The organism is Flagellimonas spongiicola (genome assembly GCF_023502425.1).
GTDB lineage: Bacteria > Bacteroidota > Bacteroidia > Flavobacteriales > Flavobacteriaceae > Flagellimonas > Flagellimonas spongiicola.
This window is the reverse complement of the sequence record NZ_JAMFMA010000002.1, coordinates 1,095,760-1,153,430: the sequence shown is the minus strand read 5'-3', so window position 1 is coordinate 1,153,430 and position 57,671 is coordinate 1,095,760. Positions and strand designations below refer to the sequence as shown.

The 57,671-nt window shown below is 40.0% G+C and carries 53 protein-coding genes and 1 tRNA gene (2 of these 54 only partly in view); 31 read left to right on the top strand and 23 right to left on the bottom strand.

What is annotated here, in order from left to right; all coding sequences use genetic code 11:
• The 9 genes from M3P19_RS11465 to M3P19_RS11425 all read right to left on the bottom strand — a co-directional run.
• Positions 1–8,359 carry the 5' portion of a PKD domain-containing protein gene (locus M3P19_RS11465; RefSeq protein ID WP_249657806.1) on the bottom strand. The gene continues 1,763 nt to the left of window position 1, outside the view, so 8,359 of the gene's 10,122 nt are visible here — the first part of the coding sequence; it begins with the start codon at positions 8,357–8,359; its stop codon lies beyond the left edge, outside the window.
• Between the two features lie 371 nt (positions 8,360–8,730).
• Complete coding sequence (locus tag M3P19_RS11460) at positions 8,731–10,095, bottom strand: aldehyde dehydrogenase (protein ID WP_249657805.1); 1,365 nt, start codon at positions 10,093–10,095, stop codon at positions 8,731–8,733.
• A gap of 105 nt (positions 10,096–10,200) precedes the next feature.
• Entirely contained in the window at positions 10,201–10,821 is a 621-nt protein-coding gene (locus tag M3P19_RS11455) for a pyridoxamine 5'-phosphate oxidase family protein (protein ID WP_249657804.1), read from the bottom strand.
• A 1-nt stretch (position 10,822) separates the two neighbouring features.
• Positions 10,823–11,239, bottom strand: coding sequence for a nucleoside deaminase (locus M3P19_RS11450; protein ID WP_249657803.1), 417 nt, complete (start codon positions 11,237–11,239; stop codon positions 10,823–10,825).
• 75 nt (positions 11,240–11,314) lie between these two features.
• Positions 11,315–11,755 carry a Fur family transcriptional regulator gene (locus M3P19_RS11445; RefSeq protein WP_249657802.1) on the bottom strand — a complete coding sequence of 147 codons (441 nt, stop codon included), beginning with the start codon at positions 11,753–11,755 and terminating at the stop codon, positions 11,315–11,317.
• 3 nt (positions 11,756–11,758) lie between these two features.
• Entirely contained in the window at positions 11,759–12,193 is a 435-nt protein-coding gene (locus M3P19_RS11440; protein ID WP_249657801.1) for a hypothetical protein, read from the bottom strand.
• A complete protein-coding gene (locus tag M3P19_RS11435; RefSeq protein ID WP_249657800.1) occupies positions 12,190–12,630 on the bottom strand; it encodes a hypothetical protein in 441 nt (146 codons plus the stop codon). The genes M3P19_RS11440 and M3P19_RS11435 overlap by 4 nt, the downstream gene beginning before the upstream one ends.
• Entirely contained in the window at positions 12,623–13,915 is a 1,293-nt protein-coding gene (locus M3P19_RS11430) for an ABC transporter permease (RefSeq protein ID WP_249657799.1), read from the bottom strand. The genes M3P19_RS11435 and M3P19_RS11430 overlap by 8 nt, the downstream gene beginning before the upstream one ends.
• Entirely contained in the window at positions 13,912–14,538 is a 627-nt protein-coding gene (locus M3P19_RS11425; protein ID WP_249657798.1) for an ABC transporter ATP-binding protein, read from the bottom strand. The genes M3P19_RS11430 and M3P19_RS11425 overlap by 4 nt, the downstream gene beginning before the upstream one ends.
• Before the next feature lie 114 nt (positions 14,539–14,652).
• On the opposite strand from M3P19_RS11425, the gene M3P19_RS11420 reads away from it, so the two are divergent.
• A complete protein-coding gene (locus M3P19_RS11420) occupies positions 14,653–15,057 on the top strand; it encodes a MerC domain-containing protein (protein ID WP_249657797.1) in 405 nt (134 codons plus the stop codon).
• A gap of 29 nt (positions 15,058–15,086) precedes the next feature.
• Here M3P19_RS11420 and M3P19_RS11415 read toward each other — a convergent pair.
• Positions 15,087–15,168, bottom strand: a tRNA-Leu gene (locus M3P19_RS11415).
• 164 nt (positions 15,169–15,332) lie between these two features.
• Between M3P19_RS11415 and M3P19_RS11410 the strand changes: the two genes are divergently transcribed.
• The 3 genes from M3P19_RS11410 to pth all read left to right on the top strand — a co-directional run bounded on the left by M3P19_RS11410 (position 15,333) and on the right by pth (position 17,708).
• On the top strand, positions 15,333–16,274 hold the full coding sequence (locus tag M3P19_RS11410) for a ribose-phosphate pyrophosphokinase (RefSeq protein WP_249657796.1): 942 nt from the start codon (positions 15,333–15,335) through the stop codon (positions 16,272–16,274).
• Positions 16,275–16,352: 78 nt separating this feature from the next.
• Positions 16,353–16,994 (top strand): 50S ribosomal protein L25/general stress protein Ctc, encoded by a 642-nt coding sequence (locus M3P19_RS11405; RefSeq protein ID WP_249657795.1) that lies wholly within the window; start codon positions 16,353–16,355, stop codon positions 16,992–16,994.
• An 81-nt stretch (positions 16,995–17,075) separates the two neighbouring features.
• The gene (gene pth / locus M3P19_RS11400) at positions 17,076–17,708 is read left to right on the top strand and encodes an aminoacyl-tRNA hydrolase (protein ID WP_249657794.1); all 633 of its coding nucleotides are present in this window, start codon (positions 17,076–17,078) and stop codon (positions 17,706–17,708) included.
• Here the strand turns inward: pth and M3P19_RS11395 are convergent, their stop codons facing one another.
• Both M3P19_RS11395 and M3P19_RS11390 read right to left on the bottom strand, forming a co-directional pair.
• Entirely contained in the window at positions 17,709–18,392 is a 684-nt protein-coding gene (locus tag M3P19_RS11395) for a hypothetical protein (RefSeq protein ID WP_249657793.1), read from the bottom strand.
• Positions 18,389–22,150, bottom strand: a complete 3,762-nt coding sequence (locus M3P19_RS11390) for a reprolysin-like metallopeptidase (RefSeq protein ID WP_249657792.1) — start codon at positions 22,148–22,150, stop codon at positions 18,389–18,391. Before M3P19_RS11390 ends, M3P19_RS11395 begins: the two co-directional genes overlap by 4 nt.
• A 56-nt stretch (positions 22,151–22,206) precedes the next feature.
• On the opposite strand from M3P19_RS11390, the gene M3P19_RS11385 reads away from it, so the two are divergent.
• From M3P19_RS11385 to M3P19_RS11295, 19 genes are all read left to right on the top strand, one after another.
• On the top strand, positions 22,207–23,136 hold the full coding sequence (locus M3P19_RS11385) for a bifunctional riboflavin kinase/FAD synthetase (RefSeq protein ID WP_249657791.1): 930 nt from the start codon (positions 22,207–22,209) through the stop codon (positions 23,134–23,136).
• A gap of 1 nt (position 23,137) precedes the next feature.
• Entirely contained in the window at positions 23,138–24,454 is a 1,317-nt protein-coding gene (locus tag M3P19_RS11380) for an HTTM domain-containing protein (RefSeq protein ID WP_249657790.1), read from the top strand.
• 49 nt (positions 24,455–24,503) lie between these two features.
• Positions 24,504–25,775 (top strand): serine--tRNA ligase, encoded by a 1,272-nt coding sequence (serS, locus tag M3P19_RS11375; RefSeq protein WP_249657789.1) that lies wholly within the window; start codon positions 24,504–24,506, stop codon positions 25,773–25,775.
• 77 nt (positions 25,776–25,852) lie between these two features.
• Positions 25,853–27,640, top strand: coding sequence for a tetratricopeptide repeat protein (locus M3P19_RS11370; protein WP_249657788.1), 1,788 nt, complete (start codon positions 25,853–25,855; stop codon positions 27,638–27,640).
• Between the two features lie 35 nt (positions 27,641–27,675).
• The gene (locus M3P19_RS11365) at positions 27,676–27,993 is read left to right on the top strand and encodes a DUF4286 family protein (RefSeq protein ID WP_249657787.1); all 318 of its coding nucleotides are present in this window, start codon (positions 27,676–27,678) and stop codon (positions 27,991–27,993) included.
• Positions 27,994–27,996: 3 nt separating this feature from the next.
• The gene (locus M3P19_RS11360) at positions 27,997–28,305 is read left to right on the top strand and encodes a gamma-glutamylcyclotransferase family protein (RefSeq protein ID WP_249657786.1); all 309 of its coding nucleotides are present in this window, start codon (positions 27,997–27,999) and stop codon (positions 28,303–28,305) included.
• A 19-nt stretch (positions 28,306–28,324) separates the two neighbouring features.
• Positions 28,325–29,197 (top strand): 16S rRNA (adenine(1518)-N(6)/adenine(1519)-N(6))-dimethyltransferase RsmA, encoded by an 873-nt coding sequence (gene rsmA, locus M3P19_RS11355; RefSeq protein ID WP_249657785.1) that lies wholly within the window; start codon positions 28,325–28,327, stop codon positions 29,195–29,197.
• On the top strand, positions 29,184–30,536 hold the full coding sequence (gene mgtE / locus M3P19_RS11350; RefSeq protein WP_249657784.1) for a magnesium transporter: 1,353 nt from the start codon (positions 29,184–29,186) through the stop codon (positions 30,534–30,536). Before rsmA ends, mgtE begins: the two co-directional genes overlap by 14 nt.
• 10 nt (positions 30,537–30,546) lie before the next feature.
• Complete coding sequence (locus M3P19_RS11345; protein ID WP_249657783.1) at positions 30,547–30,912, top strand: cupin domain-containing protein; 366 nt, start codon at positions 30,547–30,549, stop codon at positions 30,910–30,912.
• 19 nt (positions 30,913–30,931) lie between these two features.
• Positions 30,932–31,864, top strand: coding sequence for a 2-hydroxyacid dehydrogenase (locus tag M3P19_RS11340; RefSeq protein WP_249657782.1), 933 nt, complete (start codon positions 30,932–30,934; stop codon positions 31,862–31,864).
• A 9-nt stretch (positions 31,865–31,873) separates the two neighbouring features.
• Positions 31,874–32,284, top strand: coding sequence for a response regulator transcription factor (locus M3P19_RS16920; RefSeq protein WP_313791624.1), 411 nt, complete (start codon positions 31,874–31,876; stop codon positions 32,282–32,284).
• Between the two features lie 105 nt (positions 32,285–32,389).
• The gene (locus M3P19_RS11330; RefSeq protein WP_249657781.1) at positions 32,390–32,896 is read left to right on the top strand and encodes a DUF4199 domain-containing protein; all 507 of its coding nucleotides are present in this window, start codon (positions 32,390–32,392) and stop codon (positions 32,894–32,896) included.
• A gap of 9 nt (positions 32,897–32,905) precedes the next feature.
• The gene (locus M3P19_RS11325; protein ID WP_249657780.1) at positions 32,906–33,361 is read left to right on the top strand and encodes a DUF1801 domain-containing protein; all 456 of its coding nucleotides are present in this window, start codon (positions 32,906–32,908) and stop codon (positions 33,359–33,361) included.
• Position 33,362: 1 nt separating this feature from the next.
• A complete protein-coding gene (locus M3P19_RS11320) occupies positions 33,363–33,749 on the top strand; it encodes a VOC family protein (protein ID WP_249657779.1) in 387 nt (128 codons plus the stop codon).
• A gap of 53 nt (positions 33,750–33,802) precedes the next feature.
• Positions 33,803–34,210 (top strand): YtxH domain-containing protein, encoded by a 408-nt coding sequence (locus tag M3P19_RS11315; protein ID WP_249657778.1) that lies wholly within the window; start codon positions 33,803–33,805, stop codon positions 34,208–34,210.
• Between the two features lie 103 nt (positions 34,211–34,313).
• On the top strand, positions 34,314–34,643 hold the full coding sequence (locus M3P19_RS11310; RefSeq protein ID WP_249657777.1) for an ArsR/SmtB family transcription factor: 330 nt from the start codon (positions 34,314–34,316) through the stop codon (positions 34,641–34,643).
• The gene (locus M3P19_RS11305) at positions 34,640–35,137 is read left to right on the top strand and encodes a DUF6428 family protein (RefSeq protein WP_249657776.1); all 498 of its coding nucleotides are present in this window, start codon (positions 34,640–34,642) and stop codon (positions 35,135–35,137) included. The genes M3P19_RS11310 and M3P19_RS11305 overlap by 4 nt, the downstream gene beginning before the upstream one ends.
• An 11-nt stretch (positions 35,138–35,148) precedes the next feature.
• Positions 35,149–35,640 (top strand): GNAT family N-acetyltransferase, encoded by a 492-nt coding sequence (locus tag M3P19_RS11300; protein ID WP_417953871.1) that lies wholly within the window; start codon positions 35,149–35,151, stop codon positions 35,638–35,640.
• A gap of 15 nt (positions 35,641–35,655) precedes the next feature.
• Positions 35,656–36,078 carry an arsenate reductase ArsC gene (locus tag M3P19_RS11295; RefSeq protein ID WP_249657774.1) on the top strand — a complete coding sequence of 141 codons (423 nt, stop codon included), beginning with the start codon at positions 35,656–35,658 and terminating at the stop codon, positions 36,076–36,078.
• 20 nt (positions 36,079–36,098) lie between these two features.
• Here the strand turns inward: M3P19_RS11295 and M3P19_RS11290 are convergent, their stop codons facing one another.
• The 3 genes from M3P19_RS11290 to M3P19_RS11280 all read right to left on the bottom strand — a co-directional run bounded on the left by M3P19_RS11290 (position 36,099) and on the right by M3P19_RS11280 (position 39,754).
• A complete protein-coding gene (locus M3P19_RS11290; RefSeq protein WP_249657773.1) occupies positions 36,099–37,916 on the bottom strand; it encodes a GNAT family N-acyltransferase in 1,818 nt (605 codons plus the stop codon).
• Positions 37,917–37,993: 77 nt separating this feature from the next.
• On the bottom strand, positions 37,994–39,241 hold the full coding sequence (locus tag M3P19_RS11285; protein ID WP_249657772.1) for an aspartate kinase: 1,248 nt from the start codon (positions 39,239–39,241) through the stop codon (positions 37,994–37,996).
• An 18-nt stretch (positions 39,242–39,259) separates the two neighbouring features.
• A complete protein-coding gene (locus M3P19_RS11280; protein WP_249657771.1) occupies positions 39,260–39,754 on the bottom strand; it encodes a GNAT family N-acetyltransferase in 495 nt (164 codons plus the stop codon).
• Positions 39,755–39,868: 114 nt separating this feature from the next.
• On the opposite strand from M3P19_RS11280, the gene fbp reads away from it, so the two are divergent.
• Positions 39,869–40,873, top strand: coding sequence for a class 1 fructose-bisphosphatase (gene fbp, locus M3P19_RS11275; RefSeq protein WP_249657770.1), 1,005 nt, complete (start codon positions 39,869–39,871; stop codon positions 40,871–40,873).
• On the opposite strand, the gene M3P19_RS11270 is transcribed toward fbp, so the two are convergent.
• Complete coding sequence (locus M3P19_RS11270) at positions 40,874–41,296, bottom strand: TerB family tellurite resistance protein (RefSeq protein ID WP_249657769.1); 423 nt, start codon at positions 41,294–41,296, stop codon at positions 40,874–40,876.
• Between the two features lie 108 nt (positions 41,297–41,404).
• On the opposite strand from M3P19_RS11270, the gene M3P19_RS11265 reads away from it, so the two are divergent.
• From M3P19_RS11265 to mfd, 3 genes are all read left to right on the top strand, one after another.
• A complete protein-coding gene (locus M3P19_RS11265; protein WP_249657839.1) occupies positions 41,405–43,867 on the top strand; it encodes a ligase-associated DNA damage response DEXH box helicase in 2,463 nt (820 codons plus the stop codon).
• Complete coding sequence (pdeM, locus tag M3P19_RS11260) at positions 43,864–44,496, top strand: ligase-associated DNA damage response endonuclease PdeM (RefSeq protein WP_249657768.1); 633 nt, start codon at positions 43,864–43,866, stop codon at positions 44,494–44,496. Before M3P19_RS11265 ends, pdeM begins: the two co-directional genes overlap by 4 nt.
• Before the next feature lie 94 nt (positions 44,497–44,590).
• The gene (mfd, locus tag M3P19_RS11255) at positions 44,591–47,977 is read left to right on the top strand and encodes a transcription-repair coupling factor (protein ID WP_249657767.1); all 3,387 of its coding nucleotides are present in this window, start codon (positions 44,591–44,593) and stop codon (positions 47,975–47,977) included.
• Here the strand turns inward: mfd and M3P19_RS11250 are convergent, their stop codons facing one another.
• Entirely contained in the window at positions 47,978–48,676 is a 699-nt protein-coding gene (locus M3P19_RS11250; protein WP_249657766.1) for a hypothetical protein, read from the bottom strand.
• A gap of 47 nt (positions 48,677–48,723) precedes the next feature.
• Complete coding sequence (locus tag M3P19_RS11245; RefSeq protein WP_249657765.1) at positions 48,724–49,536, bottom strand: helix-turn-helix domain-containing protein; 813 nt, start codon at positions 49,534–49,536, stop codon at positions 48,724–48,726.
• A 159-nt stretch (positions 49,537–49,695) separates the two neighbouring features.
• Here M3P19_RS11245 and M3P19_RS11240 point away from each other — a divergent pair, with 159 nt between their 5' ends.
• Entirely contained in the window at positions 49,696–50,394 is a 699-nt protein-coding gene (locus tag M3P19_RS11240; RefSeq protein ID WP_249657764.1) for an adenine nucleotide alpha hydrolase, read from the top strand.
• Here the strand turns inward: M3P19_RS11240 and M3P19_RS11235 are convergent.
• Positions 50,386–51,540, bottom strand: coding sequence for a serine hydrolase domain-containing protein (locus tag M3P19_RS11235; RefSeq protein WP_249657763.1), 1,155 nt, complete (start codon positions 51,538–51,540; stop codon positions 50,386–50,388). The genes M3P19_RS11240 and M3P19_RS11235 overlap by 9 nt on opposite strands.
• Positions 51,541–51,672: 132 nt before the next feature.
• Positions 51,673–52,404 carry a DUF1330 domain-containing protein gene (locus tag M3P19_RS11230; RefSeq protein ID WP_249657762.1) on the bottom strand — a complete coding sequence of 244 codons (732 nt, stop codon included), beginning with the start codon at positions 52,402–52,404 and terminating at the stop codon, positions 51,673–51,675.
• A gap of 92 nt (positions 52,405–52,496) precedes the next feature.
• On the opposite strand from M3P19_RS11230, the gene M3P19_RS11225 reads away from it, so the two are divergent.
• Positions 52,497–52,868 carry a winged helix-turn-helix transcriptional regulator gene (locus M3P19_RS11225; RefSeq protein ID WP_249657761.1) on the top strand — a complete coding sequence of 124 codons (372 nt, stop codon included), beginning with the start codon at positions 52,497–52,499 and terminating at the stop codon, positions 52,866–52,868.
• Between the two features lie 8 nt (positions 52,869–52,876).
• On the opposite strand, the gene M3P19_RS11220 is transcribed toward M3P19_RS11225, so the two are convergent.
• The 3 genes from M3P19_RS11220 to M3P19_RS11210 are packed head-to-tail and all read right to left on the bottom strand — an operon-like array spanning position 52,877 to position 55,973.
• Entirely contained in the window at positions 52,877–54,841 is a 1,965-nt protein-coding gene (locus M3P19_RS11220) for a DUF3352 domain-containing protein (protein WP_249657760.1), read from the bottom strand.
• 60 nt (positions 54,842–54,901) lie between these two features.
• On the bottom strand, positions 54,902–55,561 hold the full coding sequence (locus tag M3P19_RS11215; protein ID WP_249657759.1) for an aspartate kinase: 660 nt from the start codon (positions 55,559–55,561) through the stop codon (positions 54,902–54,904).
• Positions 55,562–55,613: 52 nt separating this feature from the next.
• A complete protein-coding gene (locus M3P19_RS11210; RefSeq protein WP_249657758.1) occupies positions 55,614–55,973 on the bottom strand; it encodes a YraN family protein in 360 nt (119 codons plus the stop codon).
• A gap of 171 nt (positions 55,974–56,144) precedes the next feature.
• Here M3P19_RS11210 and M3P19_RS11205 point away from each other — a divergent pair, with 171 nt between their 5' ends.
• Together M3P19_RS11205 and M3P19_RS11200 are read left to right on the top strand one after the other, a co-directional pair.
• A complete protein-coding gene (locus M3P19_RS11205) occupies positions 56,145–57,653 on the top strand; it encodes a DUF1800 domain-containing protein (protein ID WP_249657757.1) in 1,509 nt (502 codons plus the stop codon).
• Between the two features lie 9 nt (positions 57,654–57,662).
• Positions 57,663–57,671, top strand: the 5' end (the start) of a protein-coding gene (locus tag M3P19_RS11200; RefSeq protein ID WP_249657756.1) for a DUF1501 domain-containing protein. The gene runs 1,704 nt beyond the window's last position; only the first 9 of its 1,713 coding nucleotides appear in the window; the start codon lies at positions 57,663–57,665; its stop codon lies off the right edge, out of view.

The window sequence follows — 57,671 nt, the reverse complement described above, 5'->3', positions numbered from 1 at the left end:
TAACGGTAAAGGTGACATTTGATCCAACATCCGGATTTGGATTGTCAACTGTTTTGGTCAAGCTCAAATCTGAACTTGGTATTGGCGTTGTACCGGCGCTGTCCTGATCATTTTCGAAAATATTGTTGTTGTTCGGTGTGGAATTCGGGTCAAAATTATTGGATGAGAAGACCTCAGTAACATTAAAGTAGTCTCCAGTACCATTTACCGTAGCAACGATATTCAACGTTTCCGTTGTTCCATTTGGAATTACACCATTCAATTCCCAAATTCCAGTACCTGGAGTATAAACCCCTGCCGTTCTGCTATTAGAGACATAGGTGTAACCTGTTGGCAATAAATCCAGCACCTCCACCCCGGTGACATCACTCGGACCGTTATTTGTTATACTTATATTGAAAACCACATCTTCTCCAACCAAGGGACTTAGGATGTCAACCGATTTACGAAGCACAAGGTCCGACACCAATACTGGGACTGGTTCTACGGTTTCTTGGTCGTCTTCTGTGTCATCATTGTTTGCAGGTACGGAATCCACATCGGTTTCTGCGAGATCCGTTAACTCCGCTATATTGGTATAATCTCCATTAGCCAAAACATCTGCGGTTATCACAATTGTTTCTGAAGCTCCATTGGCTAGATTACCTATTGTCCATGAGCCATTTAAGGGTTCATAAACACCGGTTGAAGGAACCGCAGTTACAAAAGAGTATCCTGAAGCCAAGAAATCTGTTACCACAACATTGGTGGCATCATTTGGACCATCATTCTGTACCGTTACCGTGAACACAATTTGATCTCCTACATTAGGCGTCAAGTCATCTGCCGTTTTTGTGACTGAAATATCTACCAAAGGATTTGGACTAATGCCCGCATCATCTTGATCATCCTCAACGGCCACACCATTATTTGGCGTGGAATCAATATCTGGTTGATCTACCGCGGTAATTTCCGCTATGTTCGTGTAATTCCCTGTTGGGTTTACCGTGGCCGTAATATTTAATGTTGAAGTCGCCCCATTTAACAGCCCGCCTATTGTCCATACGCCAGTACCGTTCACATAGGCTCCTGCACCATCATCGGAAACATAAGTATAGCCATTAGGTAATAGATCTGTTACTGCTACATTGGTAGCATCACTAGGTCCAGCATTGGATACAGATAGCGTGAAGACCACATTGGTATTTACATCAGGATTGGTATTGTCTACACTTTTTGTCAAGGACAGGTCTGCAACTGAGACCGGATTTACAACTACTTCGTCTTGATCGTCTTCTGCACCTACTCCATTGCTTGGGGTTGAATCAATATCAAAACCATCAGAAGCAGTTATTTGCGCCACATTGGTATAGTTCCCGGTATTATTTACTATAACATCAATTATCAATGTTTCATTGGAACCATTGGTAATTGTACCCACTTGCCATAAACCGGTTGCATCATCATACGTTCCAGCAGTGGCACTATAGAGAACATAATTGAATCCTGTTGGGATTAAATCTTGTACCACAACGTTGGTCGCATCGTTGGGACCACTATTCGTCACTGTGATCTCAAAACTGATTTCTTCCCCAACATTTGGTGTAATATCATTGTCAACAACAATCTTGGTCAGCGACAAATCGGATTGTAAAGGCGCTGTTGTAATTGAAGTTTCATCATCTTCACTTTGGTCTCCATCATCATTGTTTGGTGTACTATCACTATCAAATTGGTTTGCGAAGGTGACTTGTGCGATATTCGTGAATTCCCCCAAAACGCCAGTAGGATTCTGAACGGTAGCATTGAACGTAAGTGACAAAGTATTTGTACCAACTGGGATGCTCAAGCCTGTCCAGGTTACCTCATCAGTCACAAAACTGAATGTCCCTCCATTACTGATAGCACTAATTGAAGCAAATCCTGCAGGAACAATATTCTCTATGGAAACACCTGTTGCGGTGCTAGGTCCATTATTGCTCACATTGATTGTGAAGGTAACCACATCACCAACGTCTGGTGTTAGATTACTTGATTGTAATTCCAATTCCAAATCGATGGATTGGGGTACGGTAATGAAAAAGTCTTCATCATCTTCGTCCTGATCGCCATCGTCATTTCCTGGTTCACTATCAGGATCAAATTGATCTACTGCAGCTATCTCAGCTACATTCAAATATTCATCAGTTGCACCTGTAGGCGCATTAACGGTCACTTCGTAAGTCACTGTAGTCGTTCCCACTGGGATGCTGGCAATGTTCCAACTAAGGAATGTACCTGCAATATCAGTACCGCCATCATTAACAGCTTGCAGGGTATAACCTGCAGGCACAACATCTTCCAATACCACATTGGTAGCAGTACTTGGGCCTGCATTTGTTATGGTTAATTCAAAAATTACCGTGTCTCCTGAATTTGGTGTGGGACTTGAAGCTGCGCTAATATCCTTTACCAAACTCAAATCAGCAGCTTCTGGAACAACGGTTGCATTATCCTCATCATCTTCACTTTGATCACCATCGTCATTGTTCGGTACACTATTGGGATCATATTGTTCCGATGCTGTAATTTCTACTGTATTTTGATATTCTCCAGGTGCTCCGGTTGGTGCATTCACAGAAGCTTCATAGGTTAATGTTAACCCTGCCAACGGTATGTTGGCCAAATTCCAAATTACTTGTGAACCTCCCAGATTGAATATTCCACCGTTGGACACACTGCCACCTACAATGGTATATCCATCAGGAACCTCATCAACTACGGAAACATTGGTAGCAGCATCGGGTCCAGCATTATTAACTTGTACTGTAAAAGTGATGGTATCACCAACGTTTGGTGTACCGTCACTCACCGATTTGTTCACGGATAAGTTGGCCTCTTGAGGCGTTAAGGTTAAACTTGTTTCATCATCATCTGCAATGGTGTCTCCTAAATCATCTGAACCAAACCCAGAGGTTGGATCACTATCTAAATCCACTTGATCACTTGACGTAATCTGAGCGGCATTTGTATATTCTCCTAGCGCTCCGGTTGGTGCGTTTACCGAAGCCTGATAAGTAAGTGCAATATTGCCTCCATTGGGCACAAATAATCCTGACCATCTTGCCGTATTGCCAACCAAAGAACCTCCACCGTTTACCGCAGTAAGATTAAATCCAGCTGGGAGCACATCTTCCACACCCACACCTGAAGCATCGTTTGGTCCATCATTGGCTATGATAAGTTCAAAAGTGATAGTTTCATCAACATTAGGGGTAGTAGATCCTACAATAACACTTTTGGAAATGCTTAAATCTGCTTGTTCCGAAACTGAAAGCGTAAAATTATCTTCATCATCTTCACTTTGGTCTCCATCGTCATTTCCTACATCGCTATCAGGATCCCATTGATCGGAAGCTGTAATTTGGGCTATATTTTCAAATTCACCTGGTATTCCTGTTGGTGTATTAACAGTAGTTTCATAACTCAAAGTGGTAGATCCAACGGGTAGTGCTGCAATTGTCCAGTTAATGGTGCCAGATGAATTTACGCCTCCATTGTTAATCGTACCAACGGACAATCCGGATGGAATTACATCCGCTACAGAGACATTTGTAGCAGCATCTGGACCTGCGTTGGTAATTGTGATTTCATAAACTACGGTATCACCTACATTTGGTGTAGCGCTTGAAGCTGCACTAATATCTTTATCCAGACTTAGATCAGCTGTGACAATAGTAACTTGAGCTGTATCTTGATCATCTTCACCAGGAATTCCATTACCTACGGTAGAATCCAAGTCGAATATTCCGTTTGCTGTAATTTCCGCAGAATTCACATAGTCTCCAGAAACATTCACAGTGGCGTCAAAAGAAAGGCTTACAGTAGCACCATTGCTTATGGATAAATTAGACCAAGTAATGGACAAATCACCAGCGTTGTACACGCCACCGTTACTCACAGTTCCAGGAACCAATGTGTAACCTGATGGTAGCACATCCCTGACCGTTACTCCTGATGCATCAGTTGCACTTGAAGCATCGTTGTTAAATACGTCCAAGGTAAAAGTTACCGTATCTCCAGGGTTTGCTGTGATTGGCGAAACTCCTTTCGATAATTCCAAATCTATTCCAAGTAACGATACTTCCACAGTATCAGAAACTGGTGGACAAATCCCATTTGTTACCGTCCATTCAAACACATAAGTACCTGAACTTGCACCAAAGACCTCTGTGTTTGGGTCATTTTCATTTACAAAGCCAACAGTGGTAGGTCCTGAAATCTGTGTCCATGTTCCAGTTCCCGCAATGGGTGCGTCTGCAGCCATAAGTACCGCAGCAAACTGATCTAAATTCTGATCTGGTCCTGCGTTGGTAGCTATTGGGTCAGCATAAATCACTACTTCTACAGTATCTGTGAATGTACATCCGCCGTTTACAACGGTCCAGGTAAATTCATACGTACCAGCTTCCAAAGTATCTATCAACGTGGTTTCGCTGTTTGGACTTACAATATTTGCTAGAGTTCCTGGCGCACTGCCAAAACCTGGGCCAGCTGTCTGTGTCCATGTACCTGTTCCAATAACCAAGGCCGTAGCTGCCATATTGGTCTGTGTTGCCGCACACAACTCTTGATCAGGACCAGCATCTGCCGTTGAAGGGGCATCATCTGGAAATGTTATGCTCACAGTGTCCGTTGTTGGATCACAGGCCGAAGGACTATCTACAAAACTGACTCCATTATGTGCAACGGTCCACGTTAAAACATAAACCCCAGTTGTTGTTACATTGGATAAGGTGGAAGTCGGTGAGTTAGGATTATCAATCACAGCTGCACCGCCAGAAGGGTCAGTGGTTAGAGTCCATGTTCCAGTACCAACTGTTGGTGGAACTGCATTTAATTGGGCATCCAACTGACATGCGTTTAATTGATCGGGGCCTGCGTCAGCTGCAGATGGTGCTTCGTATACTTCTATTCGAACCACATCAGATGTTGTAAAACAAAATCCTGATTCAAAATTCCATTCCAAAATATAAGTCCCTGGTACAGTCAATCCAGTAATTGTGGATGTTGGGTCAAATATATTGGTGATTACTGCTGCACTACCAGCTGGTTGTTCTGTAAAACTCCATGTTGCCTCATCAACATCATCAGGAGGCATATTACCAGCCAATGTAGTCTGATTTGGAACTACCAAATCCCCAATACAAAGTAACTGATCGGGTCCTGCATCGGGTAAAACGGATGGTAAACCACTAGATTCAACGCGTACTTGATCGGATGTGTTCCCACAACCGGTCGCGCCGGGATAATTCGTTGTAAACTCAAAAATATAAAGGGCGCCAAAAATGATATCACTCACTTCTGCCACATTGCTATCTGCTGGATTTTGGGATATGGTTGCTGGTGTACCAGGTGCTCCTGCTACGCCAGGCCCAAAAATCTGCGTCCAAGTACCTGTTGATCCAAACGTTGCTTCTAACAGAAAGTTCTGAACGTTGCATAACTCCATGTCGGGTCCTGCATTTGCAGGTACGTAAACATCAACCGTTTTATCGGCAAAACTAGATGGACAATTGCTATCTCCAGCTATGGTCCATCTAAAGGTGTATGTACCTGAAACCATTCCACTTACTGTAGCATTAGGATCGTTGATATCCGAAAATGCAGGTGTATTTGGGGCACCAGAAAGCAATGTCCAATACCCATTTTCTATATCGCTATTGAAGGGGTTTCCATCAAGAATGATAGATGTTGAGGAACAAATAGTTTCCGTAGGATTGGTAACCACTGCGGTAGTTGGTGGAATACCAACATTAAGGGTAACTTGATCAGTATCTGAGGAGCAACTTCCATTGTTTGCCGTCCATTCAAATACATATTGACCTGAAAACGTAAATGTTATTTGTGCTGTTGGGCTGGTAGCATCATCTATTGCATACCCACCAGGCCCTGAAATTTGAGTCCAAAACCCACCACTACCTACAGATCCAGAGGCATCCATGTTGAAAACAGCTTGACATTCTGTTTGATCGGGTCCTGCATTTGCAATTGCGTCTGGTCCAATGGTAATTTCCACTTCATCCGTGGTATCTTGACAACCTGGGGCAATTTTAGAAATTGTCCAAGTCAACACATAGCTTTGCTCTACACTAATTGTAGCATCGGTATCGAATTGATTCGGATCATCGAATGCAATACCTATTGCGGGAATCGAAGTCCAAGTCCCGATTTCGTCTCCAGCTGGTTGATTTCCGGCCAAGGTCACCGTGGTAATTCCCGTTCCAATACATTGATCCGCACCTGCATCTGCAAGCGTAGGACCTTGAGTTGAATTCGTTGTAATTGTTACGGTATCCGTACCTGGATTCGGACAAGTTGGATCGTTCGGGTTGGAAATGGTCCATCTAAAAACATAGGTTTCGTTCGGATCATCCAATCCAGAAACCAATGTGTTGGGATCATTGATGTCTTCAAATACAATAGAAGCCCCCGCTGGAGCCGTATCGACAGTCCATTCTCCTTCCAAATTAGAAGTAGGGACCGCATTGGCACTCAATGCTATAGGAGCACCGTAGCAAATGGTTTGATCTAATCCAGCGTCTGTTGCAACTGGGGTATCTGATGAAACCACAATTTCAACAGTATCTTCTTGGGAAGGCGCACATGCATTCCCTCCAGAAATTGCATATTGAAACACATAGGTTCCCGGAATCAACCCAGAGACATTTGTCGTTCTGGCATATGGGGTGGCTATTGTTGCTGAGTTGGGACCGCTTATCTGCGACCAGAGTGAATTCCCAACCGAAACAACATTTCCAGTAATGTCCGTTGCCACTACATTACAAGCAAGAGTCTGATCAGTTCCAGCATTTGCAGCCGTAGGGTTTAATGCTACAGTGACATTTATGGCGTCCGTTGCAACATCGCAGCCCGTTTGGATAGATCCATCCAACGACCTTCTTAATAATACGGTATAGGTGCCTTCTACATCAAAATTGATGTTTAATGGTGTCCCGCCGGTGTTCGCAAATGCACCTGGGTTTATCAAAGTAGACCCACTTGGCCCACTTATAATACTATAGGTATTTGTTCCATTTCCTGTAGTGGTAAACGGGATGTCCACACTGGTCACACCGCAAGTGGCCACAATATCATTTCCTCCATTGGCTGTAATTGAAACTGGAGCAGTAGAATATTGTACCGTAGCCGTGGCGCTATCAGTACATAATGTAGTACCATTTTCAATGGTGTAGGTAAATCCATACGTACTGGAACCATCCAATCCAGTGATTTGTGTAGTACTGGAATTAGGGTTTAGGATGTTCACTCCAGCAACAGGACCAGAAGTCTGCGTCCATGTCACTGTTTCATCTGTAAACAAGGGTACAGAACCTATTAAAGTAACCGTTGTGATTCCTGCATCACAAAACCTGATATTGCTATCTTGGATTGTAGCATTGGTTATATCTTGTGTTGCTTCTGCAACTGTTATAGTCATCGTGTCATTTCCGCTGGCACAGGTTCCATCAACGGTCCACCTGAAGGTATAAACCCCTTCAATAAGGTTTGAAACATTGGAATTGTTATTGTTTGCGTTTGCAATTACTGGGGTATTGGGTCCGCTCACAAAGGACCAGGTTCCAACTTGACCGTTGATATTGCTCCCGCCAAAACTACCGTTCAAATTAGTAGTTTGTGTCAATGTATAACAGTTGTCCAAATTTTGATCAGGTCCTGCATTCACCACACTTACACCTCCATAGTTTGTAACGGTAATGGTAGAACTTGATTCGCACGATTGTCCCGGAGCATATTCTGGCCCAGTTATCGTCCATTGTAATGTTGTGGTACCAGCGCTTGTTTCGGCCAAAGTCAAGGATGAATTCGGTGAAGCTGGTGAATTAATTGTAACGCCTGCATTATTTGACCCCACTATACTCCATTGACCGGTTTCACCACCATTTAACGGTGTATTGGCATTGGTAACTATGGTACCGGAATTATCCGGACAAGAAGCAATATCGGTCCCTGCATTAGCAGCTGTAATTGGCTGTACAGTGATGTCCACATCTTGAAACTGTGGTGTTCCATCTGTACAAATAGCACTTAAACGAAAAGTATAAGTATTCCCGCCAACAAGACCATTGACTTGGGTATTCAAGTTAGATGGATCAACAATAATTACAGAAGGGCCACCAACCTGTGACCAAGTGGGACCACTTTGAACCAATCCTGATGAAGAACCAGATAGGGTATAGCTAACAATATTTTCGCAGATGGTTTCAGGAATCCCTGCATTTACGGAACAATTTTGCGCGCTACTCCACTGAAAAGAAACAAACAACAAAAAGAAAAAGAAAATTGTTCCTTTTTTTAGGGGGGTTGGAGGTCTGTACATAGTCAAAATAATGAGGTTGTTCTTACCTGTAAGAATATTCAAACATATCTACTAGCATCGGTTAAAAGGAATATATGTTGTATTTCATCGATCATTTGTTGTGAAACATCGGATAATCGATGGGTGTTTTGTGAGAATTTGTGGGATTTTTCAAAGAAGGCTACTATTCTCATCCTAAACAGGAGGATAGAATCTTCTGATTGACAGTATATTAAAGGGCTTGTCGATGAAATGCAAAATCAAGGAAGTAGGTTAAATCCTATTTAAGAATTAAATACGTATTATTCTTATTTAATATGTAAGTGGAAATTGTGAATTGTAGGACAAGAATACTTGTGTACTATCCTATAATCCTCAGGTCTAGAATGACATCAAAAAAGATGTTTAAACCGTTTTAGTATAAAATCAGGTACTTTATAAGGAGGATAGCGCAATGGAACATCTAACCAGTTCGCCTTTTTAATAATTCCTTTTTTATTGGAAAAGGTGTCAAAAGATGATTTCCCATGATAGCCACCTACCCCACTGGCACCAACACCTCCAAAAGGTAGTTTTTTATTGGTAATTTGAATTACTGTATCATTAATGGCTCCTCCCCCAAAGCTGTATTTAGTTAAAATCTTCTTTTGAAACGATTTTTTTCTCGAAAAAACATATGTCGCCAAAGGTTTTTCATAATGCGAAACATACCTTTCGATTTCTTCTTCAGTTTCATAGCCTATGATGGGTAAAATGGGCCCAAATATTTCATCTTGCATCAATGGACTTTCCAAAGTGGGTTCATCGATTATAGTAGGCGAAATATAGTTTTCCTGATCAATGGTGATTCCACCATAAATCACATTTTGGTCTTCTAAAAGTGATTTTAATCGTTGGTAATTTTTTTGGTTGATTATACGAGCCAAATGTTCTGAAGGTACGGCAACATCACCAAAACTTGCTTCGATGTGCTTTTTCAATGCTTCGATAAATCGACTCTTAACCTTATGATGCACAAGGATATAATCAGAAGCTATACAGGTTTGTCCTGCATTTAAAAACTTACCCCATGCAATTCGTTTGGCGCTTAAACCAATATTGGCAGTAGCATCAACTATACATGGGTTTTTACCTCCCAATTCCAGGGTTACCGGAGTCAGGTTCTTAGCGGCATGTTCATAAACTATTTTACCGACTTTGGTGCTTCCGGTAAAGAATATATAATCCCATTTTTGGTTCAACAACTGTTGAGAAACCTCAAGGCCCCCTTCAACAATCGACACATGTCCTTCTTCGAAAACCTTATTGATTATCTCTGAAGAAATTTTGGATGTGTTGGGTGTTAACTCCGATGGTTTTACCACCACAGTATTGCCTGCCGCAACAGCACCAGCCAAAGGGGCAAATACCAATTGAAATGGATAATTCCAAGGAGCAATAAGCAAGACATTGCCATAGGGTTCAGGGAACAAGAAATCCGCAGTAGGCCAATTGGCCAGAATTGAAGAAACTCTTTCCGGTCTTGACCAATATCCAATATTTTTCAATTGGGTCTTAATTTCGGCTAAAACAAACTGGGTCTCAGCAGCTAAAGTTTCAAATCTAGGTTTTTTGAAATCGGCATATAACGCATCACAAATTTCATCTTCCCGCGCCACAATTTCCTTTTGAAGACGCCGTAGGGCAGCCTTTCTAAAGGCGATATCCTTGGTTTTTTGAGTTGCGAAAAAATTGTGATGAACATTCAAAACATCCATGAAATACGATTTAGGAATCCAGATTTGATATCGGAATCATTGCATCGAACTTTAAGCCTATCAATCAATCCCGCGGAATAAATATAGGACAATCCAAATGAATCCCTAACTCGTTTCGGATTCCTTAAGTTTTTGTTTTAGTTCGATAATTTCTTTTTCCATCGCTTTAATTTGTAACTCCCTATTGCCATTCATTTTCTCAATATCGGCAGCAGTATATCTTGGAGTGATATGTTGGGGGCAATTCCAATCAAATGCCTTTATATGAAAGCGAATGATTCGTTCTGCCTTATAATCGTACTCAAGTTTCAATTGTTCCGCTAAATCCGCGCTATCTTCCAAGCTGACAATTTCTGCCTCTGCATAGATTTTCAATCGTGCTCGATTCACATAATCCATAAGGATCAAGGAAACCTTTTTATGTGTTTTTATATTTCCCGTGCTTATGTACTGCTTGTTTCCGGTAAAATCCAAAAAGGCCAAGGTTTTTACATCTATCATTTTTAAAAATCCCTTTGGTCCGCCCCGATGCTGTATATACGGGAACCCATTCTCACCAAAGGAAGCCATATAAAAACTGTCCCGATCTTGGATAAAGCTCATTTCCCTGTACGACAATCCATCAGGTAATTCCATGCGCTCCATGCGCTCGTAACCTCTTCTGCTCCCTTGCTCCTTTTGCAATTCCTTGATAGTGTCCGTAAATGCCAATCTTGAATAATTCATATTATTTCCCTTTCATTTGAATACATTGTACTGGTAGACCCCAATCTTCAGGCACATTTTTGGTGAGCAGAACATCATAATTGCCATGTGCGCCACCAAATTGACCTGAAACCTCTTTATAAACGACCTTTTCTATTTTATGGTAGCGAATGGCGTAGCTGCACATGATGCAAGGCTCTTTTGTGGAATAAAGTATTGCCCCAGACATATCTTTTCCTATCACCTTTCGTGCTTTTTTCAATACCTCCATTTCGGCATGGGCCGTGATGTCCTTTTTGGTAGCTACGGCCTCCTCGGCTTCTGCTACAATTTGGTTGTTAAAGACAAGCAGGCTACCTACGGCACTATTCCCATTTTCCTTTGCCGTTGATGCCAACTCCTCACAACGAAGCAGGTATTGTTCGTGGTCTTTTTCCATAGCCTATTAGCCTAAAAAATACCAAGAACCTTACAACTAGATGCTGTTGGTATATCTAAAATGAATATAGCCTATTTATCTGGAGCTTTCGCAGTGTGCGCAGTTCCCTCGAATAATGGTTTGCACATTTCTGGGCGTAAATCCTTGTGGCACTTCGTACTTCAGTTCGGATTTTCCTTTCATGCAGTAGACAGTTTCGCATGAATCACATACGAAATGGGCATGGCTCTGTCCTGAGTTGGGTGATGCGCCTTTTGCGTATTTTGTAACACCGGAATGATCATTAATACTGTGAATCAACCCAACCTCTTCAAAGGTGGCCAGATTTCGGTAAAGGGTAGATTTATCTACGTCTTTAACCATTGCTTGCTTTAAATCAGTATAGGACTGTGCATGCATAGCACTATTAAAGTGCTTGATGAGCTCAATACGCAATTGGGTCTGTTTCAGTCCTTTCTCCTTTAAAAGAACCTTTCCTAATGCTTCTGTATTTTTTCCTTGATTTTGTACCAACATAACTCAAAGGCTCAAAGCTTCGGCTTTTTCGATTAAATAATAACAATGATTGGGGTTATCCCTGTTTAAACGGAGTACCCCAACAACAGAAATGAGATCGTCCATGCGATACGTTGGTTTTTTACCAAATTGCAACTCGACTATAGTTTCAGGACCACCATTCCCACAAAAAAAACAGGAAGCCATGGGGTTCTTGGAGAGCATATATACAGATTGCGTTCCTTCCAAAACCAAAAAATACCCTATCATGGATACTTGTTTACCTTCCAAATCTTCCAATTCCTTGGTAAACACTGCTTCCTTGAATAAGGAAATTCCGTTTTTTGCTTCCCACGAAATTCCATTTTGTAGTGCTAACCAATCCAAGTCAACTTGAGCAAAACTCTGAAAGATGGAAAAGTAAGCAACCAATAAAACTGGTATTACCTTCTTGTTCAATTTATCAACTGGCCAGACGCCTCTTTTAAAATATAATTACATCGATCCACATTATCCGGATTTAGTTCCAAAACACCAGTGGCCATAATTACTTGATCGGTTCTAAATGGAGGTTTGTCCTTAAAATCCACCTCGATGATAGTTTCAGGTCCTGCAGCACCGCAAAAAAAACATGAGGCCATAGGTTTGGCAGAGACCAAATAGATTTCTCCATTCCCGGATATATCAAGGAAAAAGCCCTTGATCTGAACCTCCTTCCCTTCAAAGGAACTGATCCAAGATCCAAATGTAGGCATCAAAAAATTTACATCGTAAGTCGGATTATAAACCGGTTCGAACTTTACATCGGCAAAATCCTTCCATTTCAATTCTACTTGAGCGGACACAGCATGTCCAATCAAAAACAAAAGAATTATGGAAAATTTAAAACTACGCATTAGAAAGGGTTTTGGAAATATTCAACTTAAAAATTGAAGTAGATGCCAACAACGTGGCTAATATTGTTATCAAAATTGTAAGGGCAAACAAAATCATTTCATTAGTATCAGGGCCATTCATCTCCAAACCGTATCCGTAGTTGGTCTGTGTGATGAATGAAGCCGCCCAAATGCCTGCCCGACCTAATATCCAGCCAAGTAGAAATCCAAGTAACGTCAAAAACAGTCCTTCCAAAAACACCAATCCCAGCAATTGAAAAGTACTTAGACCATAAGTACGCAACAACGCCAATTCCTGTCTTCGTTCCCTGATGGTTTTCAACAAACTAATAAATATACTCAAGCCAGATACCAGTAATATAGCCAATGCAATACCATTAATGGTTTTAACGCCTGATCCTAAAAGGTTCATTAATCTTTGAATTTCGAAACCTGGTAATGCTGCTTGCATACTGGTGTTTTCATTGATAAATCTTGGAAGTTGCACCATAGCCAATGGATTTCTGAAAGTGACCAACATCGCGGTAATTTCCCGATCTTCATGATCTTCCTCTTCATGATGGTGAGCTTCATTCACATGCTCATGATCATGGTCGTGTTCACCTTTATGATCATGTACGTCTTTTGAATGATGCTCCTCGTCCACGCCAACCTGTTCTTCGTGATCATGGTCATGGGACTCCCAAACGCTTTCCAAGTTAGTGATAATTAATCCGTCAATCACTGAACCATTTGATTTTAAGATACCTGTAACAGTATAGGGATGATCCTCGTGTGTTTCTATACTATTGGACGCTAATCCATGAGAGCCAAAAAATTGTGAGCCCAGCTGTAAATCCAAGTTCTTTGCCACGGTACTACCAACAACTACTTCAAATGATTTGGCGAAAAGTTCTCCTTCCGATAGGCTTACATTGTATTTATCCAAATAGCCCATAGTTGTTCCTAAAATTCGATATCCCATGTGGTTATCTCCGTAGGAAACTGGTATAGCTTCTGATACCAACGGACTTTTTTCCAAGAATTCCGATTCTTCCATGGGTATATTACCTGTTGGATCATCTACGTGCAATACGGAAGACAACACCAATTGCAATGGGCTTCCTTTAGCACCCACAACCATATCAAATGGGGCAATATTTTTATCGAGTTGTCTATTTAGTTGTTTACTGAATTGAAGTACAAACGTTACCAAAGAGACACTAAGCACCAATAACAACAAACTCAATAGTAAGTTTAGAGGTTTGGACACCATATTCCGAAATGCTAGATACGCTAAGCTCATAGTGACAACTGATTTTGGAAATGAGATTTAACTCTATGATCGTGGGTGATGATAATCAAACTACTACCGCTAAGGTCAGCTTCATCCTTCAGTAATTGGATGACCTTGTCACAATTTTCATCATCAAGATTGGATGTAGGCTCGTCTGCAAATATGACATCTGGTTTGTGAATCAATCCCAATGCAATAGAAAGTCGTTGTTGTTGTCCTTGACTGAGTTGTGTCACTTTTTTGTTGAGATATTCGGCCAACCCCAGCCTATTTGCCAGTTCCTGAATCCTGGTTGATCCAATATTTTTTTTTGTAAATCCAAGTCGCAATTTTAGATTTTCCATTACCGTAAGTGAAGTAATGAAATGATAGCGCTGAAAAATCAATCCCATAGAGGCGCCGCGAAATCGATCTAACGCTTTCCTTCCCAATCCGTTCAACTCAGTACCTGCTATGGAAATGGAACCGTGGGTTGTAGGAAGCAATCCAGATAATAAATGCAACAAAGTGGTTTTACCAATACCTGAAGGGCCCAAAATCAATAGATGTTCCCCCAGTTTCAAGGAAATGTCAGGAAATTCAAACTCCGTAGCATTGGAATAGGAATAACGTAAGTCAGAAGTAGTTATCAATGTCTTGTTTTTGACAAAATTAAAAATTATTGCAAATGCAACTAAGTTGCATTATAAAAAAATAGCCTATTTTTGTCCCTCAATATACCTGACACAAATTTAGCAGGAATTACGATGATACAAATCAAAAGCATAAATCCAAGTTCCAATTCTGACATTATTGGTGCAGCAGCAAGTTCATTGTGTTTAATACACTGCTTGGCAACACCATTATTATTTGTGGCACATGCCAATGTATCCTATTTGGCAGCTGGTAAACCACAGTGGTGGGGCATATTAGATTATGTCTTTCTTTTTATCTCCCTTATTGCGATTATATGGTCTAGTAAAAACACATCCAAAAAATGGATAGGGCGTGCACTCTGGGTGAGTTGGTTGGTATTGACCGTAATTATTATTAACGAAAAGTTAGCCCTTTTCACATTAATAGAAGAAGCTGTTTATATTCCAACTGTGGCTTTGGTATTCTTCCATCTTTACAATCGAAAGTATTGCAATTGCAACAATCCTAGACAATAAAAAAGCCGAGCAAAACTCGGCTTTTATAGTACCTTGGGTGGGAATCGAACCCACACTCCCGAAAGAACTGGATTTTGAATCCAGCGCGTCTACCAATTCCGCCACCAAGGCTTAAATGGTACTCCCTTTTTGAAATGGGACTGCAAAGCTAAAAAATAATTTCATTTACCACCAAAAATACCTTGAAATATCCTTTAGCAACCCGATTTAATTTTTAAATTTGCACCTCTTTTGTGAAAAAGAAGTTTTAAAAAGCTAGTCGACAACAGATTACAATGCCGTACCAAGTTCCTGAACCGAAAATTTTCGCCTGTACCCAGAGTACCATTCTTGGAGAAAAAATTGCCGCATCTTATGGGGCAAAACTTGGCAAAGTACTTTTCTCCAGATATAGCGATGGAGAGTTCCAACCTTCTTTTGAAGAATCAATTCGAGGAGCGCGAATCTTTATCATTGGATCCACCAATCCAAGTTCAGAAAACTTAATGGAAATGTTGTTGATGCTGGATGCGGCCAAAAGAGCATCGGCGCGTCACATCACTGCTGTAATGCCTTATTTTGGATGGGCACGTCAGGACAGAAAAGATAAACCGCGTGTTCCCATTGCCGCAAAGTTGGTAGCCAAAATGCTCGAGACCGCGGGTGCAACCAGGATCATTACAATGGATTTGCACGCTGACCAAATCCAAGGGTTCTTTGAAAAACCTGTTGACCACTTGTTTGCCTCCACCTTGTTCTTGCCGTATTTGGAAGGACTTAAACTGGATAATCTTTGTATTGCATCGCCAGATATGGGTGGTTCCAAAAGGGCCTATGCCTATTCCAAGGCATTAGAGAGTGATGTTGTTATTTGTTACAAGCAAAGGGCCAAAGCCAATGTTATTTCCCATATGGAATTGATTGGTGAGGTAGCAGGGAAAAATGTTGTATTGGTAGATGACATGGTAGATACTGCCGGAACATTAACCAAAGCGGCAGATTTAATGATTGAACGCGGCGCATTAAGCGTTAGAGCTATTACCACTCATGGGTTGCTTAGTGGTAATGCCTATGAAAGAATAAAAGATTCTAAATTGACGGAATTGATCATAACAGATTCTATTCCTGTCGAACACGATAAAGAGAAAATAAAAGTATTGAGTTGTGCCGATTTGTTTGCAGATGTAATGCATCGCGTACATCATAACACATCCATATCGTCTAAGTTTTTAATGTAGCCTTCGACTACGTAAAGTCAAAAAGACTTTATACATCGGAATAAAAAGAAATAAATTTTACAATTATAATTACTAGAAATGAAGTCAATTACTATCAAAGGATCCCAAAGAGAAAGCGTGGGCAAGGTTTCTACCAAAGCCTTACGTAATGCTGGAAAGGTCCCTTGCGTGTTGTACGGAGGGGAAACACCATTGCACTTTTCAGCTGATGAACTAGCGTTCAAAAAATTAGTGTACACTCCAAATGCGCACACTGCTGTGATTGAATTGGAGGATGGTCAAAAATTTGAAGCAGTATTGCAGGACATCCAATTTCATCCTGTAAATGATAAAATTCTTCACATCGATTTTTACCAGTTGTTCAAGGACAAACCAGTTACCATGAATATCCCTGTTCGTTTGGACGGAAATTCTCCTGGTGTTAGAAATGGTGGTCGCTTGCTTTTCAGAAAGCGTAAACTATCCATCAAGGCATTACCAGATTTACTGCCTGATTTCATCACCGTGGACATTTCCAAACTTCGTATTGGTGGAACCATAGCTGTAGAAACCTTATTGAACAACGATTTCACCATCTTGCATCCAGATAGCACAGCTGTTGTACAGGTTAAAGCTTCTAGAACATCTGTTGATGATGAGGAGGAAGAAGAAGAGGAAGAAGGAACAGAAGCAGCAGCAGAAGGTGCTGCAGAAGCTCCAGCTGCGGAAGCTACAGAGTAGTCTTCCACTTAAAAATTATTTTGAAAGCATCCCAACCAATAAGGGATGCTTTCTTATTTTTATGCAAACCCAACACGCAATATGCTGCAGTTTTTGAAATCCATTCTGTTTGGAATTCCAAAATCTTTGCTAGATGAACACGATTCCATGAAAAAATATCTTCTTGTAGGTCTTGGCAATATTGGTTCGGATTACGATGAAACCAGACATAATATTGGTTTTAAAGTCTTGGATTTCATCGCGGAACAAGAAAGCATCGCATTTGAAAATTCAAAGCTAGGTGCCACTGCAGTTTTTAAACACAAAGGACGAAGTATTCTCTGTCTTAAGCCATCTACCTACATGAATTTAAGCGGCAAAGCCGTGAAATATTGGATGGACAAAGAAAATATTCCATTAGAAAATGTTCTCATAATTACTGATGACATTAATCTTCCTTTTGGTACAATCCGTTTGAAGACAAAGGGAAGTGATGGTGGTCATAATGGTCTTAAGCATATTCAAAACACCCTACAGACCACACAATATCCAAGGTTTAGATTTGGTGTTGGGGCTGATTTTGGCAAGGGGCGTCAAGTAGAATATGTATTAGGCAAATGGAATGAAGAAGAATACAAAACGCTACCTGAACGCTTGGAAAAAGCCTCTGAGCTTGTTCGTTCTTTTGTCTTTGCCGGTGTTAAAAACACCATGAATCAGTTTAACGGGACTTGATTACAATACCCTGAAGTCAAAAACCCCCGAGTCCGAAGTGTTCCCTTCTGCATCCGTGGTAATTATCCGCCAATAGTAAACCGTGCTTGAATTTACCGCAACTGCAAACTCCGTAGTTGCCCTATCCGTAGTGCCAACGGATACTGGAGGATTTTGATCCGAAAAGAAGATTTCAAAGCTTTCAATATCATTCTCAACATCTGAACCAGACCAATCCAATTCTACTTCATTGGAAAGGTTTTTTTGTACCGTAGATCCAGATACGGGATGTATTATTTGTGCTGGGAAAGGTGCATAATTAATATGAGAACCTGCATTATAAAACAACCATGTTTCACTAGTTGCCGTTTGGTCGGAATTTGCATTTTGTGAGTTTACAGACCAAGAAAAAGGTGTTCCCTTTTCAATGGACAAACTTGCAGAAGTAGCAGCCGTGGATATGGTCTGCGGAATATTGGTTTCCAAGTTCACTACATTCAAAGTATAGCTATCCGTATTGGCAGAAGCTTGCCATTCAAAAGTAACTTGGCTTAAGTTTTCATTTATACTAACCCCAGTGTTGCATTCGGAATTTTCCAAAGGAAATACCAAGTTTGCACCTTCTGGTACAGGTGGAGCATCATCATTTTTGCCACATGCCTGTAGCAACAATCCCACCATCATACACGTCAAAAGCCGTTTCATTGCTTAATCATTTTAATTACCTCCTGCTTGTCATCAGTATTCACTTGCATATAATAGGTTCCTCTTGGCAAACTACTTACATCCACTTCCAGATCATTCCCATTCAATTGTGCGTTCTGTGTTAGCACCAATTGCCCTATTGAAGAAAAAACCCGTACCTGGGCATTGCCGCTATAGCCATTTAGATAAACGTTGGCATTTTGGCTTACGGCATTGGGATATAAAATGGGCCTAGTTGCGATTAAATAGGATTCTTCAAACGTACCTTGACATTCCAATCCTGTGGTGACTATTAATGAATTTCTTCCTTCTTTGAGCTCCAAAACTATTGCCTCATCAGTAGTTTGCGTTACTAATCCATTAAGTTCAATGGAATAAATTGTACCGCCTTGTAGTGTTAATTCTGCATTGCTACCAACTAGGTTTGTGAATACAGATAGCAACTGAGGTTCTGAAAGCACTATATCAAAACAAGTTTCAGCATAGTTGATCATACCATCTGTACCAGTTATGCATACCGAGTAATTTCCTGCTTGTAAGTTTTGGAATGCATGGGTATTGGTAAAGTCTACCGTTGCAGTAGTTGCACCACTAAGCACAGCAGTATATGTTATGGATTCATCCAGTGCAGAAATGGTTATGGAACCATCATTGGAACTTCTACAACTTTCGCTTTGTATTTCCACAGTAAAATTATCGCTGGGAAAACGGTTAATTGGACATCCCGTGGTATCCACCTCCACACCTTTAGGTGTGCCTAGACATAGGTCATCCCCGTCATCAAAGACTCCGTCTTCATCAGCATCCGGACGAAATACCCCTTCCGCACAAACTTCAAGCGAAAAATCCACTAATGCCCCGCCATCTCCGGTTGCCGTGTCCTGAATCTCTAAGGTCCATTCCCCCAAAGCGGATTCACCATTGAACGCACTTAACAAACCAAGTGGTTGAACAGCACCTGAAATAGCAGGATCATTTGAACACGCTATTGGAATTCCTGCATCGTCAAATACTGCGTTTATATTATTTGCTTCGCCACAAGTATTGGAAATCAAGGTTACTCTTGTACCCGCAGGAGAGGTCAAACTAACGATTAAATCCGCTGTGTAGGAATGATTGATTTCAAGCGTTACATTGATATCATTTACGGGCAAATCTTCCAAAATTTGGACACTTCTGGTAATTGTTGATGTACCAACTGCTGAAATATCCAAAGGCAAGCCCGCAGGAGTAACTTCCTTGCAATCCACTTGAATGGTTGTAAAACTAAAAGGTGTTCCAAAAGTTCCAGCACCACAGCTATTGGTAGGTCGTACCCGCCAGAAGTATTCTGTTTGTGGCGCTAATGATGTTGTTTGATAAAAGTTAAAAGGGACTGTCGCGGATTCCACGATAGTGGCAAAACCAGCATCCGTTGCCACTTCTACATCGTATTGATCATATTGAACATTAACCTCCCATAAAAGTTGGGTGTTTACTGAAACGCTTCCTTCAGAGTCCAGCGGAGTTTGTAAAACCACATCACTAAAGGTATTATCCTTAACAATAACATTTAACGGGACCATAACTGTTTCAGAAGCAGAAGTGGATGTTACGGTAATTTCGTATGCACCAGGCGCAACGCTATTTGTATTTGAAATGGTCAATTGCACTGCTGTGGCATCAGTACTTGCTTGAGTTGGGGCAAAGACGCCATTTAGCCCCACAGGCAAATCCACTGAGAAAGTAGAATTTTCATTAAATCCTCCAAAGGTGTTGTAAGTAAATGGGATTACTAGATTATCAGGTTGACATACCTCAAATTCCAAATCTTGAAAATCCAAAACCACTGAAGTTTCCTGAATCGTGAAATCGGATGAATTAACCGCAAAGAAAATGTTGTCACTGGCTTTGACCATGATTCTTGCCTGGGTTGAAGCCATCCCGGGCAATTGCACCTCAGCCTCACCATCATTCAATACATCTTCCGCTAACTTCAAAGGAAATGTGTTACCACCATCAACAGACAAGAAAATATCCACTGTTTTTGCGTCGATAGGTAAAATGTTAGTGCCAGCAACATCCCAAGTTATTTGCTGAATAGAACCTGCATCGTAGATTGCACTTGTGGCTTGGGAAGTAACTGTAAACGGTCCGGCACTCACAACTTGAACATCCAAAACATCTGATACCACCTGACCTCCACCATCCGCATTGTCACGCACAACAAAGGCAAATTCAAAATTTCTTGAAACATTGGATACCGTCTCCCAATCCCCATTGGTTTCAGGTTCGATTTCAGTTAACTCTCCTTGAACAACTCTAGACAGATTAGGAAAATATCGCATAGGGGAAGTAGATGGTGGCAATGACCTAAAATTTGCTCCGCTCGGATTTTCCGGCCCAAAGGTGGCAGTTGTTACCACCCCATCATCTATCTGCTCCCAAGTATAGGTCAGAACATCACCTGCATCTGGATCCGTTGCTATGCCCTCCAAGACAAATGCTGTTCCTTTTGGAATAACAAAGTCCCCAACAGGTGTCAAAACCGGCGGATTATTGGTCAATCCCGTTTCTTCAGCACAGGAGACGGTTTGAAGGTATGTGGAAACTTGTTGAATACTGTAAAAGTGAAAGTAATCACTCCCGGTTGGCGTTACATTATTTCCAGGCACAATCCCTGCATAACCCATAATGGTGGTTCCACTTGCAGGTTCTGCTTGTACCCCCGTACCTTCACTTTCAAAAGACCAAGTGTGATTAGCACCAAATTGATGTCCTAATTCGTGGGACACAAAATCAAGGTCAAAAACATCTCCTTCCGGAATAAATGCTGCTGAAAAGGCACTTCCCTTGGAATTATCGACACATACCGAACCGATAAATCCGGCGTTGCCATTGTCCTGACCTTCATCCACTTTATGAAACAGATGGCCCACATCATAATTTTCCTCACCAATAGTGGAAGTCAATACAGTTTGAACTTCTGAATTCAAATTTCCATTATAAGGATCGGTATTTGCGTTTGTGAATATGATCTGATCATTGTTGGGTATCAATTCCAAAGTCACCCCAAAATCAGTTTCAAATACCTCATTAATTCTTGTAAGTGTTGTATTGATGGCAGCAAGTGCATCGGCAACCGTACCTCCATGATAATCGGTGTACTCCCCAGAAGTGGACACAGCAATTCGAAATTTCCGAAGCATTTGATCGTCAACTAATGGTGTTATTGTTTTGGCAACTGTCTTTTGAATATCGGCGGTTTTGCATACAAAACCATTTTTACTTTCGTGACCTGAGCTTTTTTCGAATATGGTATAGGTATTTTCAACACCCTTGACTTTTTCAATAAAGCTTGTTTGTTGATTTTCCAGATTCACCAACATTCCGTCAATACCCTTAGAGGATCGACTCAATTTTAATTTGTATTTCCCATTCTGACTAATCCCAGTATACGATTTTATGGCTGGATATTTTGCAGCTAAGGTTTTATGGAGTACAGGAGTTTCATGAACTTCAAAAGTCATAAACTCTCCTGTTTCAAGAGGTAAAACAATATGCTGATTAGTGGTTAGTCTCGAAGGTGTGGTTAAGGCGTCAAACAAACGAGCCTGCTCTAAGGTATACACCCCTTTGGCCTTCTCCATATTTTCCAAGGATGCACTTCTATAGTCCTTTTTTACCGGTGCGGACTTCCAATACGCTTCTTGACCAGATAAGGAAAAGCAAGCAAAAAATATGGATATTGAGAAAACAAGACGTAATTTAGCTTTCATACAAAATGGGGCGACGGTCTATTCCAAAAATAAGCCTTTTTTTATTTCTTGTTTAAGTGGAAACAATCCAAGGCATTTCTCAGTTTTCAAATACTTCTCTTCAGACAGCAGTGACCATTGGGACTTTTGATGGCGTTCACATAGGTCATAGCCGTATACTGGAACGCCTCATAAATAGTGCCAAAAGTGCTGGATTAAAATCAACTGTGCTAACCTTTTTCCCTCATCCTAGAATGGTCCTTCAAAAAGATACCGAAATCAAATTGTTGAATACGCTGGAAGAGAAAACCGCTATCATGGAAAAATTGGGATTGGATTACCTGATCGTACATCCTTTTACCAGGGAATTCTCAAGATTGTCGGCAACGGAATTCGTAAGGGATATTTTGGTCAATGGTTTAAAGACCAAACGAATCATAATCGGTTATGATCATAGGTTTGGGCGCAATAGAAATGCCAACATCCAAGATTTGGTTTCATTTGGGAATACTTTGGATTTTGAAGTTGAAGAAATTCCTGCACAAGAAATAGATGATGTTTCGGTAAGCTCAACCAAAATTAGACATGCCCTTTTAGAAGGAGATATCACCACTGCCAACAACTACCTAAATTACAAGTACATGTTAACTGGTACAATTGTAAAAGGAAAAGGTCTTGGCAAACAATTCGGGTTTCCAACGGCCAATTTACAAATTGCCGAAACCTATAAACTCATACCAAAGAATGGCGTTTATGTGGTGCAAAGTAATTTGGATGGACACGACTATTATGGAATGATGAACATTGGTTACAACCCTACTGTTTCAGGAAAAGATAAATCCATAGAAGTCAATTTCTTTGAATTTGAAGGAAATCTTTACGACAAAAAAATTCAAGTAAATTTATTGCATCGCATACGGGATGAACACAAGTTTGATTCGGTGCAGGAGCTTCAAAACCAACTGAAGAAGGATAAAGAAACATCATTGACTTTAATAGCTAAATAAAGTGAACTCATTTCTTTTCAAGAAGATAGACAACGCCCAATTAGTGGTCTTTCGGGTTTTCTATGGCCTTTTGGTAAGTGCAGAATGTTACGGTGCAATAGCTACTGGATGGGTTAGACGTACTTTGGTCGAACCCAAATTCACCTTCAACTTCATTGGTTTTGATTGGCTACAACCCTTGCCCGGAAATGGAATGTACATCTATTTTGCCATTATGGGAACCTTGGGTGTGCTTATTACCCTTGGGTATAAATACCGATTTAGCGCATTGACATTTGCAATCATGTGGACTGGGGTTTACCTCATGCAAAAAACATCGTACAACAATCACTATTATTTATTGATGTTGTTAGGGTACATTATGGCGTTTTTACCTGCTAACCGCGATTATTCATTGGATGCCAAACATAATCCAAGTTTTCGTTCTACGACAATGCACAATTGGGTACGATGGATGATAATTCTTCAATTGTTCATTGTCTACACCTATGCTTCAATTGCCAAACTATACAACGACTGGTTGGATTTGAGCATCATAGAACTCTTGATGAAGTCAAAAGCTGATTACTATGTAATCGGAGACTTACTACAACAGAAATGGGTACATCAAATCGTTGCAGTGTTTGGTATTGTTTATGATCTACTCGTAGTACCGGCACTTCTATGGAAACCTACACGAAAATTGTTCCTCTATCTATCATTCTTTTTCCATCTGTTCAACAGTATCGTGTTCCAAATTGGGATTTTCCCCTATCTAGCACTTGCATTCATCGTTTTCTTCTTTCCGCCCAAAAGTATTAGGAGTACCTTCCTTAAGCGGAAAAGTGAACACGTGGATAATACCCCCGAAATTCCAAAACACAAGCATCTAATTCTATCAGTTTTAAGTATCTATTTCCTTGTACAACTTTTACTACCACTTAGGCATCACACATTCCAAGACGATGTACTTTGGACCGAGGAAGGTCATCGTCTAAGTTGGCGTATGATGTTGCGCAGCAGGGCCGGCACCCTTCGAATGCAAGTAATTGATAAGGAATCGGGTAAAATGGAATACATCAATCTAAAAGACCATCTCACCAACAAGCAAAGCCGTAAGGTTGCTTGCTATCCAGATTTTACTTGGCAATTTGCGCAGTACATCAAAAAAGAATATGCTAAAAATGGACAGGATGTTCAGATTTTTGTAAAAAACAAGGTTAAAGTAAATAGTGCTAAATATATCGATTTCATTGACCCTAAAGTGGATTTGGCTAGCGTTCCATGGAAGCACTTTGCACATAATGATTGGATTTTGCCTTCACAACAGGAAGAATAGTTATGCATCTTGCATAGATTGATTTAAATTTGCGGCTCAAAACAAGGGCATGCTTCAATTACATACCATTAGGGAACATAAGGATACCATTATCCAAGCATTGAAAAAAAGAAATTTTGATGCTGAACCTATTCTTTCCGCTGTGCTGGACTTAGATGAGAAAAGACGCGCCATTCAAACAGAACTGGATGCCACTTTAGCAGAGTCCAATAAACTTTCAAAGGAAATTGGTATACTTTTCAAATCTGGAAAAGCCCAAGAAGCCAATGCACTGAAAGAACAAACCGCCGGCTTAAAGGAGTCCTCAAAAAATTTGGGAGAAGAACTCAATGCCACCGCAACAGCACTCCAAGAACAACTGTATCAAATTCCCAACATTCCCAACGAATCAGTACCTGCTGGCAACTCCGATGAAGACAATGAAGAGATTTACAGGGAAGGTGATATACCAAAGTTGGTGGAAAATGCACTCCCACACTGGGAACTTGCCAAGAAATTCGATATCATCGATTTTGAGTCTGGGGTAAAAATTACAGGTGCCGGATTTCCAGTTTACAAAGGTAAAGGGGCGCGTTTGCAAAGAGCACTGATTTCTTATTTTCTAGATAAAAACACCGCGGCAGGATATACAGAAATCCAAGTTCCGCATATGGTCAATGAAGCTTCTGGTTATGGTACAGGGCAACTCCCAGACAAGGAAGGTCAAATGTACCATGTACAAGCGGATGATCTGTATTTGATTCCGACCGCTGAGGTTCCTATCACAAACCTGCATAGGGAAGATTTACTGACATCCAAGGATTTCCCAATTAAGTATACCGGTTATACCCCTTGCTTTAGAAGGGAAGCTGGCAGCTATGGCGCACATGTTCGTGGTCTTAACCGTCTACATCAGTTTGACAAAGTAGAAGTTGTACGAATAGAGCATCCGGATGATTCCTACAAGGCATTGGACGAAATGGTAGAGCACGTGAAGGGTATATTAAACGAATTGCAATTACCTTATAGAATATTAAGGCTTTGCGGTGGGGATTTAGGATTCACTTCGGCATTGACCTTCGATTTTGAAGTTTTCTCTACAGCTCAGGACAGATGGTTGGAAATCAGTTCTGTTTCTAATTTTGAGACGTTCCAAGCCAATCGACTGAAATTGAGATTCAAGGATGAAAATGGGAAACGCCAGTTGGCCCATACACTTAATGGAAGTTCCTTGGCGCTACCGCGCGTTCTTGCTGGAATACTTGAAAACTATCAAACAGAAGACGGTATAAACATTCCGGAAGTCCTTGTCCCATATTGCGGTTTTGACCGTATCGACTAGAACAAGTACCACTATATTTAGATTCAGTTAACAGAATTAGGGATAATTCTACGTTATATTTGAAGTAAAACATACGATTGCGGTATCTTATATTCCTTTGTTTTAGCGTTTTTTCATTGCTGACAGTAGTTGGCCAAGAAGACTTTTTGGCCAAGCAGTACTTTAACGATGGAGAATATGAGAAAGCTTTGGTTTTCTATGAAAAACTAGTGCAAAAAAATCCAAGACGTACTGACTATTCCGAGGGTATGGTAGCCTGTCTACAACAATTGGAACGGTATGAAGATGCAGAAACTTTTCTCCTTAGAAAAGTTGAAGACGTCTATGCTTTTCCAACATTTTTGATAGAGCTAGGGTACAACTACACGCTGCAAAATCAAGCTGAGAAAGCAACCCAGTACTATGAGCGGGCTATCCAGAAAATTGAAGAAAATCCGAACTTTGGCTATAGTATTGGCTATCGTTTCCAGAAATATGCCCTGTTAGATCAGGCCATTAGTGCTTACACCACCGCTATGGCATTAAAGCCGGAATTGAACTATGATTTTCAGTTAGCAAGGATTTATGGGGAACAAGGACATATTGAAAAAATGTATCAATCCTACCTTAATCTGATTCGTGACGGACGAACCTCCCGTTCCAATATCTTAAGGAATATTGATGATTTTATTTCGGAAGACCCAACAAATTCGAACAATCAACTCCTTAGAAAAGTATTACTTCAAAATGCACAGAAATCCCCAGATGTACTTTGGAATGAACTCCTGAGCTGGTTGTTCATTCAACAAAAACAATATAACAGTGCGTTTGGACAGGAAAAAGCCATCTACAATAGAACGGAGCAAAGCTCATTGGACCGTCTGGAAAACCTAGGGCAAATAGCCATGGAGGACAAGGATTTTGAAAATGCCACAAAAATCTATGACTATATCGTAGACCATAGCACCAATCCCAATTCAAAGCTGAATGCCGAATTGCATCGTATTGATATTGCCCTGGAAAGCTCCAATAAAAAGACGTTGGAAAATGTGGAAAAGAAGTTTAAGGCATTGGTTGATGAATATGGAAACAATGGCACTAGCCTTCAATTACAAATAGCCTACGCCAATTTCTTGACGTTTAAATTGGAAAATCCAGAACCCGCAATCAGCATGCTAAAAGAGAGCTTGAAGCTCCCAGTAAGCAATCGTGCCAAGGCATACCTTAAATTGGCGCTAGGGGATATTCTGGTTTACCATCAAAGATTCAACGAGGCACTGATCTATTTCACCCAAGTTCAAAAACGATTAAAGAATGATGTCCTTGCGCAAGATGCACGTTACAAAGTTGCACAGACAAGTTTCTACAAAGGCGATTTTGATTGGGCGCTCACTCAATTAAAGGTTTTACGTGGGTCTACATCGCAACTAATTGCCAATGATGCCATGCAATTAAGCCTACTGATATCTGACAATACCCTAGAAGACTCCACGCAGACCGCATTGAAAAAATATGCACGGGCAGATTTACTTGCCTATCAGAACAAACCATTGCAAGCCATTACAATCCTGGATGATATTCTAGAAAACCACAAAGGGGAAAAAATTGAGGATGAAGCACTTTTGAGGCAGGGCAAATTATTAGAGGAACAAAATAGATACACAGATGCTGAATTCAATTATCGGAAAATTGTGGAATTCTATGCCTTCGATATATTAGCTGATGATGCAAACTTCGCTTTAGGAGAACTCTACCGCACCCATTTGAACGCGCCGGAAAAGGCAATGTCCCATTATGAAAAGATTATCTACAATTATCAGGATAGCTATTATTTTCCCAAGGCAAGAAAAGAATTTCGACGTCTTCGGGGCGATGCAATCAATTGAATCTCCCTACTTTTGACCTATTCTAATTTAGTTCTATGCTAATTTACAATGTTACCATCAATATAGATGAAAGTGTTCATGAAGAATGGTTGTCTTGGATGAAGGACAAACACATTCCGGACATGCTTGCTACAGGCAAATTTTCACATGCTAAAATGACCAAGGTCCTGATTGAAGAAGAAATGGGTGGTATCACCTATTCCGTTCAGTATACCACCAAAGACAGAAAAACCCTGGATTCATATTACAAGGATAACGCAGAGCAAATGCGGAGTGAAGGTCAAAAACGCTTTGCCAATAAATTTGTGGCCTTTAGAACAGAATTGGAAGTAGTGAGCCAACAAATTCCATAACGTTTGGGTTATTTATTCACATATGGCACACTGCAAGATCCACAAGTACAGCAGTACATTTTTGGTCGTACCCTGAAAGGTGAATCAGATTTTATCTCTGGTTTTAAAAAATTGGAGAATGCCGTCTACAACAGGTACCCGTTGGTGATGCGCACTAACGATAAAAATGACAGTGTCCCAGGTATGGTTTATGAAGTAAATGACATCGATTTGGCCAAAGCGGATATTTATGAGACCACAGCCTATAAAAGGGAAGTATTCCAATTAAGCAGCGGTCTGATGGCATGGCTCTATGTGGAAAATTCGATTTAACTTGTAAAAAACGTGTCCCGTGTCTAAAAAAAGTAAAAGAAAACTCGGCAATACTAAGCCCCATCGCAAAAGAAATGGACACGTTGAAAATGCGGTAACAGCAAAAAAACACCTAGGGCAGCATTTTTTAAAAGACGAAAGTATCGCACAAAAAATTGCAGAAACACTTTCCTTGAACAACTATCAAAACGTTTTGGAAATAGGTCCTGGGATGGGCGTTCTCACCAAATACCTTCTGCAACGAAATTTGGATCTGGTCGCAATGGATTTGGATGAAGAATCCATCATCTATCTCAACCATAGTTTTCGGTTGGAACATTCGGAATTGTTCAATAAAGGCAACCACCTTACTATTATTGAAGCTGACTTCCTAAAATACGATTTAAAGCAATTGTATGCTGATGAGCAATTTGCAATTACCGGTAATTTCCCATATAACATTTCAAGTCAGATTGTTTTTAAGACGCTCGAAAAGCGAGATCAAATTCCAGAATTTTCAGGCATGTTCCAAAAAGAGGTAGCCCAACGAATTTGTGAAAAACCAGGAAGTAAAACATACGGGATTTTGTCGGTACTTGTGCAGGCTTTTTATGAGGCTGAATATCTTTTTAGTGTTCCGCCGCAAGTTTTTGACCCTCCTCCAAAGGTGCATTCCGGTGTCTTGAAATTAACCCGTAAACCCAATTATCAGCTTTCTTGCGACGAACAATTGTTTTTCAGGGTGGTCAAGGCCGCATTCAACCAAAGGCGCAAGACCCTTCGCAATAGCCTTAAGACATTTAACCTGTCTGATAATCTAAAAGAAGATACTATCTTTGATCAGCGCCCAGAACAGCTCAATGTGGCTGATTTCATTGGGTTAACACAGCAGATAGCCAATGACCCCGTTTAAACTCACAGACGAGCTAATTGTAAACATCAGGCAACTGATTGCGGACAAGAAAAATGCCGCACTACGGTTGATGATGAAAGAATTCCACTATGCAGATATTGCCGAAATAGCGGAAGAGCTCAAAGTGGATGAAGCGACATACCTTATCAAGCTTCTGGATAGCGAAAAGACCTCGGATATCTTGGCAGAAATGGATGAGGACAGCCGTGAAGCGGTATTGAACAATCTGTCTGTTAAGGAAATTGCCGGTGAGCTTGAAGAATTGGATACGGATGATGCAGCAGATATTGTTGGTGAACTTCCAAAGGAAATTGTTCAAGAAGTTATCTCTGAAATTGAGGACAAGGAACATGCGGCGGATATTGTTGACCTACTTCGCTATGATGATAATTCCGCAGGTGGACTTATGGCGAAAGAGTTGGTCAAAGTCAATGAAAATTGGAATGTACTGACGTGCGTTAAGGAAATGCGTGCCCAGGCAGAGAATGTCACCCGCGTACATTCAATTTATGTGGTGGACAATGATGATAAACTTAAAGGGCGTCTATCCTTGAAAGATCTTTTGACAACATCCACCAAAACGCATATTAAGGATGTATATATTCCCAAGGTAGATTCGGTAACGGTCAGTGAAAAATCGGAAGAAGTTGCAAAGATCATGTCCAAATACGATTTGGAAGCAATACCTGTTGTAGACGAAATAGGCAGACTTGTAGGTCGTATCACCATTGATGACATTGTAGATGTTATCAAAGAAGAAGCAGACAAGGATTATCAATTGGCAGCAGGTATTTCGCAAGATGTTGAAGCGGATGATAGCATCTGGGAACTCACACGAGCAAGACTACCGTGGTTGATTCTCGGTTTGTTTGGAGGTTTGGGTGCAGCCGCAATAATGGGTGGTTTTGAAGAAATGATCGCCAAACATGCCATTCTTTTCTTTTTTACACCACTTATCGCTGCGATGGCAGGAAATGTGGGAGTTCAATCGAGTGCGATCATCGTACAGGGTTTGGCCAACGATGACCTAAAAGGCAGTATTAGTGATCGTTTGATCAAAGAAATGCTCTTAGCACTACTGAACGGTTTCATACTTGCTGTTCTCCTCATGATTTTTACTTGGATCTGGCAAGGTGATTTTGCTACAGCAGTGGCAATTTCAGTTTCGTTGATTGCCGTTATCATGGTGGCGGGATTCATAGGCACATTCACACCCCTATTTTTAAACCGCCGTGGAATTGATCCCGCAATAGCTACCGGTCCATTTATCACAACAAGCAATGATATTTTTGGAATCCTCATTTATTTTTGGATCGCCAAATTGATATTGGGCATTTAATCCATTGATCATGAAAACCATCAACCTAAAACAAAAGCATGCGGAGTTTACCAAACAATGGCATCCTCATCAGATTGCGGTAGTAGACGACATGCAGGTGTTGTTGGCTAAATTGGAAGGTGAATTTGTCTGGCATGCCCATGAACACGAAGATGAATTGTTCCAAGTCATAAAAGGCACATTGCATATGCAATTCAGGGATAGAACCGAAATTGTCAACGAAGGCGAAATAATTGTTGTACCCAAAGGCGTAGAACATAATCCCATGACAAAAAATGGAGAAGAAGTACACGTTTTGCTATTCGAAAAATTATCCACAGCTCATACAGGCGACGTGCAACATGAGAAGACCCAGACCGTATATCCGAAAATCTAGGGAATTGTATATTTAGCGAATGAAAGTACTGCACTTAGACACCAACCACCCTTTACTTATTGAGCAGTTTGCCGATTTAGGCTTTGAGAATCATGAAGATTACCATTCATCCAAGGACGAAGTAGAACAAAAAATCGCGGCTTACGATGGAATCGTTATCAGAAGTCGCTTTACCATAGATCGAAAGTTTCTTGACCGTGCCACAAACCTTAAGTTTATTGGCCGTGTTGGTGCCGGTTTGGAGAATATTGATACAGCTTATGCCAAAGAAAAAGGGATTTTTCTTGCTTCGGCTCCAGAAGGTAACCGAAACGCTGTTGGAGAACATGCCCTTGGGATGTTGCTTTCCCTAATGAATAATATGAACAAGGCCAATCGTCAAGTCAAAAAAGGAAAGTGGGACCGAGAAGGTAATCGAGGTGTGGAGTTGGAAGGAAAAACGGTAGGTATTATTGGGTACGGAAATATGGGAAAAGCCTTTGCTAAAAAACTACAAGGATTTGATGTGGAGGTAATCTGCTATGATATTGTAGGAGGTGTAGGTGATGAAAATGCAAGGCAAGTAGGAATCATGGAGTTCCAGCAAAAAGCAGACGTGATCAGCTTGCATGTACCTCAAACCGATTTGACTCAAGGTATGGTGAATAAAGATTTCATCGAAGCTTTCCACAAACCTTTTTGGTTGATCAATACCGCCCGAGGTAAATGTGTTATTACCACAGATTTGGTAGAAGGACTAAAATCTGAAAAAGTACTGGGCGCAGGGTTGGATGTTCTCGAATACGAAAAGAAGTCATTTGAGAACATGTTTGTTCAAAAACCAAAGGCATTCAAATATTTACGCAAGGCCAAAAATGTTCTATTAACACCTCATGTGGCAGGCTGGACAGTGGAAAGCAAAATCAAACTTGCGCAGACTATTGTAGACAAAGTCAAGGATAGATTTTGCTAAATTTAAAGGGTGAAGAAAACCATCTTTGTTTTTTCCGCCCTAATAATCGCATTGCTCATCCTGTTCCAATTGAGCAAATACGCCTATATCTCCGGTGATCTTTCCATTGAATTTGTAATAGCCGTTATTGCCATCGTCTTTTTCATCATAGGTGTGATCATAAATAAAAAGACACTGCGAAAAAAAGCTATTCCAGATATTTCTATAAACACCGAAAAAATAGCAGAGTTGGGCATAAGTAAAAGGGAATATGAGGTTCTTCTTCAAATCTCAAAAGGACAGTCCAACAAAGAAATAGCAGATGAGCTCTTTGTATCTGAAAGCACCGTTAAGACCCACGTTTCCAATTTATTGCTCAAATTGGACGCTAAACGAAGAACACAGGCCATCCAAAAGGCCAAAAACATTGGGATTATTTAGCCCTAGTTCCTGTTCGCTACCATTTCTTATGATTTTGGTACTTTAGTATGAGTGCCAATAGCATCCCCCCCATTACTTTTATTTCAACTTTTAAAAACAATCAAGATGAAAAATACAGTATTGCGATATGGGCTTTATGGAGCCATTACCATTTGTGTTCTTTTCCTTACCAGCTGGTTTCTTTTAAATGAATTGCCTTTTGAAATTCAGGAAATACTTGGATATGCCAGCATGGTCATTTCTTTATCCTTTGTTTATTTTGGGATGAAACATTTTAGAGACCAGGTAAACGAAGGACAGCTTAGTTTCAAAAAGGCCATCACAATCGGAATACTTATTAGTCTTATTACCGCTTTGGCATTTGGTGTATTGGATGTTATTTATACCGAACTTTTGAATCCAGAGTTTATGGAAACCTATTATGAGGCTACTATCAAGAATATGCGCGATTCCCTACCGCCTGAAGAATTTGAATCCCAACTTAAAGAAATACAAGCCCAGAAGGAAACTTTCTCAAATCCACTGTTTTCGTTTGCGCTAATGGCAATGACGGTTTTCGTCATCGGATTCATTATTTCTTTGATTTCCGCCTTGGTGCTACAACGAAAATAAAACAACGATATGACCATAGATGCCAAAACACCAGACGAATACATTAGCAAACTTCCAGATGACCGGAAAGAAGCGGTGGCTAAATTAAGGGACACAATCAGAACCAACATTCCGGATGGCTTTCAGGAATGCATCAGCTACAAAATGATAGGATATGTAGTACCACATTCCCTTTATCCTGATGGGTATCATTGCGACCCGAAACTACCCCTTCCCTTTATCAATTTAGCTTCACAAAAACATTTTGTGGCACTATATCATTCAGGAATCTATGCAGATAAAAACCTATTGGATTGGTTTGTTTCTGAATACCCAAAATATGTAAAAACCAAATTGGACATGGGGAAGAGCTGCATCCGTTTTAAGAAGATGGAGAACATTCCTTACCCTCTAATTGCAGAGCTATGTCAAAAAATGACACCTCAAGCTTGGATTGAATTGTATGAACAAAACATAAAACGATAATATGAAAAATCGAGTAACAGGATTAGGAGGCTTCTTTTTTAAGACCAAAAATCCCGATCAAATTAAAGATTGGTATAAAAATCACCTAGGATTGAACACAGATCAATACGGTTGTACCTTCTGGTGGAAGGATAAAGAAGGTAAGGATTGTTCAACGCAATGGAGCCCTTTTAAAGAAGACACCACTTACTTTCAACCTAGCGAAAAACAGTTTATGATGAATTTTCGTGTTGAAAATTTAGTTGAACTATTAAAAGAATTGAAAAAGGAAGGTGTCACCATTGTCGGTGAAGTTGAAGAGTACAGTTATGGCAAATTTGGATGGATTTTAGATCCTGAAGGCAACAAACTGGAACTCTGGGAACCTGTTGATAAAGCGTTTCTTTAGATAGGGAATAATTTGCTACATTTAAGAACACAATTAACCAACACTTTAATACCATGTCTGAAGAAAACAAAGACTTAGGCGATAAAGCAGAAGAAGCTTTTGACAACGCCAAAGAAGCAGCAAAGGAATTCGGCGAAGATGTAAAAGAAGCATTTGACGCCAACAATCCCGAAAGCGGAAAAACAGTAGCCATCGTTGCACACTTGACATTGATTGGATGGATCATCGCTATTATCATGAATAGTAGCAACAAAACGGAATTGGGTTCATTCTATGTTAGACAAGTACTTGGAATTTTCCTTGTAGGATTGGTCCTAGGGTTTATTCCAATTGTAAACCTTATCGCTTGGATTTTCCCATTCATTCTATGGATTGTAAGTCTAATTGGTGCCATAAACGGAAAACAAAAGCCCGTATTTTTGGTGGGTGAATACTTCCAAAATTGGTTCAAAGGATTATAAAAAGGTTAAAAAAAAGCTAAGAATTCTTTACTTAGCTTTTTTATTTGCTAGCTTCATCGTAATATTGCAATATATAATTTAATGATAAAGGAAGTTGCATAGCATGGGAGTCTCCAAAACACACATCTTCACAACAGCACAAAATGAATTGGCACAAGCTGCTAAGGTTTTAGCACATCCAGCCCGTATTGCAATTCTGCAATATATCAGTCAACAGGAAAATTGTATTTGCAATGATTTGGTGGATGTTATCGGTCTCTCCCAACCAACTATTTCCCAACATCTCAACGAAATAAAAAAAATTGGTCTACTGCAAGGAACTTACGAAGGCAAAAACCTTTGTTATTGTATAGATCCAAAACGTTGGAAGGAATTACATCTATCCTTCGACGCCTTTTTTTCAAATATTAATCAAAATTGTTGTCAAATATGATTACATCCGAATTACTTTCAATTTTAAAACAACATCAAGACAAGAGCTTGAAGTTTGAATACAGCCCTGGAAAATTCGTGGGTGCCAATTACCATATTACAGAAGTCAAGAACATTACCGTTGATGCAGTTGATTGTGGTTCAGGTACGGACTTCTGGAAGGAAACAGTGGTACAATTATGGGAAAGTCCAAAAGAAAAAGATAAGCGGGAATTCATGTCAGCATATAAGGCACTGGCCATTTTAAACAAAGTGGACCGAATGAAATCCATGGTTAGAGAAGCGGAAATAAAATTTGAATATAGCAACGAGACTTTTCATACCGCACAATTGTTTGTGGATGATTATGTGCTAGACGAAAGTAGCTTGACATTTAAATTGGCAGTGCAAAAAACCGACTGTAAAGCCAAGGAAACCTGTGGTGTTGAAGTTGCTGATGAAAGCAAAGCAATGGAAACAACCAACGGCTGTAATCCTGCGAGTGGTTGCTGTTAAATAGTACTATGATGCAAATCCGGGAAATGAAATCATCAGATTGGAACCAAGTGGCCCAAATTTATAATGAGGGTATCGCCACCGGATTTGCAACATTTGAAACCCAAGTTCCTTCTTACAATGATTGGGATAAGGCACATATTGAATCCTGCAGATTGGTAGCGGAGGAAAACGGCATTATTTTAGGTTGGGCAGCACTCTCACCAGTCTCTAGTAGATGTGTATATGGGGGTGTAGGTGAGGTAAGTGTTTACGTAGGTGCTAAAAGCAGGGGAAAGGGATCTGGCAAACAACTCTTGCAAAAACTTATTGAAACCAGTGAAAACGCAGGTTATTGGACGCTTCAATCTGGGGTATTCCCAGAAAATGAAGCTAGTATAAAACTACATGAAAAAGTAGGCTTTCGATACATTGGTAGGCGCGAGCGCGTTGGCAAACTTGCTGGCAAATGGAAAGACAATCTGCTATTTGAGAAAAGAAGTAAAACCATTGGAATAGATTAATCAACTAAAAGAAAAATGAAAAACGTATTGGTTCTTTGTACCGGAAATTCGTGTCGCAGTCAAATGGCACATGGATACCTTAATTATTTTCAAGATGCCCTTGCAAATGTATATAGTGCGGGAATAGAAACACACGGCTTGAATCCAGGTGCTGTTTCCATCATGAAAGAGGACGGTATTGATATTACCCATCATACTTCAAATCATGTGGATGAGTATGAAGGAATTGCATGGGATTACATTATCACAGTGTGTGATCATGCCAAGGAAAATTGTCCTTTTATTCCCGCTCCCAATGCTGAGCGCATCCATCACAACTTTTTTGATCCATCAAAAGTAACTGGGACTGAAGCGGAAAAACACTCGGCCTTTTTAAAGGCGCGAAACGAAATAAAGGAGTTTTGCTCCAATTTTGTAAAGGAAGAGCTACTAAACTAGACTCAGATACGGATAGTTTTTTAGATGGCAGCTGGACCTTGTCCTTCTGCCATTTTTCGTTCCAATTCTGCTTGAAATTCCTCCATAACCGGTTTAACAGTGCTTTCGGGCAAGTCGGCAATTTTAATGTACATCAAGCCATCCACAGAGTTGTTGAAAAGTGGATCCACATTAAAGGCCACCACTTTTGCATTTTGTTTGATGTATTTTTTGATGAGCACTGGTAATCGAAGGCTGCCTGGTTCAACCTCATTGATTAATTTGTCGAACTTGTTCAAATCAGCTTGAGTCTCGTCAAATATGAATTCTTTATCAGCATCTTTCAATTGTACTTTGAATTCCTTTTTGGGTCTAATATATTGGGCAACGTAAGGATCCCAATAATTGGATTTCATAAACTCAATCATCAACGACTTGGAAAAATTTGAAAACTGATTACTGATGCTGACCCCACCAATCAAGTATTTGTGCTCTGGATGTCTCAGTGTGGTGTGTACAATCCCCTTCCAAAGCAAAAACAAAGGCATGGGTTTTTGTTGGTACTCCTTAACAATATAGGCGCGACCCATTTCTATGGATTTTTCCATCATTCCATAGAGTTCCGGCTCAAATCGAAACAAATCCTGAAGGTAAAAACCATCAATTCCATATTCTGTAAAAATCTTGGAACCCAAGCCCATACGATAAGCTCCTACGATGTTCTTTCCTTCATCATCCCATAAAAAAAGATGGTGGTAATAAGAATCAAACTTGTCCAGATCAATGGCGTTGTTGGTACCCTCCCCTACGGCCCTAAAAGTGATTTCACGTTGGCGTCCAATTTCATTTAGGATAAAGGGCATGTCTTGCGCCTGTGCCAAATAAACCTCGTAGTTCTTACTCTGCAGTAAGCGACAATCTTTTTCTCGTAATTTTTCTATTTCACCCTCCAACACCTTTGAACCAACTGGAGTTGCGATTTTTTTAGGAGGTTTCGGTATTTTTAATGTTGTTGGTAATTGATCAATTAATCGTTCTTTCTCGAAAACATTGGCTAAGAGATAGGTCTTTTTGCGTAGCAATTCCGTAAACGACTCCAAACTTTCTTCTTCTTTTTGAGCTGTCACAGATATAGGTTGTCCAATACGGACTTTTATTGGTCTTCGTCGCTGAGAAGTGACTTCTGAAGGTAGTTTGGCCGTTCTAAAAACATCGTTGATTTTAGACAATTTATAGAAAAGCCTACTGTTTCGCGCATGGAAATAAATAGGAACTACAGGTACCTCCGCTTTCCGAATTAATTTTAGAGCAGCCTCTTCCCAAGGCTTGTCCACTACAAGTTTACCATCCTTATAGGTGGAAACTTCACCTGCCGGGAATATACCCAGTGGACGACCTTCGCGTAAATGCAAGAGCGCATTTTTAAAGCCCATCACACTACTCTTGGCATCCTTATGATTTTCAAAAGGATTAACTGGCATTATGAAGGGTTTTAGCGGTTCTATTCTATGGAGTAGAAAGTTTGCGATAATCTTGAAATCGTCGCGCTGTTGAAGCATTAATTTTAGTAACAATACGCCATCAATTCCACCCAACGGATGATTGCTTATTGTGATATACGGCCCTTCTTTTGGCAGACGTTTTAAATCCTCCTCGGGTATTTCAAAGTCAATTTCATAATGCTCGAGAATGGCATCCAAAAATTTGGTGCCAGGCAGGGATTTATTCCGATTGTAAAATCGATTGATGGTGGTGATCTTGGTGGCTACCATTAGCAACCAACCTATAAAGGTTCCTATAAAGCCATACTTGTCAAGATGTATGACCTTTGCAACCTCTTTCGCAGAAACCAGCCCCATAAAAATGATATTAGGTAAGCGTAAAGATAGAAAATTACCATTATCGGGTTGCGGGGAAGTACTACAAGAAAGCGACTTTATTTTACAACAAGCTGAACTGTCTCTTTTCCACGCTGTTCCACAAGAACCGATCTGCCATTTTGTAATGATTTTACAGCATTGTCATCAAAATGACGAATCGTATACAGCGAAACATCTTCGTGACATACCACATTGAACCGCCTTTTAAGCTTATCCAGCATGGGCTGTAATCCATTGAACTTGTTATCTAAGCAAACCGAAAAGCTAATCGCCGAGTTTTGGATCAAATCCACCTTCATCTTATGGTCATGGAACAGTTTAAATATCTCACTGATATTGTTTTCGACGATGAAAGAAAAGTCCAATGACGAGAGTTTAATCAATACCTGATTTTTTTTAACTATAAAACAGGGCACCTTTGGTGAAATACCTTTCCCCTTACCAACTGTAGTTCCATTATTCTTGGGATTGACAAAGGATTTTACATGCAAGGGTATTTCCTTTCTTTGAAGGGGTTGTAGTGTTTTTGGGTGAATTACAGACGCTCCATAGAAAGCCAATTCTATGGCCTCTCGATACGAAATCTGATCCAACAACTGTGTTTCTTCAAAATTTCTCGGGTCTGCATTCAATACCCCAGGCACATCTTTCCAGATGGTGACGGATTGTGCATTAAGACAATAGGCTAAAATTGCAGCAGTGTAATCAGAACCTTCTCTACCCAAAGTGGTAGTGAAATTGTTATCGTCACTACCCAAAAAACCTTGGGTAATGTACAGTTTGGAAGTGTCCAGTTTGGATACGCTATCCTGGGTCAACTCCCAATTGATATTGGCATCACGGTAATTGTTATCTGTTTTGATCAAGTTTCGGACATCTTGCCAATCATTGGATAAGCCAACTTCATTAAGGTATTCGCTAACAATGGTTGTTGAAACCAGTTCCCCGTAACCTACAACTTGATCATAGACAAATGACTTTTTTGGAGATTTATTCCAAGTTAAGAAGCCCTTTACTTCATCAAACAGGGCTTTTACTTTAGCATAAACAGGGTGCGAAGCATTTCCGAATAAATCAGAAAGTATGATTTCATGGAACTCCGACACCTCCTGGATTTGATTTGACACACCTGATTTATCACTAAAATAGGCAGCCACCACTTTCTCCATGGCATTCGTGGTTTTCCCCATTGCTGAAATCACCACTAAAGTGTCCTGATGCCCAACCTCCTTTAATACATTTACTACATTCTTAACACTATCTGCATCTTTTACTGATGCTCCTCCAAACTTGAATACTCTCATTTGTTATTCTTATATCCTTTAATTGAGGGTTACATTTAAACCTTCAACATATGATTTAATGCCGGCTTCATTGAGTTGTACCACATCCCAATCCCGCATAACATTGGCTCCTTTTTTCTCGTAGAACGTGATGGCTGGTTCATTCCAATCCAACACCTCCCAGCTGATTCTTTTAACGCCCAAATCATGTCCATATTTCACAACTTGGTCCAACAACGCTGTTCCCAATCCGCTGCCTCGCATTTCTTTGGCTACAATAAGGTCCTCAAGATGAACCACTGGCCCTTTCCAAGTGGAATACCTTGGATAGATAAGTGCAATCCCCACCAATCGGTCCATCTTTTCAGCAACAAAGCAGTGAAACAGCTTTTTATCCCCAAAGCCATCACGTTGTAAATCTGCAACAGTTACCTCAACTGCGTTAGGTTCCTTTTCAAATAATGCCAGCTCTTGAATCAGCTCCAAAACCTGTGTCATATCTTCTTTTTTTGCGTCTCGAATCAAAAAATCCATATTGTTATAAATAAAACTCAAAGTTATAAATTTCTAAATCTTTATCGAAGCGAAAACGATATAGTATCACAAAATGAACGATATTTGCCATCAAATAAAACAGTCCTATTTTCTATGTCGAGCAAGAACAAAACCCTTGGTGAATTCATTATTGAAAACCAAACTGAATTTCGATATTCCACTGGGGAACTTTCCAAATTGATCAATGCCATTCGATTAGCAGCAAAAGTGGTAAACCATGAAGTGAACAAGGCTGGTCTTGTAGACATTTTAGGAACTGCGGGTGATACCAACATCCAGGGCGAAAATCAGCAAAAGCTCGATGTCTTGGCCAATGAAAAGTTCATACAAACATTAAAAAACAGGGAAATTGTTTGCGGTATCGCTTCTGAGGAAGAAGATGACTTTATTAGCATTAACAGTCAAGATGAAAATCATCAGAACAAATATGTAGTGCTCATTGATCCTTTGGATGGTTCATCTAATATAGACGTAAACGTTTCGGTAGGTACCATCTTTTCGATTTATAGAAGGATTACCCCAGTTGGGACACCGGTTACATTAGATGATTTCCTTCAACCTGGCAAAAACCAAGTTGCTGCCGGATACATTATCTATGGAACATCAACAATGTTGGTCTATACCACCGGTCATGGCGTAAACGGTTTCACTTTAAACCCTGCCATTGGAACTTTTTACCTGTCCCATCCAAACATGCAATTCCCAGAAGATGGCAAAATCTACTCTGTAAACGAAGGGAACTATATCCATTTTCCCCAAGGCGTCAAGGACTACATCAAGTATTGTCAAAAAGAAGAAGGGGATAGACCGTATACCAGTAGATATATTGGATCATTGGTTTCCGATTTCCATAGAAACATGATCAAAGGAGGAATTTATATGTATCCTAAGAGCAGTAAGGCCCAAAAAGGGAAGCTGCGTCTACTGTACGAATGCAATCCAATGGCATTTTTAGCAGAACAAGCCAATGGATTGGCCAGTGATGGGCACCAAAGAATCATGGAGATTCAACCTACCGAACTCCACGAACGTGTTCCTTTTTTCTGTGGAAGCAAGAATATGGTGGAAAAGGCCGAAGAATTCATGGCCAAATCCTAATTACTTTTCCATTAAGAACATATAGTCCTCGAAGTCGATTTTACCCGTGAAAATCGCAATGGATTTGTTTACCAACTTCTCTGCATTTTCAGGAGAATAGCCCAGTCCAACGGCGTACTTCACTATCATTTCCTTCTGCGCATCGTCCAGATTTTTATCGGCCAATGCCATTCCAAAGAAATCGAATAAACGCATCAATCTTCTTTCTGAGCTATGTGGTGTTTCAATCGGATATTTGTTCTCCTTTTTCATTACCTCCTTATAATCTGCATCAGAGATGTTCAATCGAAATGCAAATTTGTCCAGAACGGCTTTTTCGTCATCGGTAATGATACCATCAGCAGCAGCCAAACTTGCCAAAGTGGCAAAATGGGCCAAGTTTCTTTTTTGCTCGCTGTGCTCGTATAGATCTAAAATGGGCATACACTAAAATTTGTTGGGCAAATATAAATCTTAAACCAAGGACGGTAAAATTATCCCCAAAAGAAATTGTAATTTTCTTTCCGCTTGTAATTTTCATAAACGCAACCACTGGAAAAATCCGAATTGTATCATATCGCTGAGTCTTGGTTTCAACAGCAAGGTTGGTCACCTTTTCCATTCCAAAAACAATCTTGGGGTGCGTTTTTGGATGGCAAGCACGGATTACTGAACGCACCAACGGGTAGTGGTAAAACCTACGCATTGTGGTTTCCCATAGTTTTGGATTACATCAACAGAAACCCTGGCTACAAAACCAAGCATAAAAAGGGACTAAAAGCCATCTGGATAACCCCGTTAAGAGCTTTATCCCAAGAAATTAGACAGTCTGCAGAGCGCATTACAAAGGATTTGGAAACGCAAATGACGGTTGGAATCCGTACTGGTGATACCACGACATCGGAAAGGGCTAGACAAAAAAAGTCCATGCCGGATCTATTGATCACAACACCTGAAAGTTTGCATTTGCTCTTATCATCAAAAGGCTATAAAACTGTTTTTAAAAACTGTTCCGCAATAGTAGTGGATGAATGGCATGAATTATTGGGCTCCAAAAGAGGAGTTCAAATGGAATTAGGATTGTCGCGATTAAAAACCATTTGTCCCAATCTGAGAATTTGGGGCATATCCGCAACTATTGGCAATCTAGAACAAGCAAGAGAAGTTTTACTAGGGCCATCTTCACCGCAATTGGCAAATTCAGTTTTGATAAAGGCCAATTTGAACAAAAAAATTGCCGTCAAGAGTATTATTCCTTCCAAAATGGAAACATTTCCCTGGAGAGGCCATTTAGGATTACACCTCTTGGAAGAAGTTGTACCAATCATCAACAACAGTAAAACCACTCTGCTTTTTACCAATACCCGCGGCCAATGTGAAATTTGGTTTCAAAAAATCCTTGAAAAACATCCTGAATATGCGGGGGAGATTGCCATGCACCATGGCAGCATCAATAAGGATACTCGACTTTGGGTGGAGCAAGCCATACGCAATGAAAGCCTTAAAGCGGTTGTCTGTACCTCCAGTTTAGACCTAGGAGTGGATTTTGCACCAGTTGAAACCGTAGTTCAGATTGGCGGACCTAAAGGCGTAGCTCGTTTTCTACAACGTGCTGGCAGGAGTGGTCATAGACCGGGGAAGGAAAGTGTCATCTACTTTTTACCTACACATGCCATTGAACTGATTGAAGCTTCGGCCATGCAAAAAGCAGTTTTGAATGCAGCAGTAGAAGATAGAACACCCTATTTGAACAGTTATGATGTTCTTATCCAATACCTAACCACTTTAGCTGTTTCTGATGGGTTTTATCCCGATGAAATCTTCAATGAAGTGAAACAGACGTTTTGTTTTCAAACATTGACACATGATATCTGGCAATGGTTATTGAATTTTTTGGTCATGGGAAGCCAAAGTTTAAAAAGCTATGATGAATACAAAAAAGTAGAAGTTACGGAAGATGGCAAGTTCAAAGTGAATCTGTTGTCCATTGCTAGGCGCCATCGTTTTCAAATTGGAACTATTGTTGGAGACGCCAGCTTGTCCGTACGCTATCAAAAAGGGGGATACATAGGCACCATTGAAGAGTCTTTTATTTCCAAAATGAACCCTGGTGATGTCTTCACCTTTGCGGGACGAAATTTGGAATTCATTAGAATAAAGGGAATGACTGCCCAAGTGCGAAATTCCCCAAAAAGAAGCAACAAGATTCCTTCATGGATGGGCGGACGACTGAGTTTTTCTGCTAAAATGTCCGAACTACTTCGTCAGGAACTGTATTCGGCCGAACAAGCACTTGACACCCAGGCTCCAGAGATTAGGGCTCTAGCTCCAATGTTTGCCAAACAAAGAGAAGAGAGTATTGTGCCACAACCGGATCAGTTCCTCATTGAGACCTTTAAAACCAATGATGGCTACCATCATATTTTTTATCCATTTGAAGGTAGGGCCATCCATGAAGGAATGAGTAGTCTTTTGGCATATCGCATAAGCCTGTTAAGTCCTATCACCTGCTCATTAGCGTTCAACGATTATGGTTTTGAGTTACTGTCCGATAAATCCATAGACATAGCTGCTGTTTTAGACAATAACCTCTTTACCCCTGGTTATATGCTGTCAGATTTGCAAAAGAGTTTAAATTCCAATGAAATGGCCCGAAGAAAATTTAGGGATATTGCCGTGATTAGTGGCATGGTCTTTACGGGCTACCCTGAAAAAGGGGTAAAAATGAAGCACCTCCAAAGTAGTTCCCAATTGTTGTTCGATGTATTTAAAGACATTGAAGACGACAATCTGCTATACCAACAAGCGTTTACAGAGACGTTTGAGCATCAATTAGAGGAAGGGCGGCTGCGTTTGGCCTTAGAGCGTATTGGTCGGCAAGAAATTATTTGGAAACAATGTACCAATCCTACCCCTTTTTCCTTTCCGATTATCACAGACCGATTGCGTGAAAAGTTATCAAATGAAAAACTGGCCGATCGTATCAAACGAATGACTAAACTGTTGACCAAATGACACAAGAAATACAAATTTTAGGTCAGGAGTTTGTACTTCATCCGTTGGGGGGTCTTTTTTGGAAGGAGAAATCCATGCTGTTGATCAGTGATGTGCATTTGGGTAAGGTGGCACATTTTAGAAAGTTTGGCGCGGCGGTTCCACGTAAGGCCATCCACAAGAACTATGTCCTCTTGGATCAAATCGTGGCCGAATTTGAACCTTTTCAAATCTGTTTTTTAGGGGATTTGTTCCACTCTTCACTAAACAAGGAATGGGACCTGTTTGAAAACTGGGTAGCTAAAACTCCTTCGGAACTGATATTGGTCTCTGGGAATCATGATATTATTTCCCCCTTAAAATTTGAACAACTCGGCATCCCCATTTACAACGAACTTGTGGTTGAAGGGTTTTTACTTACCCATCATCCTGAACAAAGAGATGGGCTATTTAATTTTTGCGGACATATTCATCCAGCCATTAGATTAAGGGGGTTTGGCCGCCAAAATTTAAGACTTGCGTGTTTCTTTCAATCCCAAAATCAGCTTATTTTTCCTGCTTTTGGGGCATTTACTGGTACGCATACTTTGCATCCTAAAAAAGGGGACAAGGTTTTTGCCATTGTAGAAGATGAAGTGATTCAAGTATAGTCAATACCAGACCTTAATTGATCTTGCTGATAAATTTTTAGGAAGCATTGTAACCCAATAGACTTCACTTTATATTTGCAACAAATTTCCAGGATTGACCAAATCGTCCGTTTCCCAATTGTTTGAACAGTCTCCCCAAATCGGGAAACTGCAGGATACTATTAACCAATCCCAAACAGAGGTAGTCCAAATTGAAGCTCGTGGACTTACCGGTTCAGCACTCTCCTTCACCATAGCTTCCCTTTTCAATCAATCCGATTTACCCTTTTTGGTTTTGTTAAACGACAAAGAAGAAGCGGCATACTATCTAAATGATTTGGAACAATTGATTCGCGAGAAAGATGTGCTTTTTTATCCAGGCAGCTATCGTAGACCCTATCAAATTGAAGAAACGGACAATGCCAATGTACTGTTAAGGGCCGAAGTTCTGAATCGTATCAATTCCAGAAAAAAACCAGCAGTGATCATCACCTATCCGGATGCATTGTTCGAAAAAGTGGTCACTAGAAAAGAACTTGATAAAAACACGCTCAAAATCAAGTTGGAGGATACGCTTTCCCTGGATTTTTTAAACGAAGTACTGTTTGAATATCAATTCAAAAGGGTTGATTTTGTAACCGAACCAGGGGAATTTTCCGTGCGCGGTGGCATCGTGGATGTCTTTTCGTTTTCTCATGATGAACCTTACCGCATCGAGTTTTTTGGGGACGAAGTGGACAGTATCCGGACTTTTGATGTGGAAACACAGCTTTCCACCGACAAGGTGAAGAAAATCACCATCATTCCAAATGTAGAGAATAAGTTCCTTCAAGAAACAAGGGAGAGTTTCTTGAAATACATCTCGCCAAAAACGGTGATTTTCGCGAAACACTTGGATTTGGTCTATGCGCGAATCGATTCCTTTTTTGAAAAAGCCGAGGACAATTTCAAAGCGTTAAGCGAGGAAATCAAGCATTCCAAGCCAGAGGAACTTTTCGTCACTTCCTCGCTGTTGAAATCCCAGTTGGGTCAATTCAAGCTTGTTGAAATCGAATCTAAATCTGTGAACGTTGAGGAGAAACTTGGCAAAGAAACAATTGATTTCAACACCAAGCCACAACCTGCTTTCAACAAAAAGTTTGATTTGTTGATAGAAAACCTCAACGACAATCATAGTAAGGGATATTCCAATTTTATTTTCTGCGCTACTGAACAACAGGCAAAACGTTTCAATGATATTTTTCAGGATATTGAACAAGAAGTGCATTACAAAACGGTGGTTTTTCCTATTTACCAAGGATTTATTGACCACACCTTAAAGCTGGCTTGTTATACGGATCATCAAATCTTTGAACGTTACCATAAGTTCCAATTGAAAAATGGTTACGCCAAAAAACAGGCCATTACACTCAAGGAGCTCAATAAACTGGAGATTGGAGACTATGTGACCCATATTGACCATGGTATTGGAAAGTTTGGCGGATTGCAAAAAATTGATGTGGAAGGAAAAAAACAAGAAGCCATTAAATTAGTGTATGGTGACCGGGACATCCTTTATGTCAGTATTCATTCCCTGCATAAAATATCAAAGTTCAATGGCAAGGACGGCGCAGTTCCTAAAATCTACAAATTAGGATCCGCAGCTTGGAAAAAGCTGAAACAAAAAACTAAAAGCAGGGTCAAGAAAATTGCTTTTGACCTCATTAAAGTATATGCCAAAAGACGCCTTGAAAAAGGGTTCCAATATGCTCCCGACAGCTATTTACAGCATGAGCTGGAAGCCTCTTTCATTTATGAAGACACCCCCGATCAGGAGAAGTCAACTCAAGATGTAAAGCGGGACATGGAGAGTGAACGCCCAATGGACCGACTTATCTGTGGGGATGTTGGGTTTGGGAAAACCGAGGTGGCCATAAGAGCTGCTTTTAAAGCGGTGGACAACGGAAAACAAGTGGCTATTTTGGTACCCACCACCATATTGGCTTTTCAGCATAACAATACCTTTAAAAAACGTCTAGGGGATTTGCCGGTAAGTGTAGATTATCTGAATCGCTTTAGGACTGCAAAGGAAAAAAGGGACATTCTTGAACGATTGGCAACTGGGAAAATCGATATTATTATCGGCACACATCAACTGGTCAATAAAAACGTACAATTCAAGGATCTTGGATTGCTCATTGTGGACGAGGAGCAAAAATTCGGTGTGTCGGTGAAGGACAAATTAAAATCCATCAAGGAAAATGTGGATGTCTTGACATTGACGGCTACACCTATACCTAGAACGCTTCAATTCAGTTTGATGGCCGCCAGGGATTTATCCGTAATCAATACCCCGCCACCAAACCGATATCCCATTGAAAGTAGGGTTATTCGTTTTAACGAAGAAATTATACGTGACGCTGTTTCCTATGAAATTCAAAGAGGCGGGCAAGTATTCTTTATCCATAACCGTATAGAAAATATAAAAGAAGTAGCTGGAATGATACAACGGCTGGTGCCCGATGCCAAAATAGGTATTGGACATGGTCAAATGGAGGGCAAGAAATTGGAACAGCTGATGATTGGTTTCATGAACGGTGAATTTGATGTGTTGGTTTCAACAACGATTGTAGAAAGTGGCTTGGACGTCACCAATGCAAATACCATTTTCATACACAACGCCAACAATTTTGGATTGAGTGATTTGCACCAAATGCGAGGTCGAGTGGGTAGAAGCAACAAAAAGGCATTTTGTTTTTTCATAACCCCACCTTATGAGGTGATGACTCCAGATGCCAGAAAGCGAATTGAAGCATTGGAACAATTCACGGATTTAGGTAGTGGCTTCAATATTGCCATGAAGGATTTGGAAATTAGGGGCGCAGGTGATCTTTTAGGGGGTGAGCAAAGTGGTTTCATAAATGAAATTGGCTTTGAAACCTATCAAAAAATCCTTTCCGAAGCTATTGAGGAACTAAAGGAAAATGAGTTCAAGGAACTTTACGAAGAGGTAGAAGGAAATAAACCTAAAACATTTATCAAGGATACCCAACTTGACACAGATTTTGAATTGCTGTATCCGGATGATTACATCAACAATATTACAGAACGCTTGAATCTATATACCCAATTGAATGCGGTAATAGATGAAGAAGGACTTCAATCTTATGAAAATCAGTTGGTGGATCGCTTTGGGGAATTGCCCACTCCTGCAGTGGACTTGCTCAACTCAGTCCGTATCAAATGGATTGCAAATGACATAGGATTGGAAAAAGTAGTCTTGAAAAAAGGTAAATTCATTGGATACTTTATAGCTGACCAACAATCGGAATTTTATCAGAGTCCGGTTTTTACCAACATACTAAAATATGTACAGCACAATCCTGGTAAGTGTCAGCTCAAGGAAAAACAAACCAGAAATGGACTACGACTTTTACTAGTGTTCGACCAAATTGAATCCATTGAAAAAGCCTTACTAGTATTGACCCCTTTTCGTCGGAAAAAGGAGTCGGCAGAAGTTTGATTAGGATTTGTAAATGTAATCTAGGACTTTGATCAAATCGTCTTCCGAAGTAAGATTTAATTTTTCTTGCTTTATATAACCTTTAAGGGCTTTATGCCTGCTTTTTGCAAAGACTTGTACAAATTTGTTAGTACTGCTCGGTAAATGAACCAAAGCTTTCTTTTCGTCGGCGCCAACCCTTAGATAGTAGTATGGTTTTATTTTTTCAAATCGTGCTGGCTTTTCAGCCTTGTAACCTTCTGCTTTTTCCTTTTTGAAATACTTGATCCGTTCTTTAAGGAACAAACTGTATTTGTCATTTTTTTCTACGGACTGAAAAAAGGCATTCCCGTAGTTTCCTTTGGGTTTTACATAACGAGCAGCTTCATAATTTTTGTCGCTACCATCTGACAAGGCAATGCTATTTTTACGTTCATTGGACAGCTCTATGACCCGGTCTTCACTTACCCATACTTCGGCAGTTTCCTTGTGCGCGTTGATACGGACCAAATAAGTCTTTTTGGAATCATTGATTTTAGCAGGTGTGAATTTAGGATTCAAATACGGAGACCCTTCATCACTCTCATACAATTTGGTGTAGAGCGAAGGAACATAGTATACACCATAAATATTATCTGTCAATTGATTCTGAGCGTAACCTTGAAAACAGAGTAACAAGGTAAAAGCCAAAAGTGCGGAATAGAGTGAATATTTTTTCATTTTTGATTGATTTAGAGTGTGTTATACACTTCTAAAAGCTACAAAAATTATTCCATTTTTTCTTTTACCAACAGCGCGATTTTAAATAGCAGCACCATTTCTAAAATTGCCGTTGGAAAAAACAACACCAATCCAAGAATTGACAGCACCAACGTCATCAAACAAAAAGACATAATAAATTCACTGACGCCTGCAGCAAAAGCAATTGGACCCAACTTTTTACTTGATTTTAAAATCGAGGTCCCGAACAGCATTCCCAAAATACCAAAGACCAATCCCTCCGCCATGAAAACCACTTCAATTTCCAAAACCTCATTGAATAAAGAAAAGATATCGTATCCATAAAACACGACTAAAGTGACCATGTAGATCACCACAACAATTTTCATCAAATAGTTGCCGAGTATTTTTCCTGCCACCAAATATCCATAGAAGAACAGAAGATTGAACACCAACACAAAGCACTTGATTCCGACGTGACCCCAGAGACCAAATATCAATTCTCCATCTTCCACTCTAAGATAGTCGGCCATGCCTTCAAATATAGCCATGATCAAAAAAAGTATACCTGAAACCCAAGCCCATGTCAATAACGTATGAACAGACTTGGATTCCTGTTTAGAAATTGGCCCAAGTAGAGAATCTGAATGCTGCCCATTGCTATCTTGTAGGTTTTCAAGGTCTTGGTCCAAAGCAGACAGAATGGTCTTTATTGTGTAGCTACGAGGCGTTACGTCTCCATTTTCTATCCGCTGAAGTGTACGGACATTAATATTACATCGCTCAACCAACTCTTCTTGGGTAAATCCCTTTTCCTTTCTGAGCTGACTAATTCGTTTTCCTAATTCTGGCTGTTTCATGACGAATCTTAATTTGAATAGCACAATGTTAAATGGCAACTCACAGCTATACAAAAAATAGTGCTGTATTTCACCCGACATTTACACGGCATTATAGACAGATGCTTCAATTTACTGTATTCATAAAATAGAAACAACCAAATGACATATCTTCGAATTATGCCAGCAAGAACATACTTCAATTGGAGTTCAGGAAAAGATTCGGCCATGGCCCTATATCTACTTCTGCAGCAGGAAAAATATCAAGTAGACCGATTGTTAACAACGGTTAATGCGCATTATGACCGTGTGTCCATGCATGGTTTGAAAAGGGATGTTTTGATTGCCCAGACCAAATCCATTGGATTGCCCTTGGACATAGTTGAAGTTCCCGAGCAACCCAGCATGGAAGAATACAATTTTTTGATGCGAGCCAAAATCCTGGGTTTGGTTGCTGAAGGATACACTCATGCCGCCTTTGGGGATATCTTTTTGGAAGATTTAAAAGTGTATCGGGAACAAATGTTATCCAAATTAGACATTGAAGCAATTTTTCCCATCTGGAAAAAAGACACTAAAGAATTGTATCAAGAATTTATAACGCAAGGTTTCCGCACAGTAATCGTTTGCCTCAATAACGAGCTATTGGATGAATCATTTCTTGGCCGCCAACTCAGTATGGAACTTCTGGAAGAATTACCTGTAGAAGTTGATCCATGTGGGGAAAACGGGGAATTCCACACATTTTGCTTTGATGGTCCAATTTTTAAGAACCCTATCAACTTTAAACTCGGTAAAAAAGTTTTTAAAAACTATACCAATCCATCGGATGCTTCCAAAAACATCCGATTTGGATTTTGTGATATTGTGTTAGAATGATTCGTACACCAATTTGGCAAATTCTCCAGCTTTTCTTGGTTCCAACCATCTAGTGACAATTATCAAACCATTCTCTTGGTCTACAATGATGAAGTTACCACCAAAACCAGCCGCATAAAAGACGTTTTCTGGTACGCCAGACCAATGTTCTTCGCCTTTTTTATTCAACCACCACATGTATCCGTAATTTACATTTGGTTTTGAAGATTGCGTTGCCTTTTTTATCCAGTTTTCACTGATAATCTGATGATTCTTCCATTTACCATCGTTTAGGAAAACCATTCCAAACCGCGCCATGTCCGAAGCACTAATGAAGATTCCGGCCCCAGAATGTCCTCCCCCGGTTACAGATTGCATTTTCATACCATCAATAACTGTCCAAGCGTGATCATAACCATACCATCTCCATGTTGTTGAAGCTCCTATTTTATCCATGACATTTTCCTTGAGGATCTGCGGAAGTGGTTTCCGCCAAACTTGGGTAAGTGAGTACGCCAAAACATTGACACGAACATCGTTGTACTCCATAACGGTTCCGGGTTCATTCAACTTACGAAACCTCCAATCATCCAAACCACCTTCCCGTGGGGGTCTATCTGCCCAGTCTTCCAAGCCCCAAAGTTCTCCAGACCAATCTGAGTTTTGTTGTAATAGGTGCTCCCAGTTGATTTTACTATTGTGTGCACCATCAAATGTTCCGTCCCAAACGTATTTTCCAATTTTATCTTCAACGTTAGAAATGAGTCCTTGGTCAACCGCCAAGCCAGCCATAGTGGACAAAAAACTTTTGGTGACACTGAATGTCATGTCCACACGATCTATATCACCCCAAGATGCGAGTAAATACCCGTCTTTGAGAATTAATCCTGCAGGACCTCCACGTTCTTTTGTAGGACCCAAAATATCGTGAAAGGGCTCGCGCTCAAATCCTTTGATAATCGCCTGTTTTAAATCTCTTGACCCAGAATATTCATTGGATTCCGCAAAGTTTACAGCAGCTTCGAGTTTATCCACATTGTAATCAAACTGATTGTTTTCAGCCTTCTTCCAAACGTTGTTTCTATCAGGGAAATTATACTCTTGGCCGTAAGTGGAGTTCAACAGCGCTATGAGCAAAAAGCTCATCAACAATAGGGTTCTTTTCATCACTTTTTGATTTAAAAAATCAAGTTAGTGAATGCTTAAGGAATCCTAAAATCAAATGGCAAATTCATCACAAAAAAAACGAGCAGTCTTTGTTGTAAAGAGCTGCCCGTCACGAACAAATCAACACACTAACTATGGCATTAAAATCTTCGTATGGATCATATCCAACCTTGATACTGAACTTTCAAGCAGATGGGATACCTTTTTAAAATCCGGATCTGCTGATAATCCATAAAACGCGGCGGTGTTATTCCATTCCACAATCCCGGTAACATCCGGTATTAAGATATAATCCTCCTTCTTAACACCAGGTGCCGGTTTAAGATCCACTAAAAATTTAGGCGGGCCATACTTTAATTTAGGCGCTTCCGATTTGGCAAAGTATTGAGGAAGTGCTGTTTGTGCCTCCGGGGTTAACCACCCACTAAAAAACTCGTACACTTTGTCTGATTGGAAGGTAACCGCCACATCCTTTTCTACAACAAAATAGGACAGCTTAATGTCGGTAAGGGCAGTATCTCTGATTGGGAAGATTTTTTTGGCTTCCTTATCATTGAGCAAATTAGCATGCGCCTGAAGATTCGGCCATTCAAAAATAGCAACCAATTGAGGTCTTACCTCTCCCCCGGTCACAGCCAAAACTTCAAAGCTCCCTAGAACTTTACCTCCATATTTTGCAGCAATTGGAATAATTTTCGGGAAATAATCCTGGTTCAATTGCGCTTCCATTCCCCCCCGGATGTTCGCATATGCAATTTCGATCACTTTTTCCGAATTAAAATGAATTTCCATGGTCTTTTGTCCATATCCAAAAGTGATATAGAATGAAACTAAGAGGGCAAATAATACATTTGTTTTTTTCATTGTTTCCTGAATTAAATTGATTTCAAGATTAAAAGTATTCCTATTTGGTTAATACTTACTATATTTAGGGTACATACAATAAAGTACGTATAATGCGAAAATTAGCCTCTACCAATTTTGAAAATCAAAAAAGACTGGAAAGCTTATGTGGTTTGCCCCACGCCATGGAAGTTTTAAAAGGAAGATGGAAAGTGAATATTCTTTGGAGTATTTCCTTAGGTAATAAAAGATATGGAGAGATTAAAAAGGATATCGGTTTTATTTCTGAAAAAATGCTCACACAACGATTGCGTGAGTCAGAGGCAGACGGTTTAATTATAAGAAAGGATTTTCAAACTATTCCTCCACATGTTGAATACTATCTAACTGAAATAGGTACAGATTTAATCCCCGTACTGGACCAATTATGCAAATGGGGCTACAAAGCACGGAACAAGAATGATAAAGAAATTTCTGAGCATTAATCCACTAATTAGAATTTCTTTTTCAAAAGTTGATTCCCTTCAGAATCATAATACCGCCATGTCCCGACTTGCTTATCTTTTCTAAATTTACCTGTCATTCGCTCCGCTCCGTTCTTGTAAAATTCGCGATACCGACCATGTTTCAATCCATCTTTTAGTTCCACCTCGAATCTGATATTGCCATTGGAGTAGTTCTTAACAAATTCATTGGCGGTAAGATCATCAGGGTATATCGGTTTTAAGTCGAATACCGAATCAGATATTGCGGTTTCCGTGTCCTTTTGAATTTTGGGTTTTGAGATTTCAATTTTTGTTGGAGTTGGATCTACCTTAGAAAAGTTAACCACAAGTCTACTTTCAAAAAGTTCATCTTCTGGTGTAAGTTGAAACCCAACTTGCTGAAAGCACACAATAAAATCCTTGTTTTTTTGCATGTCAATGCGCATTTCACCGTCGGCAATGGATTTTAAATTATCAAAAAGTAAGGGAACGTTGCTATAAGCAAATAAACTTGATTCTTTTTTGAATTTGGTATTGAAGCTTTGATATTCGGGAACCGCGGACAAGGTATTCCCCGCCAAATAATCTTCAATCATACCCTTTAGGGTATTCGGGTTATTGCTAAATACAACATATGCTCCTATCTGGGTAAAGTATGGCTTATCAAATGATTTAAAACGATTACCCAGCAACAACTTGAAGAACCCTTTTATCGAGAGAAAATTAATTTGATGTTCTTTGTAGGTTATGGCCTTAAACTTTACTGGCGTCTTTTTCTTGATTTGTTTGAGCACAAAATCCAAATTCCGTTTAGCCTCTTCTAAATCATTGGTTTTTAAAACCAAGGCCATTTCATTTTTTCGCGTTTCAATTTTTGATTGGATCTGCACCAATGCTATTTCGTCACCGATCCAACTCACAAAGTTTTCCTGAACATCAATTTTCAAAAACTTTTCGACTTTTTGAAGGCCTTGTGTATAGTTTTCAAATTGCTCAGGATTTTGCTTCTTAATGCCTTCGAAATTGGCGTAGAATTCCTTAAAACTATCAAAACCATAACTAACGTAGAGCGCCGTTCGGTCGGTTGCTATTTGCGGTACTCCGCGTTCTGCCTTCCCGGATCGTTGCAGGGCAGCAAGGTAATTATGGTTATCTGCACTTATATTGGTAAAGCCATCTGCTGTAATTGTATTGTTTTCATCCAAATTCATATGAAAACCAGAAAACAATAGATTCTCACTTACACGATCCACCCACTCATTTGGTTCTGTGGAAAACCGGTGATAATATTCGTCCAGAAAATCATATTGCAGATACAATCGGAATAAATCCTCATAACCGATCTTAGAATTTATCTCAAGGAAATTCAAATCTCGACCTAAAATAGGTTCTTGGTACTGATCAATGGATGCTTCAACCAAAGTGTGGGTATAAGAAGCTACAAGTTGATTCTTGATAAAGGCCAAGTATATCGTCTCTTTACTCTTCCGATCATATATTTCCAGTATTTCTTGTCCGTGGTACGTTCGTTTGCTCATGGTAAAATTGTCATTGAGCAAGGTATTGATGTAGGTTTTGAGCAAGTTTAATTTTGCAATACGCTTTAAATCCAAGACATAAAAAATACCATAATCCCTTTTACTGATCATATGGATGGAAATGAACAACGAACGATCATCAAAGAACTCGAACAAACGATGATTATCATTAAAGACCGTATCTACTTTTTGAATGTTCTCAGTAAGATTGGCAAAGTAGTTGTTTTGCTGTAAATGCTGCCAAACTTCACTTTCACTGACTTTAGCCCAACTTTCCACGGGTTTGTCGGATTCTATAATGAATACGGCATCCTTTGGAATTAAATAGATGGACTGAAGATTGGTTTTGGGTGATAAAATAAAGATGTATGCCAAATAGCATAAATAGATGACCAAAAAGGTCAAAAATCCATATAGCATTCTTTTTTTGGTCATATGAAAAGAAACATCTTTTCTAACAACGAAAAACCTGAAGCTTTAGTTTATTGGTGCTGACTAAAGACTCTTTAGATCCTTAATGGTTTTAAAAGCAACATCTACTTGCTCTTCATTAACTAAAATGGTAAACTCATTGGTTGTGGAGATGACCTCATACAACACAATTCCTTCCCAAGCCAAGCGTTGGAAAATGAAATAGTAAATTCCCGGTACAGAAACATTCTCGGCGGGTAATTTTACAGTGATTGAAGAAAGGTTTTCAGCTTTTTGGGTGCAGCGTTCATGTCTGAAGTATTTTTCAACAACATCATCCATAACATTGCTTATTACAATATTGATTTCATTCACCCCTCGTGAAGAAGTATAAAATACATCTTGGTTTGCATTTACTTCTTCCAACAATTTTGCCTGCTGTCCTAAAATTGTTTCTGAAGCCAAAAATGTATAATCAGTCAAGGAGGAACGCACAGTAATCTCTCCAATGTTCTTCAACACCTTAACTATGCGATGTGTTGCGCGAAATTCCAAATCATCTGATAGACGTTTCAATGCCATTACTATAGCACCATCTTTTACATCTTTGCCAAGGGCGTCCGAAATTTCCGGTTTAATTTGTCGGGATAAGGAGGTTAGGTTAATGATTCCTTGTGCCAATGCGCTTTGTAAAAAAGGTTTCTTTTTGATGTAGTGCTCAACTACCGCAGATATCGTCTTCATCTTGTTTGGTTTGAAAACGAAAATAACAAATTGTTACATTTAACACAAATGGTTAGAAAAAATAGAATGCATTTTTAACATGTTCCAAATTAAACCCACCATTTTTTTTGATTATGGTGATCAAATCGAATCGAACCTCCTCTTCAATTGCATTTTGTGTTACATAATGATCTGCAGCCAAAGTCAATAATTTTATCTTTTTACGATTGATAACGGTATTCATGTCCTCTAAAAAACCATCATTTCTTGCTTTTACTTCAACAATGACCATAATGTCATCTTTTTTGGCAATGATATCAACTTCCGCTTTGAGGTATCTAAAGTTTCTTTCCAAGATTTCATAACCTGCTTTTAGGAGAAAATCCACTGCAAACTGTTCCCCTTCACTCCCAAAATCATTGTGTTTTCCCATCAATTTTGAAAAATATTAAAAAAATAGTGCAGTTCATCGAAAAAATTGGTAGTTCATGGTCATAATTGCGTTTAGATTGTAATTTGTCAGCTCAACTGAACCACACCCAACGTTAAGCTAAACATATAGTTGCCCCAAAAACTATGGACCTAATTAACGCCTGTCATTGCTATGGAGTACTTTATCAATTGTAATTCCTCAACCTTGGCACCGTACACAACTCCATTGGATGAGTTGCGTGCTGCCCATTTGTATCGGAGGCTAGGCTTTAGTGCTTCGATTCAAACCATCAACGCTGCAGTAGGCCAAACTGCAGATACGCTCGTGGATGCGCTTGTGGACCAAGCGATTGCCACACCACCAATCCCAGCGCCTGCATGGGCAGACTGGACCAATGCCAATTATCCAGAAGACGATGACCTTGCAGGTCAAATGCGAAGAGCGCAACGCGAAGAATTCGCAACGGCCTATGGAAATGCATTGCTGGACAATAACCTTCGTGATCGATTGAGCTTCTTCTGGAGTAATCACTTCGTGACCGAAATCGACGTTTATGACTGTAATTCCTTTTTATATTACTATATCAACAATCTTCAACGAAATGCGCTTGGTAATTTCAGGACATTTGTAAGCGAGATTGGTCTTACTTCTGCCATGTTGTATTATTTGGATGGGGTGAGAAACCGTGGTAACAATCCCAATGAAAACTATGCTCGTGAGCTTTATGAGCTATTTACCTTGGGAGAAGGGAACAATTATACCGAAGAAGATATCATTGAAACCGCCAAGGCAATATCCGGATATACCAATCGAGGTGAAGAAGGATGTACACAGGTTACATTTGATGCAGAAGAATTCAATACTGAAAACAAGACCATTTTTGGACAGACCGGTAACTGGAACTACGACGATGTAATCAACATCCTATTTACCGAAAGACCCAATGAAATTGCTTGGTTCATCTGTAAAAAACTATACGAGTTCTTTGTTCATCCAGATTCCGATGATGATGCTGGAAATGCCCAAACCATTATAAATGGTATGTCGGCCACTTTCATTGCAAACAACTTTGAGATTGCTCCAGTATTAAGACAACTCTTCAAAAGTCAGCACTTCTTTGATGAAAACGCCATTGGTGTTATCATCAAGAGTCCTTTTGATCTGTACAATGGTTTACTTAAAGAAACCGGATTTACTTACGACGACGGTACGGTATTGAATGTTGTGGACGCCTCTAGTCTTATTGGTCAGACCATGTTTGATCCTTTTGATGTTGCTGGGTGGCAAAGAGATAGGCAATGGATCAATACCAATTTCATTATTGGGCGTTGGTTAACCGCCGAAGTTTTCATAGACCGATTCTACCAAGCGGACCCAGAGCAATTCAGGACCTTGGCCATGGATGCGGTTGGTGCTGCGAACAGTAATACCAGTAATCCTGAAATTGTTGTACGGGCATTGGTAAACAAGTTTACACCTAAAGGGTTATTGACCCCGGAAGATTTTGAAATAGCAATGGATGCGTTCAAAATTGATGATGTTCCTGAAAATTACTATTCGCCAGATTACATAACTGGTGGATTGAGCTTATGGATGCTTGCGGTAAGTATGGAAGTACCTACCCAAGTGTATGTCCTACTACGTCATTTATCAAGAGAACCCGAATTCCAACTAAAATAACCCTACACCATGTGCGAT

What these genes read in the sequence shown, in the direction of transcription:
- M3P19_RS11460 (WP_249657805.1), bottom strand. Translation starts at nt 10,095, where the DNA reads ATGGATGTTTTGAATGTTCATCACAATTTTTTCGCAACTCAAAAAACC.
- M3P19_RS11455 (WP_249657804.1), bottom strand. Translation starts at nt 10,821, where the DNA reads ATGAATTATTCAAGATTGGCATTTACGGACACTATCAAGGAATTGCAA.
- M3P19_RS11450 (WP_249657803.1), bottom strand. Translation starts at nt 11,239, where the DNA reads ATGGAAAAAGACCACGAACAATACCTGCTTCGTTGTGAGGAGTTGGCA.
- M3P19_RS11445 (WP_249657802.1), bottom strand. Translation starts at nt 11,755, where the DNA reads ATGTTGGTACAAAATCAAGGAAAAAATACAGAAGCATTAGGAAAGGTT.
- M3P19_RS11435 (WP_249657800.1), bottom strand. Translation starts at nt 12,630, where the DNA reads ATGCGTAGTTTTAAATTTTCCATAATTCTTTTGTTTTTGATTGGACAT.
- M3P19_RS11430 (WP_249657799.1), bottom strand. Translation starts at nt 13,915, where the DNA reads ATGAGCTTAGCGTATCTAGCATTTCGGAATATGGTGTCCAAACCTCTA.
- M3P19_RS11420 (WP_249657797.1), top strand. Translation starts at nt 14,653, where the DNA reads ATGATACAAATCAAAAGCATAAATCCAAGTTCCAATTCTGACATTATT.
- M3P19_RS11410 (WP_249657796.1), top strand. Translation starts at nt 15,333, where the DNA reads ATGCCGTACCAAGTTCCTGAACCGAAAATTTTCGCCTGTACCCAGAGT.
- M3P19_RS11405 (WP_249657795.1), top strand. Translation starts at nt 16,353, where the DNA reads ATGAAGTCAATTACTATCAAAGGATCCCAAAGAGAAAGCGTGGGCAAG.
- pth (WP_249657794.1), top strand. Translation starts at nt 17,076, where the DNA reads ATGCTGCAGTTTTTGAAATCCATTCTGTTTGGAATTCCAAAATCTTTG.
- M3P19_RS11395 (WP_249657793.1), bottom strand. Translation starts at nt 18,392, where the DNA reads ATGAAACGGCTTTTGACGTGTATGATGGTGGGATTGTTGCTACAGGCA.
- M3P19_RS11390 (WP_249657792.1), bottom strand. Translation starts at nt 22,150, where the DNA reads ATGAAAGCTAAATTACGTCTTGTTTTCTCAATATCCATATTTTTTGCT.
- serS (WP_249657789.1), top strand. Translation starts at nt 24,504, where the DNA reads ATGCTTCAATTACATACCATTAGGGAACATAAGGATACCATTATCCAA.
- M3P19_RS11365 (WP_249657787.1), top strand. Translation starts at nt 27,676, where the DNA reads ATGCTAATTTACAATGTTACCATCAATATAGATGAAAGTGTTCATGAA.
- mgtE (WP_249657784.1), top strand. Translation starts at nt 29,184, where the DNA reads ATGACCCCGTTTAAACTCACAGACGAGCTAATTGTAAACATCAGGCAA.
- M3P19_RS11345 (WP_249657783.1), top strand. Translation starts at nt 30,547, where the DNA reads ATGAAAACCATCAACCTAAAACAAAAGCATGCGGAGTTTACCAAACAA.
- M3P19_RS11340 (WP_249657782.1), top strand. Translation starts at nt 30,932, where the DNA reads ATGAAAGTACTGCACTTAGACACCAACCACCCTTTACTTATTGAGCAG.
- M3P19_RS11330 (WP_249657781.1), top strand. Translation starts at nt 32,390, where the DNA reads ATGAAAAATACAGTATTGCGATATGGGCTTTATGGAGCCATTACCATT.
- M3P19_RS11325 (WP_249657780.1), top strand. Translation starts at nt 32,906, where the DNA reads ATGACCATAGATGCCAAAACACCAGACGAATACATTAGCAAACTTCCA.
- M3P19_RS11320 (WP_249657779.1), top strand. Translation starts at nt 33,363, where the DNA reads ATGAAAAATCGAGTAACAGGATTAGGAGGCTTCTTTTTTAAGACCAAA.
- M3P19_RS11315 (WP_249657778.1), top strand. Translation starts at nt 33,803, where the DNA reads ATGTCTGAAGAAAACAAAGACTTAGGCGATAAAGCAGAAGAAGCTTTT.
- M3P19_RS11310 (WP_249657777.1), top strand. Translation starts at nt 34,314, where the DNA reads ATGGGAGTCTCCAAAACACACATCTTCACAACAGCACAAAATGAATTG.
- M3P19_RS11305 (WP_249657776.1), top strand. Translation starts at nt 34,640, where the DNA reads ATGATTACATCCGAATTACTTTCAATTTTAAAACAACATCAAGACAAG.
- M3P19_RS11300 (WP_417953871.1), top strand. Translation starts at nt 35,149, where the DNA reads ATGCAAATCCGGGAAATGAAATCATCAGATTGGAACCAAGTGGCCCAA.
- M3P19_RS11295 (WP_249657774.1), top strand. Translation starts at nt 35,656, where the DNA reads ATGAAAAACGTATTGGTTCTTTGTACCGGAAATTCGTGTCGCAGTCAA.
- M3P19_RS11290 (WP_249657773.1), bottom strand. Translation starts at nt 37,916, where the DNA reads ATGGGGCTGGTTTCTGCGAAAGAGGTTGCAAAGGTCATACATCTTGAC.
- M3P19_RS11285 (WP_249657772.1), bottom strand. Translation starts at nt 39,241, where the DNA reads ATGAGAGTATTCAAGTTTGGAGGAGCATCAGTAAAAGATGCAGATAGT.
- M3P19_RS11280 (WP_249657771.1), bottom strand. Translation starts at nt 39,754, where the DNA reads ATGGATTTTTTGATTCGAGACGCAAAAAAAGAAGATATGACACAGGTT.
- fbp (WP_249657770.1), top strand. Translation starts at nt 39,869, where the DNA reads ATGTCGAGCAAGAACAAAACCCTTGGTGAATTCATTATTGAAAACCAA.
- M3P19_RS11270 (WP_249657769.1), bottom strand. Translation starts at nt 41,296, where the DNA reads ATGCCCATTTTAGATCTATACGAGCACAGCGAGCAAAAAAGAAACTTG.
- pdeM (WP_249657768.1), top strand. Translation starts at nt 43,864, where the DNA reads ATGACACAAGAAATACAAATTTTAGGTCAGGAGTTTGTACTTCATCCG.
- M3P19_RS11250 (WP_249657766.1), bottom strand. Translation starts at nt 48,676, where the DNA reads ATGAAAAAATATTCACTCTATTCCGCACTTTTGGCTTTTACCTTGTTA.
- M3P19_RS11245 (WP_249657765.1), bottom strand. Translation starts at nt 49,536, where the DNA reads ATGAAACAGCCAGAATTAGGAAAACGAATTAGTCAGCTCAGAAAGGAA.
- M3P19_RS11240 (WP_249657764.1), top strand. Translation starts at nt 49,696, where the DNA reads ATGCCAGCAAGAACATACTTCAATTGGAGTTCAGGAAAAGATTCGGCC.
- M3P19_RS11235 (WP_249657763.1), bottom strand. Translation starts at nt 51,540, where the DNA reads ATGAAAAGAACCCTATTGTTGATGAGCTTTTTGCTCATAGCGCTGTTG.
- M3P19_RS11230 (WP_249657762.1), bottom strand. Translation starts at nt 52,404, where the DNA reads ATGAAAAAAACAAATGTATTATTTGCCCTCTTAGTTTCATTCTATATC.
- M3P19_RS11225 (WP_249657761.1), top strand. Translation starts at nt 52,497, where the DNA reads ATGCGAAAATTAGCCTCTACCAATTTTGAAAATCAAAAAAGACTGGAA.
- M3P19_RS11220 (WP_249657760.1), bottom strand. Translation starts at nt 54,841, where the DNA reads ATGACCAAAAAAAGAATGCTATATGGATTTTTGACCTTTTTGGTCATC.
- M3P19_RS11215 (WP_249657759.1), bottom strand. Translation starts at nt 55,561, where the DNA reads ATGAAGACGATATCTGCGGTAGTTGAGCACTACATCAAAAAGAAACCT.
- M3P19_RS11210 (WP_249657758.1), bottom strand. Translation starts at nt 55,973, where the DNA reads ATGGGAAAACACAATGATTTTGGGAGTGAAGGGGAACAGTTTGCAGTG.
- M3P19_RS11205 (WP_249657757.1), top strand. Translation starts at nt 56,145, where the DNA reads ATGGAGTACTTTATCAATTGTAATTCCTCAACCTTGGCACCGTACACA.